Source organism: Thermoplasmata archaeon, assembly GCA_036395115.1.
Taxonomy (GTDB): domain Archaea; phylum Thermoplasmatota; class Thermoplasmata; order RBG-16-68-12; family RBG-16-68-12; genus RBG-16-68-12.
The window spans coordinates 1-44,627 of record DASWDU010000020.1; the positions used below are offsets into that span (position 1 = coordinate 1).

Annotated in this window: 34 protein-coding genes and 1 tRNA gene; 18 read left to right on the forward strand and 17 right to left on the reverse strand. The window is 65.6% G+C overall.

Annotation, left to right across the window (positions count from 1 at the left end):
* Window positions 1–2,064, forward strand: a 2,064-nt coding sequence (locus VF992_04670; protein HEX9340447.1) for a helicase-related protein, incomplete at its 5' end; no start/stop codon positions are given.
* Between the two features lie 39 nt (window positions 2,065–2,103).
* Here the strand turns inward: VF992_04670 and VF992_04675 are convergent.
* Window positions 2,104–3,360, reverse strand: coding sequence for an ammonium transporter (locus tag VF992_04675; protein ID HEX9340448.1), 1,257 nt, complete (start codon window positions 3,358–3,360; stop codon window positions 2,104–2,106).
* Between the two features lie 159 nt (window positions 3,361–3,519).
* Between VF992_04675 and VF992_04680 the strand changes: the two genes are divergently transcribed.
* Entirely contained in the window at window positions 3,520–4,437 is a 918-nt protein-coding gene (locus VF992_04680; protein ID HEX9340449.1) for a hypothetical protein, read from the forward strand.
* A 679-nt stretch (window positions 4,438–5,116) separates the two neighbouring features.
* On the opposite strand, the gene VF992_04685 is transcribed toward VF992_04680, so the two are convergent.
* Together VF992_04685 and VF992_04690 are read right to left on the reverse strand one after the other, a co-directional pair.
* Window positions 5,117–7,633 carry a VIT domain-containing protein gene (locus tag VF992_04685; protein HEX9340450.1) on the reverse strand — a complete coding sequence of 839 codons (2,517 nt, stop codon included), beginning with the start codon at window positions 7,631–7,633 and terminating at the stop codon, window positions 5,117–5,119.
* Window positions 7,630–8,067 carry a hypothetical protein gene (locus VF992_04690; protein HEX9340451.1) on the reverse strand — a complete coding sequence of 146 codons (438 nt, stop codon included), beginning with the start codon at window positions 8,065–8,067 and terminating at the stop codon, window positions 7,630–7,632. The genes VF992_04685 and VF992_04690 overlap by 4 nt, the downstream gene beginning before the upstream one ends.
* A gap of 154 nt (window positions 8,068–8,221) precedes the next feature.
* On the opposite strand from VF992_04690, the gene VF992_04695 reads away from it, so the two are divergent.
* Window positions 8,222–12,679, forward strand: a complete 4,458-nt coding sequence (locus tag VF992_04695; GenBank protein ID HEX9340452.1) for a DNRLRE domain-containing protein — start codon at window positions 8,222–8,224, stop codon at window positions 12,677–12,679.
* A gap of 101 nt (window positions 12,680–12,780) precedes the next feature.
* Here VF992_04695 and VF992_04700 read toward each other — a convergent pair whose 3' ends face one another.
* From VF992_04700 to VF992_04715, 4 genes are all read right to left on the reverse strand, one after another.
* Window positions 12,781–13,065 carry a hypothetical protein gene (locus tag VF992_04700; protein HEX9340453.1) on the reverse strand — a complete coding sequence of 95 codons (285 nt, stop codon included), beginning with the start codon at window positions 13,063–13,065 and terminating at the stop codon, window positions 12,781–12,783.
* A gap of 170 nt (window positions 13,066–13,235) precedes the next feature.
* On the reverse strand, window positions 13,236–13,454 hold the full coding sequence (locus tag VF992_04705) for a hypothetical protein (GenBank protein ID HEX9340454.1): 219 nt from the start codon (window positions 13,452–13,454) through the stop codon (window positions 13,236–13,238).
* Window positions 13,445–14,086 (reverse strand): hypothetical protein, encoded by a 642-nt coding sequence (locus VF992_04710; GenBank protein ID HEX9340455.1) that lies wholly within the window; start codon window positions 14,084–14,086, stop codon window positions 13,445–13,447. The genes VF992_04705 and VF992_04710 overlap by 10 nt, the downstream gene beginning before the upstream one ends.
* Entirely contained in the window at window positions 14,083–14,706 is a 624-nt protein-coding gene (locus VF992_04715) for an NAD(P)-binding domain-containing protein (GenBank protein HEX9340456.1), read from the reverse strand. Before VF992_04715 ends, VF992_04710 begins: the two co-directional genes overlap by 4 nt.
* A 148-nt stretch (window positions 14,707–14,854) precedes the next feature.
* On the opposite strand from VF992_04715, the gene VF992_04720 reads away from it, so the two are divergent.
* Window positions 14,855–16,084 (forward strand): MFS transporter, encoded by a 1,230-nt coding sequence (locus tag VF992_04720; protein HEX9340457.1) that lies wholly within the window; start codon window positions 14,855–14,857, stop codon window positions 16,082–16,084.
* Between the two features lie 134 nt (window positions 16,085–16,218).
* Window positions 16,219–17,007 (forward strand): hypothetical protein, encoded by a 789-nt coding sequence (locus VF992_04725; protein HEX9340458.1) that lies wholly within the window; start codon window positions 16,219–16,221, stop codon window positions 17,005–17,007.
* Window positions 17,008–17,050: 43 nt separating this feature from the next.
* Here the strand turns inward: VF992_04725 and VF992_04730 are convergent, their stop codons facing one another.
* Window positions 17,051–17,578: a hypothetical protein gene (locus VF992_04730; GenBank protein ID HEX9340459.1), complete on the reverse strand. Its 528-nt coding sequence runs from the start codon at window positions 17,576–17,578 to the stop codon at window positions 17,051–17,053.
* A gap of 296 nt (window positions 17,579–17,874) precedes the next feature.
* On the opposite strand from VF992_04730, the gene VF992_04735 reads away from it, so the two are divergent.
* The 10 genes from VF992_04735 to VF992_04780 all read left to right on the forward strand — a co-directional run bounded on the left by VF992_04735 (window position 17,875) and on the right by VF992_04780 (window position 29,222).
* Complete coding sequence (locus tag VF992_04735) at window positions 17,875–18,063, forward strand: endonuclease domain-containing protein (protein ID HEX9340460.1); 189 nt, start codon at window positions 17,875–17,877, stop codon at window positions 18,061–18,063.
* Window positions 18,064–18,323: 260 nt separating this feature from the next.
* Entirely contained in the window at window positions 18,324–18,953 is a 630-nt protein-coding gene (locus VF992_04740) for an adenylate kinase (protein HEX9340461.1), read from the forward strand.
* 50 nt (window positions 18,954–19,003) lie between these two features.
* Window positions 19,004–19,077, forward strand: a tRNA-Arg gene (locus VF992_04745).
* Window positions 19,078–21,044: 1,967 nt separating this feature from the next.
* Window positions 21,045–21,599 (forward strand): hypothetical protein, encoded by a 555-nt coding sequence (locus tag VF992_04750; GenBank protein HEX9340462.1) that lies wholly within the window; start codon window positions 21,045–21,047, stop codon window positions 21,597–21,599.
* The gene (locus tag VF992_04755) at window positions 21,596–21,913 is read left to right on the forward strand and encodes a nucleotidyltransferase domain-containing protein (protein ID HEX9340463.1); all 318 of its coding nucleotides are present in this window, start codon (window positions 21,596–21,598) and stop codon (window positions 21,911–21,913) included. The genes VF992_04750 and VF992_04755 overlap by 4 nt, the downstream gene beginning before the upstream one ends.
* Window positions 21,906–22,283 carry a HEPN domain-containing protein gene (locus VF992_04760; protein ID HEX9340464.1) on the forward strand — a complete coding sequence of 126 codons (378 nt, stop codon included), beginning with the start codon at window positions 21,906–21,908 and terminating at the stop codon, window positions 22,281–22,283. Before VF992_04755 ends, VF992_04760 begins: the two co-directional genes overlap by 8 nt.
* Window positions 22,284–23,187: 904 nt before the next feature.
* Window positions 23,188–23,670, forward strand: a complete 483-nt coding sequence (locus VF992_04765) for a hypothetical protein (protein HEX9340465.1) — start codon at window positions 23,188–23,190, stop codon at window positions 23,668–23,670.
* 131 nt (window positions 23,671–23,801) lie between these two features.
* On the forward strand, window positions 23,802–24,404 hold the full coding sequence (locus VF992_04770) for a hypothetical protein (protein ID HEX9340466.1): 603 nt from the start codon (window positions 23,802–23,804) through the stop codon (window positions 24,402–24,404).
* A 61-nt stretch (window positions 24,405–24,465) separates the two neighbouring features.
* Window positions 24,466–27,042: a hypothetical protein gene (locus VF992_04775; GenBank protein HEX9340467.1), complete on the forward strand. Its 2,577-nt coding sequence runs from the start codon at window positions 24,466–24,468 to the stop codon at window positions 27,040–27,042.
* Window positions 27,043–27,119: 77 nt separating this feature from the next.
* The gene (locus tag VF992_04780; protein HEX9340468.1) at window positions 27,120–29,222 is read left to right on the forward strand and encodes a helicase HerA-like domain-containing protein; all 2,103 of its coding nucleotides are present in this window, start codon (window positions 27,120–27,122) and stop codon (window positions 29,220–29,222) included.
* Between the two features lie 195 nt (window positions 29,223–29,417).
* Here VF992_04780 and VF992_04785 read toward each other — a convergent pair whose 3' ends face one another.
* The 4 genes from VF992_04785 to VF992_04800 form a co-directional block, all read right to left on the reverse strand.
* Entirely contained in the window at window positions 29,418–29,996 is a 579-nt protein-coding gene (locus tag VF992_04785) for a hypothetical protein (protein ID HEX9340469.1), read from the reverse strand.
* A 161-nt stretch (window positions 29,997–30,157) separates the two neighbouring features.
* Window positions 30,158–31,282, reverse strand: coding sequence for a DNA topoisomerase IV subunit A (locus VF992_04790; GenBank protein HEX9340470.1), 1,125 nt, complete (start codon window positions 31,280–31,282; stop codon window positions 30,158–30,160).
* Window positions 31,272–33,269 carry a DNA topoisomerase VI subunit B gene (locus VF992_04795; protein ID HEX9340471.1) on the reverse strand — a complete coding sequence of 666 codons (1,998 nt, stop codon included), beginning with the start codon at window positions 33,267–33,269 and terminating at the stop codon, window positions 31,272–31,274. Before VF992_04795 ends, VF992_04790 begins: the two co-directional genes overlap by 11 nt.
* A 173-nt stretch (window positions 33,270–33,442) precedes the next feature.
* Window positions 33,443–34,438: a zinc ribbon domain-containing protein gene (locus tag VF992_04800; protein HEX9340472.1), complete on the reverse strand. Its 996-nt coding sequence runs from the start codon at window positions 34,436–34,438 to the stop codon at window positions 33,443–33,445.
* Between the two features lie 137 nt (window positions 34,439–34,575).
* On the opposite strand from VF992_04800, the gene arcC reads away from it, so the two are divergent.
* The gene (gene arcC, locus VF992_04805; GenBank protein HEX9340473.1) at window positions 34,576–35,520 is read left to right on the forward strand and encodes a carbamate kinase; all 945 of its coding nucleotides are present in this window, start codon (window positions 34,576–34,578) and stop codon (window positions 35,518–35,520) included.
* A 94-nt stretch (window positions 35,521–35,614) separates the two neighbouring features.
* Entirely contained in the window at window positions 35,615–36,721 is a 1,107-nt protein-coding gene (locus VF992_04810) for a GTP-binding protein (GenBank protein HEX9340474.1), read from the forward strand.
* A gap of 219 nt (window positions 36,722–36,940) precedes the next feature.
* On the opposite strand, the gene VF992_04815 is transcribed toward VF992_04810, so the two are convergent.
* Together VF992_04815 and VF992_04820 are read right to left on the reverse strand one after the other, a co-directional pair.
* Window positions 36,941–37,651 carry a hypothetical protein gene (locus tag VF992_04815; GenBank protein HEX9340475.1) on the reverse strand — a complete coding sequence of 237 codons (711 nt, stop codon included), beginning with the start codon at window positions 37,649–37,651 and terminating at the stop codon, window positions 36,941–36,943.
* Window positions 37,652–37,664: 13 nt separating this feature from the next.
* Window positions 37,665–39,974, reverse strand: coding sequence for a valine--tRNA ligase (locus VF992_04820; GenBank protein ID HEX9340476.1), 2,310 nt, complete (start codon window positions 39,972–39,974; stop codon window positions 37,665–37,667).
* Window positions 39,975–40,101: 127 nt separating this feature from the next.
* Between VF992_04820 and VF992_04825 the strand changes: the two genes are divergently transcribed.
* Window positions 40,102–40,365: a hypothetical protein gene (locus VF992_04825; GenBank protein ID HEX9340477.1), complete on the forward strand. Its 264-nt coding sequence runs from the start codon at window positions 40,102–40,104 to the stop codon at window positions 40,363–40,365.
* A gap of 36 nt (window positions 40,366–40,401) precedes the next feature.
* Here the strand turns inward: VF992_04825 and VF992_04830 are convergent, their stop codons facing one another.
* The 3 genes from VF992_04830 to VF992_04840 all read right to left on the reverse strand — a co-directional run.
* On the reverse strand, window positions 40,402–43,341 hold the full coding sequence (locus VF992_04830; protein ID HEX9340478.1) for an FtsX-like permease family protein: 2,940 nt from the start codon (window positions 43,339–43,341) through the stop codon (window positions 40,402–40,404).
* A gap of 4 nt (window positions 43,342–43,345) precedes the next feature.
* The gene (locus tag VF992_04835) at window positions 43,346–44,041 is read right to left on the reverse strand and encodes an ABC transporter ATP-binding protein (protein ID HEX9340479.1); all 696 of its coding nucleotides are present in this window, start codon (window positions 44,039–44,041) and stop codon (window positions 43,346–43,348) included.
* A 54-nt stretch (window positions 44,042–44,095) separates the two neighbouring features.
* On the reverse strand, window positions 44,096–44,627 hold a 532-nt coding region (locus VF992_04840), incomplete at its 5' end, for a hypothetical protein (protein ID HEX9340480.1).

Consider the following 44,627-nt stretch of genomic DNA (forward strand, 5'->3'; position numbering starts at 1 on the left):
CTTCTGCAGGGACGGTTCATGGTCTCACAGGTTCGTGCGCTGCAACTGACTGATGACGAAACGAGCGTGGTGAACTTCGAGGTGGAAGGAACACAGACCTATGCTCTGACCGGGATCGTCACCCATAATTGCACAAGCACTCTGGAGCTTGGCATCGACATCGGCACCGTCGACAAGGTCGTCCAGTACAACTCGCCTCGGCAGGTCACGTCCCTCATCCAGCGCGTTGGACGGTCGGGCCACACGCTCGACCGCACGTCCAAAGGACTCGTCCTGGCGGTGTCCTCGGATGACGCCATCGAATCTCTCGCGGCGGTCCAGGCCGCGCAGGAGCAGGACCTCGAGCCGCTGCACATCCATCGTCTCGCTCTCGACGTCCTCGCCCACCAGATCGTCGGCTGCGCCTTGGACCAGGGCGGCACCGCCCCGTGGTCGGAGATCCTCTCGACGATTCGCACGGCGGACCCGTACCGCGAGCTCGAGGACGCCCAGGCGGAGCGGGTCGCGGAATTCCTCGCCCACCTCGGCGTCGTCCGCCAGGAAGGCGACCGGATCCGCGTCACGGCGAAGGGCCGCCGGTACTACTTCGAGAACCTCTCGACGATCCGCGACGAGCGCCGCTACCCGGTCCTCGACCTGACGACGCAGCGGCAGGTCGGGATTCTCGGCGAGGAGTTCATGATGATCAAGGCGCGCGAAGGCCTGCACTTCATCGTCCGCGGGCGCCCGTGGAAGATCGAGCGGATCGGGAAGGACGGCATGGTCTACGTGACCCCGGTATCGGATCCGAACGCGATGATCCCCGGATGGGACGGCGAGATGCTGCCGGTGCCGTTCGGCTTGGCGCAGCGCGTCGGGCGGATTCGGAAGGACATCGACGCGCGACTGGAGCGGGACGGCGTCCCGAAGACGGTGGAGCACTTCGAGAGGGCTTGGCCGATCAACAAGACCGGCGCACGGCGTCTCGTCGAGGAGCACGCGAACCACCGCAAGGCCGGCGCGCCCGTGCCGACGGACGACCGGATCGTCGTCGAGGCGTTCGACCGCTTCCTCATCGTCCACGCGTCGTTCGGCGAGGTCGTGAACGTCACCCTGGGCGACCTCATCGAGGAGCTCCTCGCCCGCAAGCACCTCGTGCGGTTCTGGTGGACGGACCCGTACCGAATCCTGTACGAGCTCGTCGCGGACACGAAGGAGCTCGACATCGAGGCGCTCGTCGACGGCCTCCTGAAGCTCGACGACGAGACCCTGGAAGGCGGCCTGAAGGCGCTCCTCGAGGACCATCTGCCCCTCGGCTACTACATGAAGGGGATCGCGGAGCGGTTCGGCGCGATCCGCCGCGGGCTCACGGTCGGCGAGGGCGACCTGCGGTCGTTCGAGATCCGCTTCGCGAACACGCCGATCTACGACGAGGCCGTGCGGGAGGCGCTCCTGCTCCACGCGGATTTCGCGCGCGTGCGGGAGATCGTGCAGAAGATTCGTGCCGGTGAGATCGAGGTCGTCGTCCATCGGTCCGAGGAGACCCCTACATCCCTCGCATATCCGATTCTGCGGCGGTACGTCGAGGCGCCGGAGCTCTTCTCTCCGGAAGCGGAGCGAGAGGAGATTCTGGACCGGATGCGACTCCACCTATCGTCCGAGCCGGTTCACCTCCTCTGTTTCGATTGCGGGAATTTCCACGAGGAGGTGCGGATCGGCCAGATGCCCGACCATCCGGAGTGCGCGAAATGCAAGTCGCGCCTCTTGACCGTCCTCGGATGGGCCGCGTGGACCGTGCGGGACGCGTACGCGAAGCGGGCGCGGAAGCTCGACCTCACGGACGAGGAGAAGAAGCTCTTGACCCGGGCGAAGCAGGTCGCGGATCTCGTGGCGGTGTACGGCAAGCGGGCCGTGTACGCGAATTCCGTGTATGGCGTCGGGCCGACGACCGCGAGCAAGATCCTCGCGAAGATGCAGGACACGGAGAAGGAGTTCCTGAACGACCTCTTCGAGGCGAAGCTAAAGTACGTCACGACGCGGCCGTACTGGAACGAGCCGCAGGCGAAGCCGAAATTGTATTCGTGACGTGCACCGGCGGCCGTTAAGGACGCATCACGAGGCGGATTATGACTCGGTCGGGCTCGGTTCGTCGCGCTCGGTCGCGTAGGCTTCCTCGCCGAACTCGGAGGTGTCGAGGCCCGCGTGTTCCTCGGCCGGGCTAACTCGCACCGGCGTGAAGATGTTGATGATGCGCAAGAGGACGTACGACCCGGCGAACGCGAAGGCCGCCACGATGACGCACGCCAGGGCCTGGATGCCGACCTGGCCGGGGTTCCCGAAGAACAGGCCGTTGGGGCCGGTCGGGTTGATGAGAGTCGACGCAAAGAGACCGGTGGCCATCGTCCCCCAGATCCCGCCCGCCCCGTGGCACGCGAAGACGTCCAGCGAATCGTCCAGGGTCGTCCGCGCCCTCCAGCTGCCGACGTAGTTGCAAAGGACCCCCGCCACCAACCCGATGATGATCGACGGCATTGGGCCGACGTATCCGGAGGCCGGGGTGACCGCGACGAGGCCACACACGGCGCCCACGGCCATGCCGACGGCGGACGGCTTCCCTTTCCGCACCCAGTCCGTGAGCATCCAGCTCACCGCGGCGCCGGCGGCCGCCAGGTTCGTCACGACGAGTGCGTTGACGGCCAACGGATTCGCGGCGAGCGCGCTCCCGGCGTTGAAGCCGAACCACCCGAACCACAACACGGAGGCGCCAAGGATGACGTACGGGATGTTGTTCGGTCGGCTGTCGAGCCGGTCGACTCCTTCGCGCCGCCCGATCACAAGCGCGGCCGCAACCGCCGACACGCCCGCAGCCGTGTGGACGACTAGGCCGCCCGCGAAGTCGATGACGCCGAGGGACTTCAGGAATCCCCCGATGCCCCAATTCCAATGGGCGATCGGCACGTAGATGAACGTCGTCCAAGCGACGATGTAGATCAGGAGGGCCTTGAACCGGATCCGCTCCGCGAACGCGCCGATGATGAGCGCGGGCGTGATCGCGGCGAACTTCAGCTGAAAGGCGAAGTACAGCAGCTCCGGGATCGTCGAGGAGTATCCAGGGTTCGGCGCCTCCCCTACATTGTTCAGCCCGAAATTGGACAGGCTTCCGATGAAGCCGTTGGTGGATGGCCCCAGGGCGAGCGAGTAGCCCCACAGCGCCCACACGAGGCTCACGAGGGCGAAGATCGCGAAGCACTGGGCGATCGTCGAGACGAGGTTCTTCCTCCGGACGAGTCCGCCGTAGAAGAAGCCCAGCGCGGGCGTCATGATCATGACGAGGGCCGTGGCCGCGACGACCCATGCGATGTCCCCGGAGTCCAGCGCCACGTTCCGCGCTCCACCGAAACGGAATTGGGAGGGAAACCGACATCGAGTATAACGCTTCTCCTGTGGCTCGGAGGAGGCCGCGCCAGGACGCGGAGAGAGAGAACGCTGGCACGGTTTCGACGAACCCTCTTATAACGATGAGCGCCATCCAATCGGGCTATGGCGTGGCAGAGCGTCCCACGGATTCACGAGACGCGGCTGTTCCGAAAGCGCAACGTCGTCGGCGTGGGGATCGCCAAGAAGATCGCCGGCGGCCGTCAGACTGACGAGCCTTGCGTCGTCGTCTTCGTCGAGCGGAAGGTCCCAAGCACACAGCTCCGGCCGAAGGATCTGATTCCGGCGAAGATCGAAGCGATGAAGACGGACGTCGTCGAGACGGGACGGATTCAAGCGCTCCAGGCGAGGACGGACCGGTGGCGGCCCGCCCCCGGCGGGGTCAGCATCGGCCACTACCGGATCACGGCAGGGACCCTCGCCGCAGTGGCGCGGCGCGCCGGCGTCCGGATGATCCTCAGCAACAACCATGTCCTCGCGAACGCGAACGCCGCGGCGATCGGGGACGCGATCTTGCAGCCGGGACCGTACGACGGCGGGACCGACCAGGATCGGATCGCGACCCTCGAGACGTTCGTCCCGATCGTCTTCGACGGTTTCCTAGACTTCCTCTTGAGCCTCTTCGGCATCGCGCGGCCCGTGCGGAACGTCGTGGACGCCGCCCTGGGGAAACCGCTGAACGACGCGGACGTCTCCGACAAAATCCTGGAGATCGGGAGCGTCTCCGGGACGGCGACCGGGACGATCGGGATGCGGGTCCGGAAGAGCGGCCGGACGACCGGCGTCACGGAAGGCCAGATCACGGCGGTCGCTGCGACCGTCCGCGTGTTCTACGGCCTGACCCGCACCGCGCGATTCCGCGATCAGCTCGTGGCGTCAGCCCTGTCCCAAGGCGGCGACAGCGGTTCCCTGATTGTGGACCCCGACCATCGGGCGGTCGGCCTCCTTTTCGCGGGCAGCTCGAACACGACGATCCTCAATCCGATCGCCGAGGTTGAGCGTCAGCTTGGGATCGCATTTTAGGCGGGTTGTGCCGAATCGCAGCGCATCGGCCCGTCTGGAATCCAGGTCCGCCGCAAAGGGCCGGAATGCGCTCCCCATTTCGCTGGGAACATAACCTTGAAGTCTCGACCGATCGGTGTTCATCCGCCGATGAGCTCAGGAAAATCCCGAGCCCTCATTGCTCGATGGGATCGGGTGGTCCGCGGATTCGACGAACCGGGTCGCCTCGGGAGGAGACCGGCGTGATCCGCATCTTCGCCACCCGAGTTCCCGACGCGGTTGAGGCGATCGGACGCGCGGCGCTGCTCTCCGCGACGGCTCCGGCTCGGGGTGCGCGCCTGCGACGGATTCGCAACGAGCGGGCTCGAGAGCGTGCGGCGGTCGCCGACCTCCTCGCCCGATGGGCCTTAGGGGAGTTCCTCCATGTCGATTCCCGCGAGCTCCACCTTGCGCGAGATTCCCGCGGCCGGCCGTTTCTGCCGGGCGCGGCCCGGACGCATCTCAGCCTGACGCATTCGGGCGAATGGGCCGCGTGTGCGGTCGGCCGCGCGCCCCTCGGGATCGATGTCGAACGGGAGATCCCGTTGGAAATCGACGCGATGGCCCGGATCCTTTCCCCCGAGGAGGCCCGCGATCTGTCTCAGCGTCCGCGAAGCGAGCGCCTTCGCCGGTTCTACGAACTGTGGACCCTGAAGGAGAGCTACGTCAAGGCGGTAGGTCTCGGATGGAAGATCCCACCGGATTCGTTCACGATCTCGATCGGCCCGGATGGCGGAATCGCGGTCCATGGCCAAAACGCGCGGCGCGGATACCATTGGCGGCAATATCGCCTCGCGCGTGAGTATCCGACGGCGGTCTGTGCGAGGGAGGAGGTCACTCGCTCCTCGATCGGCTTCGTACGACCGAGCCGTCTCCGCGAATTCGCCCGCGCGATGTGACTCGAAGTCCTCCCGCTAGCCCGGAGGCCCCTCCCGTCGCCGGGTGCGTTGACTTCCCGACGGAGTTCCGGCTTCGTCCGGACGTCTGCCGCATCGTTCCGGGACCTGGGTCCCCGCCGTGGTAGGCGCACGAGCGCCAGGACCGCCAAGATCATGCCCGCGAATCCCACGCCGTTCGCGGCGAGCTGCGCGGCCTCGGGAGAGCCGAGTCGGACGGCGACCAGCTCGCCGCCGACCTCGAGGACACGGAAGTACGTGCCTTCGTACCGGGAGGTCGCGGCGGGTGTGTCGAGCCGCTGATATTCCGCGGACCCGACGTCGACGTAGCGGTCGATTTCGCCTTGCGCGATGAGCGGGTTCGCGAGATCTCGGTTCAGGGCGTCCGCCGTCCGGGCCTCCGCCACCAGCGGCGGGACGAACACAGGGGAGAAGCCTTGCCCGGAGGATGCCGGCGACGCGAGGCCTGCACCGGGTCCGAAGAGCGGCGCGCCCGCGAGCGAGCCGTCCGAGACGGAGCGGTCCGCCGCTTGTTCGGTTTGCGGCAAGAGGACGAGCAACGATGTGTATGGCGTCGCGACCCGGGTCTCCGTGGCGAGGGCGGTCAGTTCCGCGACCACAGCGGGGTCCTCTCGGGCGCGGGCAGCTTCCAGGAGCGCGTGGATCCGCGTCAAAGCCCACTCCCGCTTCAGGAGAGGTTGCGCGGGGATGTCCGCACCGGCGGTCCGGACGTCGAGCGCCGGCGTCCCACCGGACGCGGCCGGCCACGTCAGAGTGAGGTCGAGCGAGTCCTCGGCGGTCCCGCGCATCCGGGCGATCGCGAGGGCCTCCCCGCCTTGCCACACGGTCTGCGGGTTTGCGCTCGCGAACGTGAGATTCGCGGCCGCAGGGATTTCGGTCCTCAGGCCTTCGAGGATGGGCACGCGCATCGAGGCGACGAGGTCTGCCACCGCGGCCGGGACGTCGCCGTCGAGCGTCACGAGCTCCCCGCCGTGGTAGTGCGAGAGGTTGTGGAGGACCGTCTCGTCCGCATGGTCCGCGGGTGCCACCGCCATCGCGAAGACCGGCATCCCCTGGTCGTACGAGATCCGAGCGTACGCCGTCTCGAGCTCCGGATCCAGCGGCGAGCGGGTCGGCCGGCCGTCGGAGACGAGGATCAGGACTGGCTGCTGCCCGAGGCGGCGGGCCTCGAGGGCCCACAGCGAAGCCTGCGCCAGCGCGGCCGTCAGGCCCGTGCTCCCGTGCGGCCGGAAGGAATCCAGGAAGCGCGCGAGCTCCCCGTCCACGGCGGGCGACCACGCTTGGAGGGAGGGAGAGAACGGCGTGACGGCGGCGCCCTGGAACACGGCGACCCCGAATGACTCGCCCGCATGCGCGTCGCCCGCGATCCGGCGGACGGCGTCTTTCGCGAGCGCCCACCGGTCCAACAGGCCCATGCTGCCGGATGTGTCGACGAGGACCACCAGGGCCCGGGGCGCGGGCCGGATCGAAGAAGCGAATGCGGCGTCGGTGCTGTCCAGGGAGAATCGGACGTAGCGATCCCCCGTGGGCTCCGCGAACTGGCTCAGGGATGCGCCCGAGGCCCGGAAGCGGATCGGCAGATCGCCCGTGCCGGCCCCTTGGGTCGCGTTGATGTACGCGTCCGCGCGGTGGGATCCACTCCAGACGACCGGGATGTCGGGGTGGCCCGGCAGGAGAACCTCGCCGAGCGGTGCCGCCGTCTCGACGCGGACGTGCACCCGCAGATACGATACGCTGTCTCGCGCATCGATCGAGAGGCGGTACCCGTACTCGTAGAAGCCGTCCGTCTTGGTGAGCGGCATCTCGAGCGTCGTGATCGTCGTCCGCGCCTCTTTCGGCGGGATCGTCACCGCAATCCAGTAGAGGTCCCGCGGCGGATCGTACTGGACGAGGGCCGCATCCTGGCCCTTCGCGATCGCGTCGAGGAAGTCGCCGAGGGCGTCGCTTCGATTCTGCGTGGACGAGTTGTACACGACGTTTCCGATTTTCAGGCGTAGGTCCGTGATGAGCTCGTGGCCCTTCTCGAGCGGGAACGCGATTTGCCCTTGCTTGAACTCGTCGCTCGGATTGGAGAACTCCTTGATGATGACGACCCGCGCGAACCCTTCCGTGAGCTGGATTTCGACTTGGGTCCCATTCACTTGCGTCGGGAGGGGCGATGGCGGTTCGACGATGACGCAGAACGCGGCCGCGGGGCCGGGCGCGTTCAGGAATGCGGCGAGGACGAGGGCGACGACGAATGCGAATCGGGTGGCGTTCATGCATGCGCCTCCTTCGCTGCCCTCGAATCAACCACGCTACGGTGGAACGCGTAGAGGATTAGGAAACCAAACAACCAGAGCGGCGAGAAGTACACGACGTACACGAGGAGGCCGGTGTAGTACGTTGAGACCGCCAGCGCCACCGTCGAAAGGACGGCACCTGCTTTCGCGTAGATCCCGTTCGTGAGCTGGGCGTTCCGTGCGGCTTCGTGGACCGCGCCGTCCGCCCACCAGATGCCGAGGCCCCCCACGGCAATCGAAGCGACCATCAGCCCGTAGGCCAAGGTGAGGTTGAACCATGGGCCGAACGTCGCGAACACGAGCGACACGAGGAACATGGCCACGAGTCCGGCTCTCGCCGAACGCAATGCAGTTCCGCTCAGCATCGAGGCGGGCCGAAGACTCCGGACGTCGCGCCCTTCCTGGTCGGGCATGCCACGTCATGGCACGCATTCGACAAAACTCCGAGGAAACTGTTAGGTACGGGCCGAACGGCGCTGCGGCGGCCGCGAGCCCGCAATCAACCCCGATAACGGCGGCGTCCGGTTTATCTTGGCGTCCGGGAACCGCCGCGACACGGGACCAGCGATGGCCATCTCGTCGACTCGAAGCCTAGTCGTCCTCCTCGTCGCGATGGTCATCGCTTCCCTCCTCTCCGGCGGCGCGTCCGGTCGGTCGGTCCCGAGCGCGCGGGGCCTCCAGGTCCTGGTGTTTCAGCCCGGCGCGAGCGGCACGGACTCGTTCGTCCAGAGCGGGACACCGCTCTGGAATTACGGCGATGGCGCGACGCTGTCGGTCGGTCCGAACGAGACGAGCGGATACCTCGCTCGAGGCCTCCTGAGGTTCGACCTGGCGGGCCTCCCGTCGAATGCGACGATTGTGAATGCGACCCTCGGCATGTACGAGGTGCAAGGCGCCGGCGGCGAAGTTCGGGTCATCCCCGCGTTCGCGTCGTGGGCGGAAGGCGATGGAGGTCACTCGTGGACCGTCCAGCCCGTCACGGTCCGCGAGACCGTTGGCGTGAACCGCACGCGGGAGCCGGTCGAGGTCGTCGTCCCGTTCCAGTCGAACTCGATCGCGGACCCCGCGCGCGACCTCCGCGTGTACGACGCGGGACAAGAGGTGCCCTCTCAGGTATACCGATATGCGTACAGCGGCGGCCAGATTGCGGCCGCGCACGTGTTCTTCGATGCGACGATCGGCGCGTACGGCTCGAAGACGTACGACATCGTCTACAGTACGAACGGGACGTCCGTGCCGGCGTACCGAACCGGGACTTGGAGCGCCGGTCCCCTCTGGACATACGGCCCCACGGGCGGCGGCGCGTCCGGGGCCACAATCGCCGACCTGGACAACGACGGCGGGCTGGACATCGTGTTCGGCGGGACGGACGGATACGTGTACTGCCTCGATGAGGACGGGACCCTGAAATGGCGGACCCTCGTCTCCTCCGGCCAGAGCGTGCCCTTCACCCCCCAGGTCGCGGACGTGGACCGCACCGGCCGACTCAGCGTCGTCGTATCGACGAACGCGCCGAGCGTGGTTCGTCTCAACCGTACGGGTGCGATCGTCTGGACGTACAACAGCGCCAGCGTCCTCTTCACCACTCCGACCCTCGTCGACGTGAATGGCGACGGCGTCCTGGACGCCCTCGTCGGAAGCAACGCAAGGAACCTCGCCGCGATCGACGGCCGCACCGGGACCTCGCTTCCGTCGTACCCGGTCCCCGTGGCCGCCTACACGCCGACGATCGCGGACATCGACGGGAGCGGTGCCTCGGAGATCGTCGTGGATGGGGATGACAAGAACATGCACGCGTTCGCCCTCGACGGGACGGAACGCTGGGCCGCGAACGCTCCCGGCGGCTCGTTCCTCGAGGGGAGCATCGCCTTCGGCGACGTGAACGGAGACGGCTTGCCCGAGGTCGTCACGGGGGACGTCAGCAACAACGGGATTGAGTTCGCCCTATGGGCCTTGAACGGGACGACGGTCTGGTACCGGTCCCTGCCCACGTACCGACAAGGCGGCCAAACCATGGCGGACGTGAACGGCGACGGGCTCCCGGAGATCCTCGTGGGGGTCGAGTCCGGGACCGTGTATAGCCTGCGCGGGACCGACGGCTCCATATTCTGGAGCTACAACGCCGGGGCGACCCAGGCCGGGACGCCCGTCGTCGCGGACTTCGATCGGAGCGGCACGCGGCAGATTGCGTTCATCGAAGGCTCGGCTGTGGCCGTCCTCGCCGCCACGGGCTTCCTCGCCCACGGCTGGACGATCTCCCCGCCGAACCTGAATCTCCGGAGTGCGTACCAGTTCCCGATGACGAGCCCCGCGGTAGCGGACCTCACGGGCAACGGGACCCTCGAGATCCTGGTGCCCATGTCGGGCGGCATGGCCGCGTACGGAACGGGCGGGCTGGACCATGACTGGCGCACGTGGGGCTACAACGTCAACCACACGCAGCGGTTCCTCGACGGGGCGTCGGGGAGCGGCGCGCCCATGCTCGAGTCGACGCTCGGCGTCTCCCAAGTCCATCCGGCCGCGGGCGCGTCTTGGAACTACCGGGACGGTACGACCCCGTGGGCCACATCGGGAGGCGACTTCGGGCTCGCGTCGACGAGCGCCGCCGCGGCCCCCGGTTGGGTGTCGTGGAACCTCACGAACCTCGTCCAAGACTGGGCTGCCGGCCTCGCCCCGAACGACGGCGTGTTTCTCCTCGAGGGGAGCGAGATCACGGGCGCCCTCCATGGCTTCGTCACTTCGGATTCCCCGGATGCGGTGCACCGGCCGATCCTCACGGTCTCCTACACCCTTTCGTCCGCCGGCGCGGGGAGGGAGCCGCCGCGGATTGTCGGTCGGATTCCGAACGTCGTGCTCCCGGAGAATGCCGGGCCCGCGGCGTTGGACCTCGGCGCGTACGCCTCGGACCCCGACACGCCCGCGTCGCGGCTCCGGTGGAACGTCACCGGGTTCGACCCGGCCGTCGTCGCGATTGGCGGGGCGAACATCCCGGGCGAGTCTACCGTGACGATTTCGCCCCAGAGTGGCCGTTGGGGGGATGCGCAGGTGACGTACTGGCTCACGGACCCCGAGGGAGGCTTCGACCGCCAAACCGGATGGATCAACGTCACCCAGGTGGACAGTCCGCCGGCGTTCGGTCCGCCGTCCCCGCTGTACGTGACCGCGAACGAGACGTACGTATTCGACGAGGGCCCGTACATCACCGATCCGGACACGCCCCGTGCGTCGCTCACGCTGACGAACGACGACCCGGTCCACGTATCAACGTCTGGGACGAACGTCTCCTTCCGATATCCGGAATCGTACCTGGGGCGCTGGGCGTTCGTGAACCTCACGGTGAGCGACGGCACGTCCGGGGTCACTCGGGTCGTCGTGGTTAAGGTGACGACGGACCACCCGCCCGCGCTCTGGAGGCCTCTGCCGGACGTCACGTTGCTGGAGGGCCAACTGGTCCGCGGCTTGTTCAACCTGTCCGAGTACTTCTCGGATCCGGATCAAGACTCTCTGTTCTACTCGACCGGCTACGCGCACCTAGTCGTCGCGATTCGCGCGAATCTGAGCGTGGACGTCCAAGCTCCGAACGGCTGGTGGGGCCAGGAAGAGGTGACGTTCCGTGCGACGGACCCGAGCGGGGCGATCGCGGAGGATACCGTCCTCGTGACGGTCGTCCACATGAACGCACCGCCGGCCTGGGGCGCCGTCCCGGACTTGCGCGTCCGGTTCAGCACCCCGTTCTCTTTCAACCTGGACCCATACGTAAGTGATCCGGACACCCCCTCGGCGGACTTGGTCGTCAGCGCCTCGGACACGGCGCATGCGTTCGTCTCGGGCCATCTCCTCACGCTGACCTATCCGTGGGTCCTCAATGATACGGTCCAGCCCCTCGTCCTCACGATGACCGACGGCGTGTTCACGGTCGACCGCACGGTCTTCGTTGCGATCGGCTCGGACTGGCCACCGATCATCGTGACGAAGATGCCGGACATCTCCTTCAGCGAAGGGACGACGCGCCGGGCCGCGTACCGCCTCTCGGACTATTTCGCGGACCCGGACGGCAACTTGCTCTTCTGGACCGTCGGGAATTCGAGGATTGGCGTGACGATCCAGGCGAACGGGAGCGTGGACCTGACGAGCGCAATTGGGTGGTGGGGGACCGAGACGGTGACGTTCCGCGCGACGGATCCTCAGGGCGCCCTCCAGGAGGACACGGTCCGGATTACGGTCGACCATGTGGACCGACCGCCCGCCTTCCTCCCGGTGCCCGAGGTCTTCCTGAACGTCACCACGACGTACCTTTCGCTCACATCGTACATGGCCGATCCAGACACGAAAGTGTCCGACCTCGTCCTCGTGTCCACGAACAGCGCGCACGCGGTCATCGTCGGCCAGGGGCTCCTGCTGACCTACACGGCCGATGCGGACGAGTCGATCGATGTCGTCGTGAGCGACGGCAACCTGACCGATGCGACGACGATCCATGTCCGCGTGGTCCTGCCCGCGGGCCTGGTGCAAGAGATCATCCCCGGTTGGCTCTACTGGCTTCCGCTGCCGCTCGTCGGCGGGGCACTCGGCGGGTTCCTCGTCTACCGCCGCCGGCAGCTCGAGTGGGCATTCCTCGTGACGAAGACGGGCTTGCTCGTGAGCAGCGTTTCGCGCCGCGGGGACGGCTCGCTCGACACGGACCTGCTCACCGGGATGCTGACGACGATCATGGACTTCGCGCGTCGGAGTTTCTCCGATGAAACGGAGCGGCACCTCGAGGGGCTCGAGCTTGGAGAGAAGCGCGTGACGATTGTCCGGGGGAGCCGCGTCTACCTGGCCGTAGTCTACCGCGGCCGGACCCCGGGATCATTGACGTCGAGGATGCGCGTCCTGGTTCAGAAGTTCGAGAGTCGATATCCGGAGGCCTTCGGGGACATCCTCGACACGTCGAAGCTCGAGGGGATCCCCGTCGAACTCGAGCATCTAGTGACGCGCGGGAACCTCCCATTCGTGCGCTTCGGCTCAGAGGACCGCACGGTGTGATCGGACCGCGTGGAGAGCCGTTCTTCACGGATCGACCGAACGAATCGGCCCGTCGGCCATCCACATCGCCGGAGGTCGCGGGCTCCCCGAAGCCGGGACGTCTATCCAGGCGTCTTCCGTGACGGCTGCTTCGTCCTCTTCGGCTCCACGACCTTGACGTCGCCGATCTCGCGCAGCAACATCGCCTCGCCCTGCCCCGGGAGGACGAATTCGGTCGACTCCTGCGCCAACCGATCCCAGGTTTCGTCCTTGTGCTCCCGGAACGCGTCGAAGTCCCCATACTTGATGCACTCCATGATCAGCGCGGTGTCGTATCTGCCGAACCCGAGGACGGTCCCGAACGTCCCGCGATACGCAAGGCCCGGCGGCGCGTGCTTCGCGAACAAGTCCTCGTTCTTCTTTCGGCCACGCCTGGAAGTCCTTCATTCGGCCCTCTTTCACGTTCCAAAACTGAATTCACAACACGCGGGTTCCCCCGCTCACCAGGATCGGTCACGTGATAATGAACTCGTCTCCACGCCTTCTGCGCGGGGACGTGCCGGACAGGCACGCCGGTCTATGGCCCGAATGCGTTGATGAGCCGGCGCGAGATCATCGCCCCGGTCACGAACAGGATGATGATCGTCAACTGCCCGAGGATCCGCGGGTCATACGGCCAGGTGCGGATGTCCGCCGTCTCGCGGTTCTCCATGTCGAGGACCTGCAGGCCTGTCAGGTCCCGGAGGCGTTGTTTGAGAGGGACGCCTTCTCGCCTCGAGGTTCGGGCTAGAGCCACCGGTGGCGAGCCGGGTAGAACTTCGGTCGGCCGTCCGGGTACCGCGCCTTATACCGCCGGTACCGCTCGTGCCACCAGTGGTATCGCTCATCCGACGTGTGGAGGCGGCGATGTGGGATTCGGATCAGCGCCTGTTCGACGGCCCAGACGTTCCGCGGGGAGAGCCGCCAGTCCGCGTCCAGGGTCCGAAGATCGAGGATGCCGTACCCGTTGATGCGCCCCGTGAGATCGACGAACGGGTCGACGTACGAATAGACCAGGTCGCGGACGGATCGGTACAGGGGCTTGCGGCCATGGAGGCCCGGGTCCCGCGATCGTGCGACGGTGCCGTACTTCCGGCCCCGGCGGAACAGGAAGACCACGTGATCCAAGTCGTCCTGGGACTCGAGGTCGACGACGATCGGCGGGTATCCGTGCTGCTCGAGGATCGTCGCCGCGCACAGTGCGCCCTCGAGGCAGTGCACCTGAGTCGCCCGCACCACGCCGCGGAACGTGCGGAGCGTCTCGCCGTGCGTCTCGTGGTTGTACGGCAGGGACTCGAGCCACCGCTGGACTCGCTCCGGCGTTTTCGCGCGATCGATGATCCGCCGCTCGCGGCGCGTGAACGCGGATCGGGGAGGGGCGGGGCTCATGGCCGCCGGATCAAGATGGCCTGCGCCTCGCGCACCGTCAACGGCCGGCCGTAGATCGGCGTGTCGGGCGCTTGACGGCGGCCGCCCTCCCGGAGGGATCCCGTGTCGAGGGTCGCGAAGCCGATGCTGTCGATCAGCTCCGTCACGGTCGCCTTCGCGTCGGCGTCGTCGCCGGCGACGAAGACGACGAACCGCCCCTCGTGCGCGGGCCGCGAACCGCCCGCCAAGGTGTTCCAGCCCATCGTGTTGAAGGCCTTGACGAGCCGAGCGCCCGGCAGCCTCTTGGCGACTTCCTCGCTCGATGTGCTCTCGCCGAGGTCGATGACGCGGCCCGTGGCGGCGTACGGGTTCATCGCGTCGATCACGATCTTGCCCTCGAAGAGCTCCGCGGGAGGAAGCTCCGCCTTCTTCCGCCACGGGAGGGCGAGCAGAACCGCCTCGCCGAACTTCACCGCGTCCTCGGGGCTCGCGGCCTTCGCGTTCGGGCCGATGGACGACACGAGCGACGCCAGCGTGGCGGGGCCGCGGGAATTCGACACGGCCACCTGGTGAGCGGCCCGCGCGAACAGCCGCGCCGCCGTCCCGCCGATGTGCCCGGCTCCGATGATTCCGATTCGCATGGATGATCGACCGAGGCCTGCAAGCCCTGCACGGCTATGGACGTTCGGATTTCACTGGGCGCCTCGACGCCGTTCCAGTCGGCCCACCCACCGGAAAATAGATGGGGCAGGCGAGGATGGCCCGGGCCCCGGACGCGAGGGACCGACGATGGAGCCGACGCCGACAGAACCGCCCCGCCTCCGTCGCCGGATCGGGTTCTCCGAGATCCCGCGGAACGTCCGGCGGATCGTCTACGCGAACGTCCTCGGCGGGGTGGGCTTCGGGTACCTGATCGTCTTCATCACGGCGTACCTCCCGCAGATCGGGATCGGGCCCGAGGTCGTCGGCCTGATCCTCGGCGCGCAGGGCATTTCGATGGTCGTGACTGCGATCCCGCTCGGCTGGTACTCGGATCGCCGCGGCCGGAAAGGGCTCCTGCTGGCCGCGTCCGTCATCCTCCCGCCATCCCTGCTTGTGTTCGCCTTCACGACGGACCTGCGATGGCTCGTCCTCGCCTCCGTCGCCGCCGGCGTCGGCGAAGGCGCCTTCCTCTCGACGTGGAACGCGATCATCGCGGACCAGACGACGGCGGCGCAGCGGAACGCGGCGTTCTCCCTGTCGTTCGTCCTCAACAACGTCGCGGTCGGAGCGGGCTTCGCGCTGCCGCTCGCCTTCCCGGCCCTCCAGGCATGGTCGAGGCTCGACAGCCACACGATCCACGTCGGCGCGCTCGTCGTGACCGACGCCTTCGGATTCGTCATGCCCGTCGCCTTCGCGGTCCTGCTGCGGGGCTACCGGGAGACATTGCGGGTGCGGGAGGGGCGGCCGAAATGGATGGACTGGAAGCCGATGCTGAAATTCTCGGGCGCGAACGGCCTCATCGGCCTCGGGGCGGGGTTCTTCATCCCGCTCGTGCCGACGTGGCTCTTCCTGAAATTCGGTGTGCCGGACACGTGGAGTGGGCCGCTGCTCGCCCTGTCCAACGTCACGATCGGGATCGCGGCGATCGGGAGCGCAGCGCTCGCGAAGCGATACGGCTCCGTGCGGGCAATCGTCATGGCCCAGGGGCTCTCGACGATCTTCCTGCTGAGCCTCGCCTTCGCCACGAACGCGGTCGTCGCGGGCGGGCTGTACCTCATCCGCGCGGCGCTGATGAACATGTCCGCGCCGATCGGGGACTCGTTCCTCATGGGGATCGTCGCGCCGGAACAGAGGGGGCTGGCGAGCGCGGTGAACTCGATCATCTGGCGCCTCCCGAACAGCGTGACGACGGTCCTCGGCGGCGTATTGATGGGCGCGGGCTACTACGACCTCCCGATCTTCCTCGCGACCGCGTTCTATGTGTCGTCGATCACATCCTTCTTCGTCATGTTCCGTAACTTGAAGCCGACGACGTGAGCCCGGACACCTGCTCGCGGACAAGTTGTTCTACCCGGTTCGGAGGAAGGACCGACAGCAGTGGATTGTGATGAGTGGTGTGGACCGCGGATAACCCGAGCAATGTTCATTTGGGATACCGCGCTGCTACGAGTGTGGACATTACCTGGTGGAGGAACCCTTGGCACTTCATCCCTGTGCTTTGGATAGTTTCGGGTGTCATCGCGGCCGCTGTGTGGGCCTATCAATTCCTGCATCCGGAACTTGACCTCGCCCTTGTCTTCGCCCTTCCGGTCGCTGTCTTCACCGCTTCCTTCAGTGCGAGCATGGGTATGTGGCTCTACTCACACATTACTCGAGAGAGCAGAGATGCTCAGTTCAGGTTCGAACGCATCTACACACCCTTGTACGACGATTTGCAGCGAGTCATCCAAGACTTAGACCGAGGCTTCATCGGGTCCCTTCAGAAGTGGCAGGAAATCAACGACACACATCTCAAAGTCTTCGTGGCTCAAGAAGTTGGACATGCAGTGGAAGACCTCGTACGGGAACTTAAGACGTACCATGAGGTTTGGAACGAGGCGTATTCTGCTGCAGAGAAAATCTTGATTGATGCAACCATGCACCTGACCGACAGGGTAGGCTCCCGCAACCCCGGACCAGAAATAGTGACTGAGGTCAAAAGCAGTGGCTATCAATTCTTGTTCGATCCGAACACTACCACGTTGGACCCAAACCGCATGACCAACATAGTCAACCGAATCGGTCAAGCTGGCTATCAGGACGCAAGGAGGCTTGCGGACGAGATGGTCAAGAAGATGAAGGAGACCCTGGTCCTGAACGGCAAGGTCGTTGCTCGGCTTCGGGAGATAGAGGCCTTGATGCCGAAAGTCGAGGCGGTCCGTGAGCTGGTACACCAACGTCTCATACGCCCGCTCTCCTGAGGGAGCTTTCGTATGCGTGGCCTGCCGTACAGCCGCGACTGCACTAACTAGGTAACTCCAATAGCGTCTGAAGGATGTTCGCGGCGTCCTTGAGGTCTCGTAGAGCCTCGTCCCGCGTTAGCCAGAGGCGCGCTTTAGAGATGTCGCCTTCCTGGGCAGCGGAGACCATTGCTACCTCCTGCTTTGCTGCTACATGGGCGATGAGGTTGCCATCCTCTTGGATTCGACCAAGAGCGGCCATCTGCTCATCGGAAAGGACTCCTCGCCTAGCTATCGCGCGTTTCATCTCTTCAAGGCGAACCGGCCGGATCCTCCCATCGTGGGTGCGCGGCGGGTTAAATCTCCACCACATACCCTTGCTCCAGTCTCTGTATAGGAAGACATAGCAAGCGGCCTCCAATGTCGCGCGGCACAGAAGCGCGGTCCCTTCGATTGCTCCTGCATCGAAGACCCGGGCCGCTTCGCCGAACAAAGTTACGCTCTGATGGAGGATCGTCTTCTCCGGTTTGAGATGAGCCATCAAGTCTTGCAAGATCCTCTCTCCTTCTTTCGGCGGGAACTGCCCTTCCATGCATTGCAGAAGAGTGCTTATTACTCATGTCTGTTTGTACAAAAATAGAGGACCGTCCTCTCCAGGTGGAACCGAGGAGCAGCTAGACTGCGAGGTTCACGCTTGGAGCGGGACTTCGGGAAGAAGTCTAAACACTTCACCGACGGTTCTCGGAATCTATATGAGCGCGCCGTCTGGCTTTGTCCACTAATGAGCGACGATTCGGAAGAGTGGGAAGAACTGGTGAAGCGAGGTACGGTTGCAGCTGTGGGTGCTCTACGGAGGTTTGCAACAGAGCAAATCGCCCGGCTTGAGCGATATCAGAAACCACGCCATTCCGCGGGACGCTTCTAACCGACGAGCAGTACCAACTCCTTCTTGAACGACAGGGCGGGGTCTGCGCCATTTGCGGTGATAAGTCGAAGAGTGGACGTCTGGCAATTGACCATATCCATGGAACAACTAAGGTGCGGGGTCTCCTATGCATGGGTGCAACACGGGTTTAGGACTGTTTTAGGGATGACCCTGATCGCCTTGCCAAGGCAATGGACTACCTGAAACGGAGTGGAGAACCCAAGTCGAGAATCGGTGAGCCACGCCGGTTCGTCCATGGCCGAACCGGCGCCAAAAATGGGGCCCCACGACACAGGGCGGTGAGGCCTGAGGGGACAGGACGAAGAAACTGGGTTTCGCGCGATTTTGGGGTTTGGTGCATCGAAATCGAAGGTCCAAAGTCTTTTGACCGCCAATTCGTTCTCCACGGGCCATGCGTCTCATCCTCCTCGGCCCCCCGGGCGCGGGCAAAGGCACCCAGGCCGAAAAGCTCTCCGCGTACCTCGGCGTCCCGCGGATCTCGACGGGGGACATCCTGCGCCGGAACGTCGTCGACGACACGCCCCTCGGCAAGAAGGCGAAGGCGTACATGGACTCGGGCCAGCTCGTGCCCGACGACCTCGTGATCACGATGACGGAACGACGGCTCAAGGAGCCGGACGCGAAGAAGGGGTTCATCCTCGACGGCTTCCCCCGGAACCTCGCCCAGGCGGAGGCGCTCTCCAGGCTCACGAAGATCGACGCGGTCGTGAGCCTCTTCTTGGAGCCGGAGGACTTAATCAAGCGGAACACGGGCCGGCGCATATGCCCGAAGGACGACACGGTCTACCATATCCTGATGAACCCGCCGAAGAACCCCGGCGTCTGCGACAAGTGCGGCACCCCTCTGATCATCCGGGCGGACGACAAAGAGGAGGTCGTGCGCAAGCGGATCGAGACGCACGAGAAGCAGACCGCGCCGCTCATCAAGTACTACCGGGACCGCGGCCTTCTGCGGGAGGTCTACGCGAGCGGCCTCATCGAAGAGATTTTCCTCCGGTCGATCGAAGCGCTCAAGGCGTGAGGTACGTCGCCATCACCATCAAATATGGCCGGGCCGTTAGACGCCGCTGCGCCCCTGTAGTCTAGCTTGGATAGGACAGAGGCCTGCGGAGCCTCTGACCTGGGTTCGAATCCCAGCAGGGGCGTCCGCGTACGTGTGCAGGGGCTTTCGACTCGGCGAGTTCGTGACTGGGCGGGTCTCCCGCGTGTGGCACTTTTCGCGAAGGCAAGTCGCGGCAGGGCGATCCCGGTTCCGGACTTTCCGGGGAAAACGTGACAACTCAAGCCGAATTGACAACGCCGGCTATATGCAACACACGGTTGTCGGCCGCCGAGGGGACGGTATCGCACTAGTTGCGCTGGGATACGACACCGCAGGCTTGCTCAAGGAAACTCAAATGACCTAAGGGTAGGGACGCGCTGTGGATTTTTATGGACCGGGTCTCGAAGAACCCTTCGCGATTGTCAAACGGGGCATTGTCCGAACCGGAATCGTGCAGGGGCTCCTCTTCGTCGCTGGGAGTCTTCCAACAGCGATTGCGGGTGCGGTTTACGGATATTCCCCGGTCTTGGCCATCGGTGTCTTGGGACTCATTCTGAGTCTTTTTCCATTTTCGGTCGCCGTTCGCATCCATCGCAGACTACGGGGCCCGAAGGTAGCGCCGGATGGGATATACCTCCCGCTTCCGAAAGGATTCCTTGAAGGGGGATACTGGCTGCCGGCGGAAGCAATTGTCACGGCTGATCTCCACGAATCGCCGCCCGAGGCTTACGTGAGCTTCGACGTACGAACCGCACTTGGTATGCGGAGGGTCGCCATCGAGAAAGGCTTGATCGTCAGTTGGCCAGCCTTCGTCCGGGCTCTCCATCGGCTCGGGATTACGGGCGTCCGCGCACCGCACCCACCGCGCCCTCCTTCTACATTTAAGGAATCGTCCAATCGATCGGGCCGGCGCCGATTGACCTATCTTGGTTTCGTCGGGGGCTTGGCGTATGTCATCGTGGTCGGATTTTCCCTCCGGGTGAGCCTTACGCTCGTGGCGTTTGCGTTCTCGTCGCTCGTTTCCGCCGTTGTAATCGCCATGGCGTTTTTTTCAGCCCGGCGCGTTCCTCTTCGCGTCCAAGTCGATGGACAACACGTTTCAATTCGGCTGTTCGGTCGGTCCAAGCCAGTCCGGTTGCATGTCCCGCAGATTCGAGTCGGAGCGGCTTGGGTGACGTCCTTGTCCGATGATTCACGACAGGCAACGTATGGTCCTTTGGACCCGGAAATCGTTCATCTCTTGGAGTCGATCATGGAGCAGGAGGGCGGCAGTTGAGCCTCCAGCCGTTCAGCGGTTTGTCGCGATTTCGATTAACGCGACTCCGCAAGCGCCCAATGGTTCGAATTCGTCGCGGCCTTCCTAGCGGTTAGCTTCGTCGCTTCGATGTTTGCCATGCGTTACTCAGAACTACCTGGAGTGCAGCTTCTGTCGATGATTAGCTTCGTCCTCAACATAATCGGATTCCTGGCCGCTGTTCATGAATTCGGTTTGCTGTAGCTAAGGGGAGGTCATAGACTGAACGAAAACCCGATGGCGATGCGAATCGACGGATACCGTCGGACCCTCTACGTGGTTGGATTCGTTGGTCTCCTCGTCCTAGATCCACTTGGCACGCTCATTCTCCTTCAGATTACGAGTCGACTGATCCAAGGCCTACTGGTTGGCCTCCTGATTCTGTGCAACATGTTCGTCCTCCTGTTCATCACTTACGCTCCGACACGACTTGGCGTTCTCGGTGACAATTTCGTTGTGGTCCGGGTTCGGTGGTCTCGCAAACCGCAGGTCCAAACGATTCCCCTCTCTGAGGTACGGTCTGCAGAGCTCACCCGTGGAATGGCGGGCATAGCCCATCTCGCAATTACTATGAAGACTGGACGTAGGGTTCGTATCGGCTTCCTTGATGGAACTCTGGCCTCTGAACTGGCATCAGCATTCAATCCCGCTCGCGTTCCCGTATCGTGATTCTCAAGGTCGAGGTTGTGTAGCGCGAGTTCTTCGGCTCCGGACAGTCCACGTTCGACGTCACGTCCGCGTACGGTCCGTTCGTCCTCGGCGTCAATGCGGTCGTCGTGCCGAGGTCGATCTTCCTCGACTCGAAGCTCCGGGCCGACTTCGATGCGGGCACGTTCGTCCCGCTGACCGACGCGACCCTGTACGGCGAGGACCTCGGACAGACGAGCGTCTCGGAGAGCGTGATGAACGTCATCGCGGTGTCCCTGGCCGGCTCGGACGCGTACAACGTCCTGAGCCGGTTGCTGCGGAACGCGACGGACGTCCAGGTGTACTCGTACGTCGACCTCACCTCGTACGTCCTCCTGGCGAACCTGCCGTACGACGTCGTGCGCATCCTGCCGTGGGCCAAGGTGACGAACGGCGCGACGGGCGCGGCGCCGGACGGCATGCCGGGCTTCGCGAACGTCCTCGTGCAGCTCGGCCAGATGTTCTACGACGTCCTCGTCGCCTTGGGCACGTTCCTCGTGAACCTGGCGGAGGCGATCGTGGACTGGGGGATGAAGGCGCTCGGGGCCGTGGGGACGGATGCTGCAGAAGGTTCCTCCTCAGGCACTTCCTCCCTCGCCGCGATGCCTTTAAGACCGTCATGGACCATCGGAACGGCGGCATGAGGGACTACCGAAAGATCGCGGAGGATTTTGCCCTCCACCTCAAGGCGAAGTATGGCGAGAGGATTGAGCGGGTCATCTTGTTCGGGTCCGTGGCCCGCGGAGACTACCGGGAGGACTCTGACGTGGACCTGATCGTCGTGGGACGCGGCGACCGTTTGGCACTTCAGGGGGAGCTCGCCGCGGACTCCGTGCGGCTGCTCCTCGAGACGGGCGTCCTCGTCACCCCCATGGCATTCACGCAGGAAGAGATGGGACGGGTCGACCGGACGTTGTTCGGGCGCACCGTGGCCTCCGAGGGCGTTGTCCTTGCCTGAATCCGAGGACCTCCTGAAAGCCGCCCAAGAGTCGCTCGAGGCGGCAAGGCTCCTCGCATCCCGCGGTTTTCATCCGGACGCCGTGAGCCGTGCGTACTACGCGATCGTGTACGCCGCCCGTGCCGCGCTCGCAAGCCGCGGCGTTGCCGCGAAGACCCACGGCGGGACGCTCCAACGCTTCGGAGAACTGTTCGTCGCGCCCGGCCTCCTCTCCTCCGATCTCACCACGGCCTTCGGGAAGGCGATGGCGATTCGAAATCGGGCGGATTACTCGACGGCGGTGCGTCCCGGGAGGGAAGACTCCGAGACGGTACTCGGGGACGCCGCGCGATTTGTCGACGCCGTGACTCGCCTTCTCTCTGGGAAGTGACCGCTGAGATGCGAGGACGTCCCGCTTCGCCCAGCCCAACCCGAACGCGACGGACGATCGTCTCGAAGTCGCAGGGTGGCATCTTCTTGGCGTCAATCGGTTTTGCAGTAGGCGCGTTCGCATGGTACTCCGCTACCGCCTATCTTCAGCAGCATCCGCTGAGGTGATGCCGTGGATGGGAGCGGGCGAGGGCATCGGAGCACGGCCGGGCAAGGCGAGATAATCTCCAACACGCCCGCGGTCGTCTCTTTCGGTGCCGTCGGACTCGTGTTCGCCTTTGCTGCAATCTGGGCATTCTCTCAGGGCCCTGTACGAACGGGGAACTTCGGCGGACTCCTCCTACTATGTCGTGCTTTTTCTGCTTGCGGCGATGGCGCTTGCCCTCTTCGTCGCGGTCTTCCAATTCCCCTACTCCCTGGAGGTGTCCAGCGAAAGTTTGGAGTTGAGGTATGTTCACCGGCGGGAGGAGATACCGGCGGCCCGAATCTCGACGATTGAAGTCCGTGGTGGGGCGGTGGGCCGTAACTGTTGGATTGTGTTCGTAGACGGAGAAAGCAAGTCGATTGGATCAAGGAGCCGACGTCTGCCGGATATCTGGCGCCGTTTCCATCCACCAATGCAGGCTCGGGGTGTCCAGAATCACTTTCAAGATCGATGACGCGGGGCATGACGTTCCCCTGTGCAACTGCCAGAACCTTGCCCGCCGAATACCCGACTCAGCCAGGCGTGCGCACTTTGCCTTCTCGAAAATGGTCCGTTGGGTGTACGGTGTCCGAGTGGTCGGGGTCGTTGGAATCATCCTCACGGTGGGGCAAGTAGTGGCCAGATGGACGGGTAATTAATCATGGCGTTTTCCTATCGGGAAACCAAAGACCGAAGTCTTCGGCACCTGTTCATCGTCCTGTTGGCGGTTACGACGGCGAGCCTTGGATATGTGCTGTTCAGACTCGTTGTCAGCGGGTTTTCTCTGGTTCTTGGCGCGCTTCTGACGGGGTTCGGGATCTTGGTCGGAGCCTTTGCTCTCGGGTTTGCATTTCAACTTGCCGAGGCCCAGGCCTTTCCCGTCCTCATTGAGGGCGACCGTCTTAGCTTCCCTCGGGCAACCATTCTCGCAGTGGTCTTGGGAAGACGCGAATGGACGCATATCAGCGATGTGAAAAGGATTGAGCTGAAACTCAACCGGATCGTTCGGACGTCGGTCCGCGATTCGCAGCTTGGAACCTCATTGGAAGATGCTCAAGTTCCGACCGACGTCGTTGTGACAACTGTGAATGGAAAGGTGTACGAGAAGCACTACAATGTCCTTCGGCGGCACCACCGTGCGCTGGCTGCAGAGACCGCCAAAGCCCTCCTCGCCTGGGCGCCGGAAAAGGTGGTGCTGAAGTGATGCCTCATTCTAGCCGCCGATGATCATACATTCGGACCGGACTGAGCGGCCCTCGTGTCTGTCGAAATCCGGGACATCGCAAGTCCCGATCGATTCAAGGCGGCCATCGAAGCGCTAACCATCGATGATGCATGACCCACTCCGAGTTCGATCTCGCATCGGAATCCAGTCCATTTGTCGTTGTCCCGAGGTCGATCTTCCTCGACTCGAAGCTCCCGAAAGACCTCGACGCCGGGACGTTCGCGCCCCTATCCGACGCGACCCTGTACGGCGAAGACCTCGGCCAAGCGAAGGTCTCGGAGAGCGTCGCCGGGACGGTGGCGAAGTCCCTGTCCAGCGTCGAGGCGAAGAACGTCCTCGACCGCCTCCTGCAGAACGCGACGAACGTCCTCGTGTACTCGTACGTCGACGTGACGTCCTACGTCGTCCTGATGAACCTTCCCGCGGACGTCGTGAAGATCCTCCCCTGGGCCTCCGTGACGATCAGCCCGACCGGCGCGATGCCGCAGGACTTCTGGCAGAAGATCGGCGCGGCGGAGTCGGCCATTGTCAACTCTCTCGTGCAGCTCGGACAGATGATCAACGACGGACTCGTCGCCATCGGCACGTTCCTCGTCAACCTGGCGGAGGCGATCGCGGACTGGGAGATGAAGGCGCTCGGGGCCGTGTGGAACACGGTCGTCGCCGTCGCGCAGCCGGCAGCCCACGTTGTGCAGCACCTGGCCTCCCGCTAGGGCCGTCGCCTCGCGCGGAAATAGGGATTGACTTAAAGCCCGCGTCCATCCTCGCCATGCTGTGCTCCGCGGCTATCTGACACCTCTATCGATCGCGGTCTTCCTCCTGGCCTCGGCCGTCTTGGTTCCCCATCCTGGAGGAGTCCTGCCGATCCCGATATCTTCGGCATCGACCGCTGCGGATCCCCTCGTCCAATCCGAGTTGAGTGCTCGCGATTCTCGGCCCGCGGATCCGCTTGTCATCGCGGATTCGAGCGGGCCTGTCGGCCCGAGAGCCGCGGTCCCCGTCACGTCGTTCGAAGGCCTGATCTTCGGCGCGAACGGACCGTACACGAACCGCTACGTCCCGCCGGACGTCCAAGTCGCGGCCGGGCCGAATCACGTCGTCGAGATGGTGAACGCCCTCGGCCGCATCTGGACGAAACAGGGGACGGTCCTCGAGACCTTCACGCTCCACACGTTCTTCGGAGTCGCATCGACGGATTTCATCAGCGACCCGAAGGTGCGGTTCGACGGCTCGGGCGGTCGGTGGTTCGCCACGATCGCCGACGTCACGACGGCGAGCATCCTCCTCGAGGTCTCGACCTCGGACGATCCGACGTCGACCTGGAATCCGTACGCGTTCCTCGCGTCCGCCGGCTGCGCCGATCAACCGCTCCTCGGCATTAGCGACGACACGGTCGTCCTCTCGGCGAACGATTTCTCCTCCTGCACCGTGCGGAATCCGTCGTACGTTGGAGTCGAGTACTGGGTCGTGAACAAGGCGGACCTCCTCGGCGGCGCGACGGCGCGGTTCTCCCGCTTCGGCCCGGACAGTTCCCGCTTCTCGCTCCAGCCGGCCCACGCCTTCTCGTCGACGACGGCGTACCTCGTCACCGCAGGGAGTGGCCTGACGACGATCCTCGCGGTGTTCGCGGTGACGGGCGTTCCGCCGGGGACCGTCTCCATCGCCGAACACGACCTCGCGATCCGCCCGACCGCCGGCCCGCCGAGCGCCTCGCAAGCCGGCTCGAACGGTGCCCTCGACACGGGGGACGCGCGGGTGGAGGACGCCTTCTGGGACGCGGGTCGCCTCTGGGTCGCGTTGAACGACGCCTGCATCCCGTCGGGGGACGTCGGCACGCGGTCGTGCGTCCGCCTGATCGAGGTCGACACGGGGACGTGGGCGGTCGAACAAGACTTCGACTTCGGGATCACGGACAAGTACGTCTTCTACCCGGCGTTGCGCACGGACGGCGGCGGCCGGCTGTTCGTCGTCTTCGGATTTTCGTCGTCGACCGAATACCCGGGCGTCATGGTCGCCATCCGATCGGCGTCGGATCCGCCGGATTCGCTCGGAGCGCCGCAAGTCATCCGGAGAGGCGATGGGCCGGTGGTGACCGGATGCTCCGGATCGAGGTGCCGCTACGGCGACTACTTCGGCGCCGGCCGGGATCCTTCGGACCCGGAGATCGTATGGGTCGCCGGAGAGTACGGCGCGACGGCCGGGTGGGCGACGTACATCGCGGCCATGTCGGCGACGGTCCGGCTGACCGTGAGCTACGCGCTGGTGGGCGGCGGCACCGGCTTCCGGGCGCCGACGTTCACGTACGTGCAGGATGGCGTGACGAAGACCGCGTCGCTCACCGCCACGCAGACGACGTACGCGCTCGACGGCGGAACCCCGTGGTCGGTGCCGCAAATGCTCCCGGGGTCGGGCGCGAGCGAACGATGGGCGACGGACTCGAACGGGACGGGGAACGCGACCGCGTCGCTGACGATCGTCTTCACGTACGCGCATCAGTACCTCGAGACCTTCGCGTACCGCGTGACCGGCGGGGGCGCAGGCTTCGGCGCGCCGAACGCGTCGTACATGGGCGTCGGACGTGCGTTCGAATCGACTGCGAACTTCACGGACTGGGCGGATGCGGGCTCGTCGTACGCGTTCGCGCCCTCGCTCCCGGGATCGAACGCGACCGAGCGGTGGTACGTCGATCCGTCGACGGCCGGCGGAACCGTTTCCGGCTCGGGGACCGTCGATGTCCTCTACCGGCATCAGGCGTTCGTGACCTTCGACCTGCAGGGACCGGCGGGCGGGACCGTGTCGCCGGGCACGGGATGGTACGACGTCGGCGCGTCGATCTCGCCGTCCGTCGCGGGGCCGGCGGGATGGGCCGCGGGCGAATGGATCGGTTCCGGACCGGGCGCCTATTCCGGGCCCGAGCCGACGCCGGCGCTGACGGTGAGCGGCCCCTTCTCCGAGACCGCCATCCTGTTCCCAGGCCTGACGATTGCCGCGGGATTCGGCGGCGTGTCGTATAGATACGAGGGCGGAACCGGGACGGTGCCGGGCGGCTCGTCCCGGACGATTTACGTTCGGCCGGGGACCATCGTCTCCCTCGTCGAGACATCGGCGAGCGCGTTCACCTTCGCGGGCTGGAGCGGCGGGACCTCGGGCATGCAGTCGAACGTCTCCGTGACGATCGAGGTTCCCACGCAGGTGAGGGCGAACTTCGCGCTGACGACGAGCGCCGCAATCGCCCTTGTCTCCCTTTTCGGGGGGCTGGTCCTCGGTCTCGTGCTGCTCGTCGGGGTCGTGCGGCGGAGGCGGCGGACGTCCGGTCCTCCGCCGACGGTGCCTCCGCCTCCTTCCCCTTAAAGACGGCTCCGGGGAAGCCCGCCAAAGGTATATGCCCCCGTCGGGTAACGCTCTGTTGTCCACGCGAGGACGGCCCCATGTCCCTTCAGCTCGGAACCGACCCGGAGTCGAAGACCGCGATCGAGCTGCCGGAGGACGCGCTCCTCCGCCACGTCGTCATCCTGGGTTCGACGGGCGCCGGCAAGACGGTCCTCGCGAAGGCGTTCCTCGAGGAGGCCGTCCGCGCGGGCGTCCCGGTGATCGCCATCGACCCGCAAGGGGACCTCGCGTCCCTCGCGCTCGTCCACACGGACGCGTCCGCGGAGGAACATCCGGTGGACCCGGACGTCGTCGACGAGTACTGGTCCCGGGCCGCCGTGTCGATCCTCACGCCGGGTTCGACGCGCGGCACCCCGGTCGGGTTGAATCCGCTCAAATCACCGCCCGTCGCCGCGGCACCCGAGGATCTCGTCGTCGCGCTCGATGCGCTTGCGGAGAGCCTCGCCGCCGCCATGGGCTACGATCCCTCGGAGGAGACCGGCGGCCGCGCGAAGGACGTGCTCTTCCTGACGCTGCAATCGTCCTTGAAAGGCGGCCGGTGGCCGCGGGACATCGCGGAGCTCGCGAGGGTCCTGGAGGGGGAGGCGCCGCCGGACGCCGCGGCGCTGCAGACGAAGCAGGAGCGCGCCTCGCTCGTGCGCCGCGCGCAGTCGATGACCGTCGGGGCAAAAGGCCTCCTCTTCACCGCGGGCCCCGCGCTCGACGTCGAGTCGATGGCCCGTCGCGCTCCGGACGGCCGCGTGCCCGTGAGCATCGTGTACACCGGCGGCCTGCGCAACCCGCGGGAGCGGGAGCTCGTCGTCGCCACGTTGTGCAAGGACATCATCGCGTGGATGACGGCCAAGCCGCTCGGCGATTTGCGGCTCGTCCTCTACATCGACGAGGTCGCCGGCCTGTGCCCGCCCCATCCGCGGAACCCGCCAGCGAAGAAGTTCCTCTCCCTCCTGTTCCGCCAGGCGCGCAAGTACGGCGTCGGCGTGATCGTCGCGACGCAGAACGTGACGGACCTCGACTACAAGGCGCTCGGCCAGGCAAGCACGTGGGCGCTCGGGAGGCTCATGGCGAAGCAGGACCTCGATCGGGTGCGGCACGTGATCGCGTCCGTCAACGGACCGCCGGAAGGCATCTTGGCCGCCATCCCGTCGTTGCGCGCGGGCGAGTTCATCCTCCTCTCGCCGGACCACCTGCAGTCGGCGCAACGCCTGACGGTGCGCGGCCTGGCGACCCGCCACGAGGTCGTGCCGGAGGAGAAGTTCCGGGAGATTCAGGCGAACGGGACGGCCTCCGCTGCGGATCCGGTGGCGGAGGACCGGATCGCGCGGCGGCGGCGGATGGCCGCCGCGGCCGCCCGGGACGCGAAGGCGTCGGTGCCCGCCAAGGTGGAGGAGGCGATCGGCTTGCGGGTGCTGAAGATCTTCGAGGACGCGCCGGGGCTGTACGGACAGTCGGAGATCGCGGGGCGGGTCGTGGTCGACGAGAAGTTCCTTCCAATCCTCCTGGGGAAGCTCGTCGAGCATCGGCTCCTTATGGCGGACCGGATCGATGGCCGCGAGGTCTACTGGGACCCCACGGTCGGATTCGATCCCCGCCGAGGCGCGCCGGAGCGACTCGCGATGTTCCCGCTCCGCTTCCCGCTCGTCCGCGCGACGAAAGTCGTCCGGGATCACATCCGCCGGTGGTTGCTCGGCCCGCGGGAGCTGATCGCCCGCAAGGCGTTCTACTACCTCCCGCTGTGGCGGGTCGAGGCGGAGGTCCCCCTGGGCCGGAAAGGCAGCCGCGCAATCCGTCAATTCTACGTGAACGCCTCCACGGGAGAGCTCGGCCACGGGGCGTACGGCCGCATCTCGTTCGAGGAGATCCCCGGCAAAGACGCCGTGAAGCTCAAGCCGCTGACGCCGAAGACCCTCCTGGAGCACGTGCTCGCGGCCCGCATCGACGACTCGATCCGGATCGCGCTGGTCGGCCCGTCGCGGGCGCAGGAGATCGTGCGCACGACGCTCGGCGTCAAGCCGTCGGCCGTGGAGCCGGAACTCGTGCTCCTGCCGATTTGGCGGTTCGATGTCGTGTCGAACGGAGACGGCCGCGCGCGGTCGCTGTGGGTCGACGGGAGCCTCGGGTCCGTGTTCCACGAGGCGCCGTGATCGAGATGGCCAACTGGCGCCGACCGAGGACGGCGCTCTCGGTCGGGGCGGCCCTCGCGCGGGAGCAGGTCTCGACAGGGCCCTCGTGCAACCCCCGCCAAGCGGAAGATCGACGCGCCGAGGCGTCCGCCTCTCATCAATCTCCACGGACGTCCGCGACCACGCGGTGACCTGTGGATTCGCACGCGGGGCTGTCTACGATTGGTACTCGGTCACGATCACGGTGTGCGGATAGTTGCCCGGATTGTCCCAGCACAACGTGGAACTCAGTCCACGGTCCCACACCGTGATTGTATGAGTTCCCGCGGCGAGTCCCGTGAAGATGTCCGTCGTCGAAATCGGATAGTAGTCCCCGTTGCTCGTGATCGTCGGTCCAAGGTTGTTCGGAACCGACTCGACACCGTCGACCCGGATATGGAAACTGCAATACCCGCCTCCCGACCCCGTCACGTGCGAGTTCCAGACGACTTCGATGCCGGTCGTGGCCGACGATTTCGTGAAGGTCCCGATCACCTCTAGTTCCGCAGCAGTGCTCGTGGGCGACGCGTCTTGGGCCCCTGTACTGTACGTCAACACCGTGACGGAGACGATTCCCGACGGACCTTGCGGCCCCGTAGGACCCGTGGCGCCGGTCGAACCCGTGGCACCCGTCGCGCCGTTTGCCCCGTCTGCGCCAGGGGGGCCCGCCGGCCCTGCAGGGCCAGCTATCACAAAGTTCACAGCGAGAGCGACGACCGCCAAGGCGAGGGCGATCGCGCTCAATGTCCTGCTCACTCCTCCGGCCGACTGACTGGGCTGCATACGGTCGGACAAGAGAAACCGGACTAAGCATGTTTCGGCCGGCGTCGGCTCGGGGTTCGGAGCGTGAACAGGTCAGGAAGCCAAGGAGGCGGGGATGACACGCGCGATGGACGGCCGGCCGCAAAACCGCCTGCCTATTGCATCAACCCGAGCGGCCCGAGCTTCTCCGGCAGGTACGTGTCCGTGACGTAGTCGAGGCCGTACTTCGCGAGCGCCTGCTGCTCCGCCTTCTTGTTGATCTGCAGCATCGTCTGGATCTCGTTCCTCCAGAACTCGTCGTTGAACCGCGGATCCGAAAGCTCCGCGTTCAGCGCGCCGATGTCGCGCGGCGTGAGGGCGTCTGTCGGAAGATCGTAGTTGAGGATGTCGCTGGCGGTGATTCCGACAAACTCCGCGGTCGGGGTGGCGAGGTATTCAGAGATGTGGGCCGTCTTGATGGCTCCGTAGGCGACGGAGGCATGGATCCGGAACGACCAGGGGTCCCCGTCGACGAAGACCGCGCATGGGAGCTTCATTTCCTCATTCAAGCGTTTCAGCAATCGTCGCGTGCTGCGAGACGGTTGCCCTTTCAGATGCACGAGGACGCACTTCGCGTCATCGTCGAAGCCGTTCTCCACGAGCCGATCGAACATGCCGCCGGTCTCGATCGCCAGGACGAACTTCGCGTCCGCCTCGACGAACTTGACCTTCTCCTTCTCCACGTTGTAGGGAATCGTGTAGCCGGCGTCGCCCACGTCGTCTCGACAGTTGATCCGTTTGCGTTCTCCATTTCGCGTAATCTCCTCGAGGGTCAGGTTCCCGATCACGCTCGCTCCGCTTTCTTCCGGCCGCAGCTTGAAATCCTCCCGCAGCAGCTGCGTGATCACCTCGAGGTCCTCCGCGAGGAGGTTCGACTCCTCCTGCGCATGGAACTTTGCGATGTCCCAGCCCTCGGAGATGTAGTACATTTCCCTCAGGGTCGAGGACTTGCTCTCGCGAATCATGTCGCGAATGAACTCGAGGACGTGCATCGTCCGGAGGAGCATCAGGGCGCCTTTGAGCTTCTTCGCGCTCCGCACGCCCATCAGGCTGCCGTACTTCCACACCGCGTGCTTCGTGTCGAACCGGATGTTCGCCTTCGTACGGAGCGGGATCTTCATCTTCGGGACCTGACCCGTGTCGAGCTCCTCATAGATCTCCTCCGCGATCCCGTAGAGCGCATCGACCGCCTTGTTTGCCTCCGCGGCATTCGGGGACTTCGTCGGCTTCTTACTCATCATCGAGCGCCTCCTCCGTTTCATCGTAGTCGATCTCGCCCTCCTCCGGTGCCTCGGGCGCGGGGGCTTCGGCCTCCTCTTCCTCGAAGTCCGCGTAGTTCATCTCCCAGTCCCCGGGCAAGGGCTCCGCGCCGATCACGAGGCCCGGGTTGATGCCGCTTACGTAGACCTCGGACTCATCGTACTCCGCCTCGTCGAGCCCTTCGAGGACGAACGAGACGGATCCTTTCTGCACGGAGTCGATCCGCTTCAGCTCCCACGTAATCTTCCCGTCATCGCGCACTTCGGCGGGCTTCGGCTCGAACCCTTTCGCCTCTATCCCGCGCGGGAGGAGGAGGTGGAGGTTGAGCTTCTTCCCGGCGGACGTAAAGTTGTGGACGTTGATCGTGACCGTGTGCCGTTTCTGTTTCTTTTCGTACGCGATCTCCTCGTCGATCCAGACGACGCCCATGATCTTGGTGATCGTCGCGTCCAGGGAAGGGACCTTCTTGTCCACGATCTTCGCGGACTTCTCCGCGATTCGGGGCAGGATGAGCTGGACGATTTCGAACTTCTCTTTCGTCTTCGCGCGGTGCGCCTTCTTCGTCAGGTGCGTCTTGAGCCGACGCCCGCATTCCTTCAGCGCGAGGTCGAGCTCCGTCATAATCTCGTCGACCGTCGCGACCGCCTCCTTCGCTTCGGAGGTGTAGGGCACCTTTGTCGAGCAGACGTGGACGAGGACAATCGCGGGGCCGAACGGAAGGCCCGCGCCGCCGCGCTGCTCGAGCCCGTACCGCCGCCAGTCGACGTTGGCGACGGCCTGCGTGAGAGCGCATCCGCCAGCCTGGTAGAGGAGAGGCACGCGGTTCGCGAACCGCAGGACTTCGGCTGATTGGTCGGGCGGTAGGTCGCCACCGTAGACGATGCCGACCTCGACTTGGAACGGATTCCCTGAGTACACTGCCGGGTCGCGAGTCAAGGGCGGCGCATAGAACTCTGGCCGCAGGCTGCCGAGGACGTTCTTGAGGCCGCGCTTGATGAGGCGCTCGCCGATCGGGCTCAGGCAGTCCGTCGGCGGGGACATCAGCTTCGCGGACTGCATCGCCTCGTGCAGCGCCTTCGCCTGCTCGAGCACCAACGATCTCGGCTTCGCGTCCGGGTCGAGGCGCGCGGCCTCGCAGATTTCCTTCGCGACCCGAGACGACACCCGGACGAATTCCTCCTCCAGGAACGCCCCGAGCTTGTACGATTTCGTCTCCTTCATCATCGCCATCAGCGTGCCGAGCTCGATCCCGTGAGGATGGGGCGGGATCTCCTTCGTCTTCGGAGGGAGGTCCTCCGTCGCCCGCTCGAAGACCACCGTCTCACCTTCCGGCGGCTGGTAGGCGATGCGCGCGTGAGGATTCACGATCGCCGTCGCCTTCAGGTACTCCAGAACCGACTGTTTCCCTCCGACGAAGCGGCCTTTGAGCGGGATCTCGATCCGGGTGCCGTGCGAGCGCTCCCAAACGACGAAATCTTCCGAGACGATATGCGGGCGGTTCTTCTTCGTGTCCAGGATGAGTTCGATCTCGTAGGCGACATCCTGTTCCTGGACCTTCGAACGGATCTTCGTCGGCTTGCCGGTCGTGATCTGGCCGTACATGACCGCCCCTGAAATCCCGAGACCTTGCTGGCCTCGCCGTTGGGCGCGACTGAAGAATCGGGATCCGTATAGCAATCGCCCGAACACGTTGGCGACCTCCTTCTTCACGATGCCCGGCCCGTTGTCCTCGACCACGACGAGGAATTCGTCCTTGTCGGTCTTGCGAACCTCGACGAAGATGTCGGGGAGGATGTCCGCATCGGCGGCGGCGTCTAGGCTATTGTCAACGCCCTCTTTCACCGCGGTGAGGAGGGCCTTCGTCGCCGAGTCGTATCCCAGGATTTGCTTGTTCCGCTCGAAGAACTCGGAGACGCTGATCTCGCGCTGCTTCTTCGCGAGTTCCTCTGCGATCGATGTGGATGGCATGCAATCACACGATACAGTTCACGAGAACGCGAGGCGTTCCCATCCCGGAGCCCCGCATGTTTCGGAGTGCCATTTAAGGTTTCCTGAAAGAACGTGCGCGGACGATTCTATGGAGGGAGAGGCTATCAACCTGCCGGCCGGAGGTGAGCGAAAGTGCGCGATGGCGGATGCCTTCAGTCCTCGAAGACCGCGCCGCACTTCGGGCACTTCTCGTCGTCCTCGCCGACGTCGGCGCCGCAGTTCGTGCAGGTGAACGCGGCGGCCTTCGACGCCTTGCCGCCCGCTTCCGTCGGTTTCTCGACGGCCTTGTTCCCGGGTTCCGGCACGGGCTTCTCCTTCGGGATTTCCGTCCCGAGCATCCGCGTCCGGTTGTCCCTCATCCGTCTCGTGTACCACCACATGAAGAGGATGACGAAATAGAAGAGCGCCGGGAAGGTCATCGAGAGACCCGTATAGTACGTGAAGAACCCGTAGAACGCGGTCCCGGACGCGGTGATCGGGCCGAAGTCGGACGACGTGTAGGTCCAGTTCCCGGCGTTGTCCGTCACCGAGAACGCGTACCCGTAGATCGATCCGCCGAGCGGGAGGGTTGCCACGTACCATGTGCCGTCCCGGGTGTTCGTCGAACTGTTCGGCCCCGGGCTGTAGGCCATTGGGAAGGACGGCTGGGACCCCGAAACGCCTTCGATCACGGTGAGATTGAGGGAGACGTTGTACGTGGAGTAGTTGCCGTCCACCGTCGTGATGAGCCTCACGCGGAACGTGAAGTCCCGGCCCGGATCCGCGTGGTATGGCGACACGGTGCCGTTCTCCAGCGCCATCGTCGGGGCCGAGGACGGGACCGACGCGCTGCTCAACTCGACCGGGTCGCTCTGCGCGAGGAGCGCCTGCGTCTGCATGGCTCCGGCGAGCAACGTCGCGATGACGAAGATGGGCAGCGCGTTCAGCGCGAAATGCCGCATCCGCCGCTCGCCGAAATAGTACGGGATGAGGAAGACGCTGAACGGCATGAGGAACAGGATCAGGCACGCGAGCGCGCTCGCCGTGAGTACGTAGAGCTGCGCGACGAGTGCGATCAGGATCGCCACATAGACGACCCGGAACCAGCGCGTCCCGCGGAACTTGCGGAACTTCGTCCAGAGGTACGCCAGGGCCTCCTGAGAGGTCACGGAACCGCGCGATGCGGGCGACTCGATAAATAGTTATGCCGCAGCGCCTGGAGACACGCTCCTCCATTCGAATTTCGTGGCCGAACGTTCTTATAGACTCCGAAAAATAGTGCGGGCCTTCCGCCCGGAGGCGGACGATGAAACAAGTCGTCGTGGCAATTGGCGGGAACGCGCTCCTGCCCGTCGGCGAAGCGGGGGACGCGGCGAGCCAGCGCCGGCGCATCGAGACGACGTCCGCGCGGCTCGCGGAGCTCGTCCAAGCGGGGTACGACCTCGTCGTGACGCACGGGAACGGGCCCCAGGTCGGCAACATCCTCGTGCAGAACGAGGAGAGCCGCCATCTCGTGCCGGCGATGCCCCTCGACGTCTGCGGCGCGGAGAGCCAGGCGCAGATCGGGTACCTGCTCGCTCAGGCGCTGCGGAACGAGTTCGCGGACCGAGGCATCGACCGCGACGTCGCGTGCGTCGTCACGCAGGTGCTCGTGGACGCGGACGACCCCGCGTTCGCGAATCCAACGAAGCCGATCGGGCCGTACTACGCCCGCGAGGACGAGATCATCGTGAAGCGCGCGAAGGGCTGGAAGATGGCGTCCGACCCGCGGGGCGGGTGGCGGCGGGTCGTGCCGTCGCCGCATCCGAAGGACGTCGTCGAGAGGGACGTCATCATGCGGCTCGTCGGGAACGGCGACGGACGCGTCGTGATCGCTGCAGGCGGCGGCGGGATCCCCGTCGTCCGGAGGGGCTCTCGCCTCGTGGGCGTCGAGGCGGTGATCGACAAGGACCTCGCGGCCGCGGTCCTTGCGCGCGCGATCGGATGGAAGCACCTCGCGATCGCGACGGACGTCCCCCAGGTCGCCCTCGATTTCGGCAAGCCGACGCAGCGGTTCCTCGAGCGCCTGACGATTGCGGAGGCGAAGAAGCACCTCGCCGCGGGCCAGTTCCCTCCCGGGAGCATGGGCCCGAAGGTCGAGGCGGCGATCGAGTTCCTGCAGGGAGGCGGGGAGCGGGTCGTCATCACGGATCTCGAGCACCTCGGGCCCGCGGTCGACGGGAAAGCCGGCACCCGCGTCGTGCCGAAGTAGCTCGCCGCGAAGGGGTCGCGGCCGGAAGGAATCCGGACCCGTGGTAACGGGAGACGAATCTTTTTGCGCCGGCCTTGATTGACACCGCATCGGCATGGCGACGCTCGAGGAGCAGATCCTGTCCATCGAAGACGAGATCCAGCGGACGCCGTACAACAAGGCGACGCAGCATCACATCGGCAAGCTGAAGGCGAAGCTCGCCCGCCTCAAGGACGAACAGGAAACCCGCCGGCTCAAGTCCGGCGGGGGCGGCCCGAGTTACGCGGTCAAGAAGAGCGGCAATGCGACGATTGGGCTCGTCGGCTTCCCGTCCGTCGGCAAGTCGACCTTGCTCAACCAGATCACGGACGCGACGAGCGCCGTCGCGGCGTACGACTTCACGACCCTCGATGTGATCCCGGGATTGCTGGAACACCGCGGCGCGAAGATCCAGGTCCTCGACATGCCCGGGTTGATCCGCGGCGCCTCGAAGGGCCGCGGCCGCGGGAAGGAGGTCCTGTCCGTCGCGCGCGCGTGCGATCTGATCGTGCTGATGATCGACGTCTTCGAGACCCATGTCGACGTCCTCGCGGAGGAGCTCCGGCTCGCGGGGATCCGGCTCAACGAACGTCCGGCGGACGTCACGCTCACGAGGGGCCGCCGCGGGGGCCTCACGATCAACGCGACGCTCCGGCTCACGCATCTCGACGAAGAGTTGGTCGCGGACATCTGCCGGGAGTGGGGCTACCTGAACGGCACGGTCGTCATCCGCCAGGACGTCACGGAGGACCAGCTGATCGACGTGCTGGCGGGGAACCGCGTGTTCGTGACGGCGTTCGTCGTCGTGAACAAGATCGACCTCGTGTCCTCGGATTACGTGAAGCAGCTCCAGTCGAAGCTGCCGGACTGGAGGCTCGTCCCGATCTCCGCGGAGAAAGGGGTCGGGCTCACCCGCCTCAAAGACGAGATCTACGAGACCCTCCGGTTCATGCGGATCTTCCTGAAGCCGCAAGGCAAGGAGGCGGACCTCGCGGACCCGCTGATCGTCAAGGCCGGCTCCGACGTCGGCATGGTGTGCGACGCAATCCACCGCGACTGGCGACGCCGCTTCCGGTACGCGAACGTGTGGGGACCGTCCGCGCAGTTCCCTGGCCAGAAGGTTGGCCTGGAGCACCCCCTCCAGGATTCCGACGTCCTCACGGTTGTCCTGCGGAAAGGGTGAGCGGACGCGGGCGTTCGTCACGGGCGGCCTTGGACCTCGCAGCGGTCGACATCGTCATCGATGCTTCGAAGGCGCGCACGGAACTCGGATGGAGTCCACGACCCTTCGCGGACCGCCTTCTGCAGACGATGGAATGGTACGTGGCTACGTACGGAGATCGGCGGGCCCCGCTCCCGACGAAGCCTCGTGGTGCTTCCGTGTGAGAGATTGTCACCCGCGTCAACGAATCAATCGGATGATCGCGCCTGCGCCGGCCGTCACCGTGGCGATCGGTTGAAGGAGAATCCACCCAAGATCGCCGCCTCCGTAGAAGAATAGGACGGGCATAGAAAACACGAAGCTCAATCCGCTTCCGACGAGGGCGAAGTAGAGCGTCCCCGCGGCAAGGAGGCGACCCTCCGGCCTCGGCCGGAGGAGGGCGACTCCGAAGAGGAGAACCAGCGCGAAGCAAAATGCCGTGAAGAATGCGAAAATGCTGACGAATAATGCCAGACGCGATCCGACGAGGCCGATCGCAGCTCCCGCGCAGATGAGGAGGGCACCGAAGCGATTGCGGTCGATGAGTTTCGTCCCGGCAAGTTCCGCTTCCGTCAGACGGCCAATCCCGGACCCGATGAGTGAGACTGTCATACCGACTACTCCCGCGGTGCCCAAGAGGACGGCGAGGTCTCCGATAAGGAACGGGCTGCCGAGAAGCCATATGATCCAGAGACTCGACATCCCTCCCAAGAACGCGAAACAGAGGCTCGCCGTGGCGAGGGATTGGCTTCGATGCCACCCTCCGACCGTCAGCAGCCCGAACAGCAAGACGAGAGCGAAGCACACGGCGGCTAAGAGCGCAGGCGCAAACAGGTAGAACGGAACGGACCCCGCGAGCCCAAGAAGGGCGCCGAGACAGGTCAAGCCTCCGGGAATTCGGGCGGGATTCACGTGAATCCTCAGATCACGCGAGTCGATGCATTCGACGCAGGTCCCCTTCAAAAGCCTTCAGTTCGTACGGGACGACGACCCCGGAGAGTTCCGTATTGAGCGGCAGGCCCTGGTCCCGCTTCTTTCTCCATACCTCGGCGTTGAAAGACACAATCCCATCCGTGAAGTCCGCGCGCGACGCCGGGATGCCGTCCCGAGGCATGGGGAAGCGCTCCGCGTGGATGCCGCCTCCGTACACGGCGCGCCAGATCTTGTCCGTGGAGAACGGCACGATCGGGGCGAGGAGCCGCAGCAGATCCCGGAGGCAGGCGTGGAGCGTCCACCGCGCCCCCGTGTCGCCCTCGTAGGCGCGGGCCTTCACCATCTCGACGTAGTGCGGCGCGAACAGATTCCAGACGAAGTCCCGACATCGGTTCGACGGGAGGAAAAGGTTCAGGTCTTCGTACGCGCCGCGGCAGGTCTCGACGAGGCGGTTCATCTCGGCGAGGATCCACTCGTCCGTGGGCTGGAGTTTCCCCGCCTCCGGCTCATCGAAGGAGGAGATGAACCGTGCGACGTTCCAGAGTTTCGTGACGAACTTCGCGGCGCCGCCGATCTTCGCCTCGCTGACGTTGAAGTCCTCCCCCGGATTCGTCTCGCCCGCGACGAAGGCCCGGATCGCGTCCGCGCCGTACTTCCGGATCAGGGGCCACGGGTCGATGACGTTGCCGAGGGTGCGGTGCATCGCGCGACCGCGGGCGTCGAGGCCGAGGCCGTGGATGAACACCCGATGGAACGGCTTCGAGCGGCGGACGACCCATGATTTGAGCGTCGTATAGTACAGCCACGTCCGGACGATCTCGCGGCCTTGCGGCCGCAAGGAGACGGGAAACGTCGCTGCGAAGAAGGCCTCGTCTTTGCCGTATCGGGTGAGGAAGAGGTTCGAAACGCTGGAGTCCATCCACGTGTCGAAGACGCGGTCCTCCCCGATGAACTCCTTCCCACCGCACTTCGGGCACTCGTCGAACGGAGCAGGGTCCTTCCACGGACGGTAGTACTTTCCCGGCGGCGGCGCGAGCGTCTCGCCGCACGCCTTGCAGTACCACAACGGGATCTCCGTGTGGTAGTACCGCCGTCGGGAGATCGGCCAGTCGATCGTCAGGCTGTCCATCCAATCCAAGAGGAGCTGCCGATGGCGCGTCGGCCGGAACTCCATCTCGTGCGCGAGGCGCCTCAGGTCGTCGCGGAACTCGAGCTGCTTCATGTACCACGCGTCCGAGGAGATGAACTCGATCGGGTTCAGGGAGCGCGAGCATGTCGGCGTCATGTGCTGGATCGGTTCGACCTTCTCCAGCGAGTCCGCGGCGCGGAGTTCCTCGATCGCCTTCTTGCGCGCGGCCTCGACCTTCAGGCCCTTCAGCGAGCCGGCGGCCGGCGTCATGCGGCCGGACTCGTCGATCGCCTTGACCGGCTCGAGGCGCAGCTCGCGGAACAGCGCGAGGTCGACCATGTCGCCGTACGAGCAGATCATCGCGGCGCCGCTGCCGAACTCCGGCTTGGCCATCGCGTGCGGGACGATCGGCACCTCGTGGCCGTAGAGCGGCACACGAGCCCGTTTCCCATGGAGGCCCGCGAAACGCGCGTCGTCAGGATGGACGATGATCGCCCGGCATGCGGCGAGCAGCTCCGGCCGCGTCGTGGCGATTTGGATCTCCCCGCCCGACGTCAGCGGGAACCGCATCGTCACGAGGCTCGACGGCCGCTCCTCGTACTCGATGTCCGCTTCGGCGAGGGGCGTCTCGCACACGGGGCACCAGAAGGTCGGCCGCTCGCCGCGGTAGAAGAGCCCTTTCGGCCAGAGCTCGAGGAAGATCGACTGGCTGTACGCGCGGTACTCGTCGGAGTCCGTGTAGTACGTGTGCGCGAAGTCCGCGGACATCCCGACGCGCGTCGCGAGCTCGAGCAATCCGTTTCCGATCTCCTCGATTTCCTTGCGGCACTCCGCGATGAACGCCTCGCGGTCCCATTTGTGGAGCGGCTTGCCGGTCTTCTTCTCGACCGTGCGCTCGATGTTGATCCCGTTCCGGTCGAGGCCGAACGGGAACAGGACGGCGCGTCCGAACATGCGCTGCGCGCGGGCGATCATGTCGATCAGGGAATACGCCATCACGGCGCCGACGTGCCAGGAGCCGCTCGGATACGGCGGCGGCGTGTCGATCACGTAGATCGGCTGGCCGGGCTGGGGGTCGAAGCGATACGAGTCCGGCTCCCGTCTCCAGAGGTCGAGGACTTCTTCCTCGATGGAAGGCTCCCACGCTTTCTCCGGGAGTTTCGCGTCGGCCATGCGCGTCTCGGCGGACAGCCCCGGAGGCCATAAAAGGATTGTTTCGGGGGCGACGCGAGTTGTTTCGCACACCCCACCGGAAGCCTGAGGACCTCCGTCGATATACCTCTACTTAGAGGTATAAACGATGGAAATCGGATGCGGCGCGCGGGTCCGCGACTTCGACGGGCGGCGGTACTTCTACTTCTGGCACTACGAGCGGACGAACGGTCGGTCGGCGCGCCACGAGGACTACGTCGGCCGCGTCGGATCGGATCGGGCGAAGCAGGAGCTGCTCCGCCGGATCGCGGCCTACCATCGGCGGGTCGAGCAAGAATTCGCGCGGCGCCGGGCCAAGATCGAGCAGGCCATCGCATCCGCGACCGCGGACGGGCGGCATACCGACACTTAGAGGTATATTCCCGCGGCGGCCTTCCCGAATCGCGGGTCACTCGATGTACCGCAGCGCCTCGGCGGGCGGGATGCGGGACGCGCGGATGGCCGGCTGCGCGGTGCACGCGACCGCCGCGACGGCCGTTCCCCCGATGATCACGAGCAGGTGCAGCCACGGGACGCTGAAGACGATGATGTCCGCGAAGTACACGACGTAGATCTTGTACGCGAAGACGATCCCCAGTGCCACACCGATCCCGACGCCCAGCACGGCGATGAGCGCGATCTCGACGAGGAACATGGACAGCACCATCCGTTGCGTGAAGCCGATCGCCCGCAGGGCGCCGATCTGCGTGCGCCGCTCGACGACCGCGCGGAGCGTGATGACGGCCAGGCCGGCGATCCCGACGAGCAGCCCCATCGCCAGGTACGCCTCCATGAGCGTGAGGACCTGCTGCGACGCGTCGAACGCCTGGCCGATCGCCTCGCGGATGTCGATCGTCTGGAGCCCGTATCCGAAAAATGTCCGTTCGAGGTCCGCGCGGAAGCCGGCGACGTCGGCCCCGGCCGCCATCTGGAAGAAGTACGCCGTGTACCGTTCCTCGACGGGGAACACGGCCCGGACGACGCCCTGGTCCACGAAGACGCCGGAGGTGAACTGCAGCGCCTGCTCGAGCACGCCGACGATCGTCAGGTTGACGCCGCGTCCCGCTGCGTCGAAGGCGCGGATGCGGTCCCCCGGGACGACGCGGAGGCGTCCCTCGTCCGGGGCGAACTGATTTGGCCCGGCCGCGCTCCGGTCGACGATCGCGAGGCTGCGGTTGTTCCGGAGGGAGAGCCAGACGTCCTGCCGGGTCGCCAGCGGCACGATCCGTCCGTCCGTCTCGTTGACGTACGACGGCAGGAAGCTGTAGAATCCGTACTGGTTGCTCTGGACGAGGAAGTTGTCGACGCCCCATAGAGTGTAATCGTACGAGCCGTTCCCGCCGATCGCCTGCACGCGCGCGGGCAGGACGCTCGCGCTCGCGGTGCCGTTCCAACCGCCGGCGAAGAGCGCCTCACTGAAGTTCGCCTCGAGCCGTTGCCGGAAGTCCGGGATCTCGCCGTACGATGTCGTGTACGCGATCACGTCGTATCCGCCGGACTGCTGCTGCACGAACGTGTCGAGGCTCGACTCCTGCAGCCCCTGGATCATCGAGATGAGCGTGACCATGAAGAGGATGAGCGAGAACATCGCGACCGTCATCCCGGTCCGGAAGCGCTTCTCCATCGGATACGAGATTGCCGTCCGGAGGACGGGCCGTCCCGTGCTCCGGTTCGCCCGCCAGAGCAACGCCCGCAGGAGCTCGCTCACGTTGAACACGGCGATCAGGATCCCCGACCCGACGAGGATGAGGCCCGTCATCACGAAGGCGATCGAGACGCTGTCCGTCGCTTCGTTGAGGAGGCCGACGGGCATCAGGATCCACACGAGGTTGAAGACGGATGCCAGGGTGAGGGCGGGACGTGCCCATCCCCGCGACGATGCGGCGACCCCCAAGCCGATGGCGAGGACCGGTGGGCCGGGGATCTTGCCCATGCCCGTGTTCGCCGCGAAGCCCCAGGCCGTCAGGAGGGCGCCGCCGACCGCCACGAGCGCGCCGACGATCGCGACCTCGCGCGACCGCTCCCGCGTCCCGGGTTCCGGCAAGTCGCGGATCGCCCGGACGATGTTCAGCCGGCTCACGCGCCACGACGCGAGGAGAATCGTCGCCCACGTCAAGGTGGCGCCCGCGACGAACGCCGTGACGACCGACGCGGGATCGAAGTGGAACGTCACGACGACGTCGCCGTGGGGCACGACCTTGTCGAAGAAGTACACCATCACGTAGCCGAGGCCCAGGCCCGCCAGGGCGCCGAGCGCCGCCGCGACGACGGCGTAGAAGGTCCCCTCGAGGGCGAACGCGGCCAAGAGGTCCCGCCGCAGGAAGCCGACCGCCCGCGTGATGCCGAGCTCCGGCTTCCGCTCCTCCGCAAGCATGACGAAGATGTTCACGATCAGCAGGACGCCCGCCAGGATGCCGAACGCGCCCATGACGAGGAACAGCTCCGTCGCGTCGCGGCCGACGCGCACCGCCTGGGCGACGTCGACCGCCTTCACCTCGCGTACGTTGAGGAAGAACAGCTGGAGTTCCGCGATGCTCAGGCGGAGGTCGTGCGTCACCCGGGCCGAGAGCGCTGCGCCGTCCGCGACGCCGCCGACGTTCGACACGCGGATGAGGTTGACCATTCCGGTCTCGTTGAACGCCGCTTGGGCCTGCCGGAGGTCCATGAACAGAATCGGGTCCCGCTCGTACGTCGCCTTGCCCTCGTCTCGCAGGATGTCCGCAACGATCACGTGGACGAGAGTCTGGTTCGTGGTGCCGTAGAAGAGCGTAAGGTCCTGCCCGGCCGTCGCGTTCAGGTCCGCCGCGGCGCGGCTGTTCGCGTAGACTTCCCCGGTCGCGAGATCGTCGACGTCGACGGACCGCCCGCCCGTCGTCGTGAGCCGCCCGAACGCGGCCTCGTGCGTCGCGTTCAGGCCCATGACGGTGATCTGCTGGTTGCCCTTGTTGCCCGCCACGTTCCGCACGGGCATCGTCTTGAGGAGCGCCGGCGCGAGTCCGTCGATCGGCGTGGACCGGACCGCGAGTTTGGTCGCGATCTGCGTGTAGTTCGCCTCGGGGAACGAGAACAGCTGTCCGTTGAATTCGTTCGAGACGAGTTCGTCCACCGCGCCCAACCGGACGTAGACGTCCTCGAGGAAGATGTAGCTCAGCGTGTCCCCGACGACGAGGCTCGAGGAGATGATCGCGGTCCCGACGAGCAAGCCGGCGACGACGATCGTCACGCGCGACTTGCGCCGTCCGATGTTCCGCACCGCGAGCCGCGCGAGCAGCGGCCGCAGACCGATGACGACGCCGAGGAGGACGAGGCCCGAGAGGATCGCGAGGACGGACGCGTCCGGGAGGGCCACGGCCTCACGCCCCCCGCGCCTCGTCGACAACCTGCCCGTTCCGCATGCGGAGGATGCGGTGGGCGCGCGAGCTCACGGTCGAGTCGTGCGTCACGACGACGAGCGTCTGCCCTTGCCCGCGGTTCAGCCGTACGAGGAGGTCCATGATCTGCGCGGACGTCTCCGAGTCGAGATTCCCCGTCGGTTCGTCCGCCCAGACGATCGCGGGGTCGTTCACGAGCGCGCGGGCGATCGCGACGCGCTGCTGCTGTCCCGCGCTGAGCTGCGCGGGCTTGTGGTCCGCCCAGCCGTCCAGCTCGACATCCTCGAGGATCGCGAGCGCCTTCCGCCGGGCTTCACGCGCGGGGGCCCTCGCCACGAGGAGCGGCAGCTCGACGTTCTCCACGGACGTCAGGACCGGGAGGAGGTTGTATGACTGGAACACGAAGCCCATCCGGCGGGATCGGTAGCGGCTCTTCGCGTCGTCGTTCATCGCCGCGAGCGACACGCCTTCGATGCGCACGTCGCCCGACGTCACGTCGTCGAGGCCCGAGAAGCAGTTCAGGAGGGTCGTCTTGCCGCAGCCCGACGGCCCCATGATTGCGACCATCTCACCGCGTGCGATCGCGAGGTTCACGCCGCGCAAGGCGTGGACGTTCACGGCACCGGAGTTGTAGATCTTGTGAACATCGACCGCGCGGATGATCGCGTCGTCCGCCATGCGCGCGCTTTCGATGAAAGGCGGCGTATTTAGCGTTTCGTTACGACGCGGTCCCTACTCCGGCCGCGCGGCGAAGAAGTTCAGCCGCCACGTGTCCACGATGCCGGCCTCCGTCGTGAGGGGCCTGAGCCGCTCCGCGAGGTCCGCGTCGAAGGCCGTCCGGTCCGCCGGCGACATCTCATGCAACTCGCGTTCGTACCAGCCGTACGACGCTCCAAAGGCGACGAGGTCGTCGACGCGGCCGAATCGCACGGGGAAGTCCTTCGACGTCGCCTCCCGGTGCTCGAAGCCCGCAGTGGCGAGGGCCTTGAGGACCGCGTTCGGATCGCCGAGCGCCTTCGCCTCCGGATCCGTCCGGACGAGGCGCACCGCTTCCCTCACCGAGGCGAGGTCCTTCGACGGGGCCCGCGTGCCGTGCGTATCGAGGAGTTCCCGCAGCGCCGCGAAGGACGGATTCGGATCTGTCGGCCACTCGCTGAAGACGAACCGGCCGGTCGGCTTGAGGACCCGATGGACCTCCTGGAAGACGCGGTCGTACCCGAGGGCCGGGATCCCGAGGTTGCTCGCGGCTCCGTCGAACAGCTTG

Excerpts from the sequence above, each read along its gene's own strand:
- VF992_04680 (HEX9340449.1), top strand. The coding sequence starts at position 3,520 with ATGGCGTGGCAGAGCGTCCCACGGATTCACGAGACGCGGCTGTTCCGA.
- VF992_04685 (HEX9340450.1), bottom strand. The coding sequence starts at position 7,633 with ATGAACGCCACCCGATTCGCATTCGTCGTCGCCCTCGTCCTCGCCGCA.
- VF992_04690 (HEX9340451.1), bottom strand. The coding sequence starts at position 8,067 with ATGCCCGACCAGGAAGGGCGCGACGTCCGGAGTCTTCGGCCCGCCTCG.
- VF992_04695 (HEX9340452.1), top strand. The coding sequence starts at position 8,222 with ATGGCCATCTCGTCGACTCGAAGCCTAGTCGTCCTCCTCGTCGCGATG.
- VF992_04710 (HEX9340455.1), bottom strand. The coding sequence starts at position 14,086 with ATGAGCCCCGCCCCTCCCCGATCCGCGTTCACGCGCCGCGAGCGGCGG.
- VF992_04715 (HEX9340456.1), bottom strand. The coding sequence starts at position 14,706 with ATGCGAATCGGAATCATCGGAGCCGGGCACATCGGCGGGACGGCGGCG.
- VF992_04720 (HEX9340457.1), top strand. The coding sequence starts at position 14,855 with ATGGAGCCGACGCCGACAGAACCGCCCCGCCTCCGTCGCCGGATCGGG.
- VF992_04730 (HEX9340459.1), bottom strand. The coding sequence starts at position 17,578 with ATGGAAGGGCAGTTCCCGCCGAAAGAAGGAGAGAGGATCTTGCAAGAC.
- VF992_04740 (HEX9340461.1), top strand. The coding sequence starts at position 18,324 with ATGCGTCTCATCCTCCTCGGCCCCCCGGGCGCGGGCAAAGGCACCCAG.
- VF992_04755 (HEX9340463.1), top strand. The coding sequence starts at position 21,596 with ATGAGGGACTACCGAAAGATCGCGGAGGATTTTGCCCTCCACCTCAAG.
- VF992_04770 (HEX9340466.1), top strand. The coding sequence starts at position 23,802 with ATGACCCACTCCGAGTTCGATCTCGCATCGGAATCCAGTCCATTTGTC.
- VF992_04780 (HEX9340468.1), top strand. The coding sequence starts at position 27,120 with ATGTCCCTTCAGCTCGGAACCGACCCGGAGTCGAAGACCGCGATCGAG.
- VF992_04790 (HEX9340470.1), bottom strand. The coding sequence starts at position 31,282 with ATGATGAGTAAGAAGCCGACGAAGTCCCCGAATGCCGCGGAGGCAAAC.
- VF992_04795 (HEX9340471.1), bottom strand. The coding sequence starts at position 33,269 with ATGCCATCCACATCGATCGCAGAGGAACTCGCGAAGAAGCAGCGCGAG.
- arcC (HEX9340473.1), top strand. The coding sequence starts at position 34,576 with ATGAAACAAGTCGTCGTGGCAATTGGCGGGAACGCGCTCCTGCCCGTC.
- VF992_04810 (HEX9340474.1), top strand. The coding sequence starts at position 35,615 with ATGGCGACGCTCGAGGAGCAGATCCTGTCCATCGAAGACGAGATCCAG.
- VF992_04820 (HEX9340476.1), bottom strand. The coding sequence starts at position 39,974 with ATGGCCGACGCGAAACTCCCGGAGAAAGCGTGGGAGCCTTCCATCGAG.
- VF992_04825 (HEX9340477.1), top strand. The coding sequence starts at position 40,102 with ATGGAAATCGGATGCGGCGCGCGGGTCCGCGACTTCGACGGGCGGCGG.
- VF992_04835 (HEX9340479.1), bottom strand. The coding sequence starts at position 44,041 with ATGGCGGACGACGCGATCATCCGCGCGGTCGATGTTCACAAGATCTAC.